Source organism: Bradyrhizobium sp. SZCCHNRI3052, from assembly GCF_032484895.1.
In the GTDB taxonomy this organism is placed as follows: domain Bacteria; phylum Pseudomonadota; class Alphaproteobacteria; order Rhizobiales; family Xanthobacteraceae; genus Bradyrhizobium.
In genome coordinates this window covers 287,427-344,015 of the sequence record NZ_JAUETW010000003.1, presented here as the reverse complement: position 1 = coordinate 344,015, position 56,589 = coordinate 287,427, and the positions used below count along the sequence as shown (strand labels likewise).

General features: G+C 65.8%; 52 protein-coding genes (2 of these 52 running past the window's edge). 21 read left to right on the top strand and 31 right to left on the bottom strand.

Annotated elements, in window-relative coordinates; all coding sequences use genetic code 11:
• The 3 genes in view from hpaE to QW887_RS11990 are tightly spaced (at most 21 nt apart) and all read left to right on the top strand, a layout consistent with a single transcriptional unit that may run on beyond the window.
• Positions 1–1,434: the 3' portion of a 5-carboxymethyl-2-hydroxymuconate semialdehyde dehydrogenase gene (gene hpaE, locus QW887_RS12000; protein ID WP_316164390.1), read on the top strand. Its footprint begins 105 nt before the window's first position; only the last 1,434 of its 1,539 coding nucleotides appear in the window; its start codon lies beyond the left edge, outside the window; it ends in the stop codon at positions 1,432–1,434.
• A gap of 12 nt (positions 1,435–1,446) precedes the next feature.
• The gene (locus QW887_RS11995) at positions 1,447–2,319 is read left to right on the top strand and encodes a fumarylacetoacetate hydrolase family protein (protein ID WP_316174656.1); all 873 of its coding nucleotides are present in this window, start codon (positions 1,447–1,449) and stop codon (positions 2,317–2,319) included.
• A gap of 21 nt (positions 2,320–2,340) precedes the next feature.
• The gene (locus tag QW887_RS11990; protein ID WP_316185192.1) at positions 2,341–3,975 is read left to right on the top strand and encodes a thiamine pyrophosphate-dependent enzyme; all 1,635 of its coding nucleotides are present in this window, start codon (positions 2,341–2,343) and stop codon (positions 3,973–3,975) included.
• Positions 3,976–3,981: 6 nt separating this feature from the next.
• Here QW887_RS11990 and QW887_RS11985 read toward each other — a convergent pair whose 3' ends face one another.
• The 3 genes from QW887_RS11985 to QW887_RS11975 form a co-directional block, all read right to left on the bottom strand.
• On the bottom strand, positions 3,982–5,205 hold the full coding sequence (locus QW887_RS11985; RefSeq protein ID WP_316188172.1) for an MFS transporter: 1,224 nt from the start codon (positions 5,203–5,205) through the stop codon (positions 3,982–3,984).
• A gap of 74 nt (positions 5,206–5,279) precedes the next feature.
• Positions 5,280–5,930, bottom strand: coding sequence for a DNA oxidative demethylase AlkB (gene alkB, locus QW887_RS11980; protein ID WP_315714921.1), 651 nt, complete (start codon positions 5,928–5,930; stop codon positions 5,280–5,282).
• Between the two features lie 3 nt (positions 5,931–5,933).
• Complete coding sequence (locus tag QW887_RS11975) at positions 5,934–6,677, bottom strand: 2OG-Fe(II) oxygenase (protein ID WP_316188171.1); 744 nt, start codon at positions 6,675–6,677, stop codon at positions 5,934–5,936.
• Between the two features lie 126 nt (positions 6,678–6,803).
• Between QW887_RS11975 and QW887_RS11970 the strand changes: the two genes are divergently transcribed.
• Entirely contained in the window at positions 6,804–7,679 is an 876-nt protein-coding gene (locus QW887_RS11970) for a transglycosylase domain-containing protein (RefSeq protein WP_316194558.1), read from the top strand.
• 15 nt (positions 7,680–7,694) lie between these two features.
• Here QW887_RS11970 and QW887_RS11965 read toward each other — a convergent pair whose 3' ends face one another.
• Positions 7,695–9,047: an amidase gene (locus QW887_RS11965; RefSeq protein ID WP_316194557.1), complete on the bottom strand. Its 1,353-nt coding sequence runs from the start codon at positions 9,045–9,047 to the stop codon at positions 7,695–7,697.
• A gap of 6 nt (positions 9,048–9,053) precedes the next feature.
• Positions 9,054–9,377, bottom strand: a complete 324-nt coding sequence (locus QW887_RS11960; protein ID WP_316188168.1) for a hypothetical protein — start codon at positions 9,375–9,377, stop codon at positions 9,054–9,056.
• A gap of 191 nt (positions 9,378–9,568) precedes the next feature.
• On the opposite strand from QW887_RS11960, the gene QW887_RS11955 reads away from it, so the two are divergent.
• The 4 genes from QW887_RS11955 (at position 9,569) to QW887_RS11940 (ending at position 13,574) form a co-directional block, all read left to right on the top strand.
• A complete protein-coding gene (locus QW887_RS11955; RefSeq protein WP_315749201.1) occupies positions 9,569–9,982 on the top strand; it encodes a Zn-ribbon domain-containing OB-fold protein in 414 nt (137 codons plus the stop codon).
• A gap of 4 nt (positions 9,983–9,986) precedes the next feature.
• The gene (locus QW887_RS11950; protein WP_316185188.1) at positions 9,987–11,126 is read left to right on the top strand and encodes a thiolase C-terminal domain-containing protein; all 1,140 of its coding nucleotides are present in this window, start codon (positions 9,987–9,989) and stop codon (positions 11,124–11,126) included.
• A 234-nt stretch (positions 11,127–11,360) separates the two neighbouring features.
• Positions 11,361–12,275 carry an SDR family oxidoreductase gene (locus tag QW887_RS11945; RefSeq protein WP_316194556.1) on the top strand — a complete coding sequence of 305 codons (915 nt, stop codon included), beginning with the start codon at positions 11,361–11,363 and terminating at the stop codon, positions 12,273–12,275.
• A gap of 420 nt (positions 12,276–12,695) precedes the next feature.
• On the top strand, positions 12,696–13,574 hold the full coding sequence (locus QW887_RS11940) for an SMP-30/gluconolactonase/LRE family protein (RefSeq protein WP_315826482.1): 879 nt from the start codon (positions 12,696–12,698) through the stop codon (positions 13,572–13,574).
• A gap of 63 nt (positions 13,575–13,637) precedes the next feature.
• Here the strand turns inward: QW887_RS11940 and ppc are convergent, their stop codons facing one another.
• From ppc to QW887_RS11925, 3 genes are all read right to left on the bottom strand, one after another.
• Positions 13,638–16,421, bottom strand: coding sequence for a phosphoenolpyruvate carboxylase (gene ppc, locus QW887_RS11935; protein WP_315714928.1), 2,784 nt, complete (start codon positions 16,419–16,421; stop codon positions 13,638–13,640).
• A 138-nt stretch (positions 16,422–16,559) separates the two neighbouring features.
• Entirely contained in the window at positions 16,560–18,104 is a 1,545-nt protein-coding gene (locus QW887_RS11930) for an acyl-CoA synthetase (protein ID WP_316194555.1), read from the bottom strand.
• A 176-nt stretch (positions 18,105–18,280) separates the two neighbouring features.
• The gene (locus QW887_RS11925) at positions 18,281–19,090 is read right to left on the bottom strand and encodes a crotonase/enoyl-CoA hydratase family protein (protein ID WP_315826366.1); all 810 of its coding nucleotides are present in this window, start codon (positions 19,088–19,090) and stop codon (positions 18,281–18,283) included.
• Between the two features lie 102 nt (positions 19,091–19,192).
• Between QW887_RS11925 and QW887_RS11920 the strand changes: the two genes are divergently transcribed.
• Positions 19,193–20,068 (top strand): SDR family oxidoreductase, encoded by an 876-nt coding sequence (locus QW887_RS11920; RefSeq protein WP_315749193.1) that lies wholly within the window; start codon positions 19,193–19,195, stop codon positions 20,066–20,068.
• A 132-nt stretch (positions 20,069–20,200) separates the two neighbouring features.
• Positions 20,201–21,781, top strand: coding sequence for a fatty acid--CoA ligase (locus QW887_RS11915; RefSeq protein WP_316164379.1), 1,581 nt, complete (start codon positions 20,201–20,203; stop codon positions 21,779–21,781).
• Positions 21,782–21,970: 189 nt separating this feature from the next.
• Here QW887_RS11915 and QW887_RS11910 read toward each other — a convergent pair whose 3' ends face one another.
• Positions 21,971–23,245 carry an acyl-CoA dehydrogenase family protein gene (locus QW887_RS11910; RefSeq protein WP_316194554.1) on the bottom strand — a complete coding sequence of 425 codons (1,275 nt, stop codon included), beginning with the start codon at positions 23,243–23,245 and terminating at the stop codon, positions 21,971–21,973.
• Positions 23,246–23,411: 166 nt separating this feature from the next.
• Between QW887_RS11910 and QW887_RS11905 the strand changes: the two genes are divergently transcribed.
• On the top strand, positions 23,412–24,191 hold the full coding sequence (locus QW887_RS11905) for an enoyl-CoA hydratase-related protein (protein WP_315714934.1): 780 nt from the start codon (positions 23,412–23,414) through the stop codon (positions 24,189–24,191).
• A 247-nt stretch (positions 24,192–24,438) separates the two neighbouring features.
• On the opposite strand, the gene QW887_RS11900 is transcribed toward QW887_RS11905, so the two are convergent.
• The 3 genes from QW887_RS11900 to QW887_RS11890 are packed head-to-tail and all read right to left on the bottom strand — an operon-like array spanning position 24,439 to position 26,605.
• Positions 24,439–24,825, bottom strand: a complete 387-nt coding sequence (locus tag QW887_RS11900; protein WP_315714935.1) for a DUF6285 domain-containing protein — start codon at positions 24,823–24,825, stop codon at positions 24,439–24,441.
• Positions 24,825–25,814 (bottom strand): phosphotransferase family protein, encoded by a 990-nt coding sequence (locus QW887_RS11895; protein ID WP_315714936.1) that lies wholly within the window; start codon positions 25,812–25,814, stop codon positions 24,825–24,827. Before QW887_RS11895 ends, QW887_RS11900 begins: the two co-directional genes overlap by 1 nt.
• Positions 25,811–26,605 carry an enoyl-CoA hydratase/isomerase gene (locus QW887_RS11890; RefSeq protein WP_315714937.1) on the bottom strand — a complete coding sequence of 265 codons (795 nt, stop codon included), beginning with the start codon at positions 26,603–26,605 and terminating at the stop codon, positions 25,811–25,813. Before QW887_RS11890 ends, QW887_RS11895 begins: the two co-directional genes overlap by 4 nt.
• Before the next feature lie 178 nt (positions 26,606–26,783).
• Between QW887_RS11890 and QW887_RS11885 the strand changes: the two genes are divergently transcribed.
• Positions 26,784–27,563 (top strand): SDR family oxidoreductase, encoded by a 780-nt coding sequence (locus QW887_RS11885; protein ID WP_315714938.1) that lies wholly within the window; start codon positions 26,784–26,786, stop codon positions 27,561–27,563.
• Positions 27,564–27,728: 165 nt separating this feature from the next.
• On the top strand, positions 27,729–28,562 hold the full coding sequence (locus QW887_RS11880; protein WP_315714939.1) for an alpha/beta hydrolase: 834 nt from the start codon (positions 27,729–27,731) through the stop codon (positions 28,560–28,562).
• A 66-nt stretch (positions 28,563–28,628) separates the two neighbouring features.
• Here QW887_RS11880 and QW887_RS11875 read toward each other — a convergent pair whose 3' ends face one another.
• Positions 28,629–28,919: a hypothetical protein gene (locus QW887_RS11875; RefSeq protein WP_315714940.1), complete on the bottom strand. Its 291-nt coding sequence runs from the start codon at positions 28,917–28,919 to the stop codon at positions 28,629–28,631.
• A 179-nt stretch (positions 28,920–29,098) separates the two neighbouring features.
• Between QW887_RS11875 and QW887_RS11870 the strand changes: the two genes are divergently transcribed.
• Positions 29,099–29,710 carry a flavin reductase family protein gene (locus QW887_RS11870; RefSeq protein ID WP_315714941.1) on the top strand — a complete coding sequence of 204 codons (612 nt, stop codon included), beginning with the start codon at positions 29,099–29,101 and terminating at the stop codon, positions 29,708–29,710.
• A gap of 30 nt (positions 29,711–29,740) precedes the next feature.
• On the opposite strand, the gene QW887_RS11865 is transcribed toward QW887_RS11870, so the two are convergent.
• The 3 genes from QW887_RS11865 to yghU form a co-directional block, all read right to left on the bottom strand.
• Entirely contained in the window at positions 29,741–30,070 is a 330-nt protein-coding gene (locus tag QW887_RS11865; protein ID WP_315714942.1) for a cytochrome c, read from the bottom strand.
• 5 nt (positions 30,071–30,075) lie between these two features.
• A complete protein-coding gene (locus QW887_RS11860) occupies positions 30,076–31,275 on the bottom strand; it encodes a molybdopterin-dependent oxidoreductase (RefSeq protein WP_315714943.1) in 1,200 nt (399 codons plus the stop codon).
• A 588-nt stretch (positions 31,276–31,863) separates the two neighbouring features.
• Complete coding sequence (gene yghU / locus QW887_RS11855) at positions 31,864–32,784, bottom strand: glutathione-dependent disulfide-bond oxidoreductase (protein ID WP_409977899.1); 921 nt, start codon at positions 32,782–32,784, stop codon at positions 31,864–31,866.
• A gap of 134 nt (positions 32,785–32,918) precedes the next feature.
• On the opposite strand from yghU, the gene QW887_RS11850 reads away from it, so the two are divergent.
• Positions 32,919–34,430: an acetyl-CoA acetyltransferase gene (locus tag QW887_RS11850; protein WP_315714945.1), complete on the top strand. Its 1,512-nt coding sequence runs from the start codon at positions 32,919–32,921 to the stop codon at positions 34,428–34,430.
• A gap of 15 nt (positions 34,431–34,445) precedes the next feature.
• On the opposite strand, the gene QW887_RS11845 is transcribed toward QW887_RS11850, so the two are convergent.
• The 12 genes from QW887_RS11845 to ltnD all read right to left on the bottom strand — a co-directional run bounded on the left by QW887_RS11845 (position 34,446) and on the right by ltnD (position 48,850).
• Entirely contained in the window at positions 34,446–34,784 is a 339-nt protein-coding gene (locus QW887_RS11845) for an antibiotic biosynthesis monooxygenase (protein WP_315714946.1), read from the bottom strand.
• Positions 34,785–34,896: 112 nt separating this feature from the next.
• Positions 34,897–36,003 carry a tetratricopeptide repeat protein gene (locus QW887_RS11840; protein ID WP_315714947.1) on the bottom strand — a complete coding sequence of 369 codons (1,107 nt, stop codon included), beginning with the start codon at positions 36,001–36,003 and terminating at the stop codon, positions 34,897–34,899.
• Positions 36,004–36,042: 39 nt separating this feature from the next.
• A complete protein-coding gene (locus tag QW887_RS11835) occupies positions 36,043–37,008 on the bottom strand; it encodes an MBL fold metallo-hydrolase (protein ID WP_315714948.1) in 966 nt (321 codons plus the stop codon).
• 344 nt (positions 37,009–37,352) lie between these two features.
• Positions 37,353–39,044: a methyl-accepting chemotaxis protein gene (locus QW887_RS11830; protein WP_316174667.1), complete on the bottom strand. Its 1,692-nt coding sequence runs from the start codon at positions 39,042–39,044 to the stop codon at positions 37,353–37,355.
• 256 nt (positions 39,045–39,300) lie between these two features.
• A complete protein-coding gene (locus QW887_RS11825; RefSeq protein ID WP_410052211.1) occupies positions 39,301–39,513 on the bottom strand; it encodes a hypothetical protein in 213 nt (70 codons plus the stop codon).
• A gap of 32 nt (positions 39,514–39,545) precedes the next feature.
• A complete protein-coding gene (locus QW887_RS11820; RefSeq protein WP_409999235.1) occupies positions 39,546–39,677 on the bottom strand; it encodes a hypothetical protein in 132 nt (43 codons plus the stop codon).
• Positions 39,678–39,693: 16 nt separating this feature from the next.
• Positions 39,694–41,250 (bottom strand): ABC transporter substrate-binding protein, encoded by a 1,557-nt coding sequence (locus QW887_RS11815; protein WP_316194553.1) that lies wholly within the window; start codon positions 41,248–41,250, stop codon positions 39,694–39,696.
• A gap of 118 nt (positions 41,251–41,368) precedes the next feature.
• Entirely contained in the window at positions 41,369–43,072 is a 1,704-nt protein-coding gene (locus QW887_RS11810; protein WP_315714951.1) for a methyl-accepting chemotaxis protein, read from the bottom strand.
• 478 nt (positions 43,073–43,550) lie between these two features.
• Positions 43,551–45,578, bottom strand: coding sequence for a methyl-accepting chemotaxis protein (locus tag QW887_RS11805; protein ID WP_315749165.1), 2,028 nt, complete (start codon positions 45,576–45,578; stop codon positions 43,551–43,553).
• Positions 45,579–45,856: 278 nt separating this feature from the next.
• Positions 45,857–47,134 carry a 3-oxo-tetronate kinase gene (gene otnK / locus QW887_RS11800; RefSeq protein WP_315749163.1) on the bottom strand — a complete coding sequence of 426 codons (1,278 nt, stop codon included), beginning with the start codon at positions 47,132–47,134 and terminating at the stop codon, positions 45,857–45,859.
• Positions 47,131–47,913: a 2-oxo-tetronate isomerase gene (otnI, locus tag QW887_RS11795; protein ID WP_316194552.1), complete on the bottom strand. Its 783-nt coding sequence runs from the start codon at positions 47,911–47,913 to the stop codon at positions 47,131–47,133. Before otnI ends, otnK begins: the two co-directional genes overlap by 4 nt.
• A gap of 22 nt (positions 47,914–47,935) precedes the next feature.
• Complete coding sequence (gene ltnD / locus QW887_RS11790) at positions 47,936–48,850, bottom strand: L-threonate dehydrogenase (RefSeq protein ID WP_316164364.1); 915 nt, start codon at positions 48,848–48,850, stop codon at positions 47,936–47,938.
• Between the two features lie 129 nt (positions 48,851–48,979).
• Between ltnD and QW887_RS11785 the strand changes: the two genes are divergently transcribed.
• The 6 genes from QW887_RS11785 to QW887_RS11760 all read left to right on the top strand — a co-directional run bounded on the left by QW887_RS11785 (position 48,980) and on the right by QW887_RS11760 (position 54,673).
• Positions 48,980–49,642 carry an aldolase gene (locus QW887_RS11785; RefSeq protein ID WP_316164363.1) on the top strand — a complete coding sequence of 221 codons (663 nt, stop codon included), beginning with the start codon at positions 48,980–48,982 and terminating at the stop codon, positions 49,640–49,642.
• A 21-nt stretch (positions 49,643–49,663) separates the two neighbouring features.
• Entirely contained in the window at positions 49,664–49,876 is a 213-nt protein-coding gene (locus QW887_RS11780) for a hypothetical protein (RefSeq protein WP_316164362.1), read from the top strand.
• A 508-nt stretch (positions 49,877–50,384) separates the two neighbouring features.
• Entirely contained in the window at positions 50,385–51,419 is a 1,035-nt protein-coding gene (locus tag QW887_RS11775; RefSeq protein WP_315826484.1) for an ABC transporter ATP-binding protein, read from the top strand.
• Positions 51,420–51,454: 35 nt separating this feature from the next.
• Complete coding sequence (locus QW887_RS11770) at positions 51,455–52,744, top strand: PotD/PotF family extracellular solute-binding protein (RefSeq protein WP_315714958.1); 1,290 nt, start codon at positions 51,455–51,457, stop codon at positions 52,742–52,744.
• Between the two features lie 89 nt (positions 52,745–52,833).
• The gene (locus tag QW887_RS11765; RefSeq protein ID WP_315714959.1) at positions 52,834–53,769 is read left to right on the top strand and encodes an ABC transporter permease; all 936 of its coding nucleotides are present in this window, start codon (positions 52,834–52,836) and stop codon (positions 53,767–53,769) included.
• Between the two features lies 1 nt (position 53,770).
• Positions 53,771–54,673, top strand: a complete 903-nt coding sequence (locus tag QW887_RS11760) for an ABC transporter permease (protein ID WP_315749155.1) — start codon at positions 53,771–53,773, stop codon at positions 54,671–54,673.
• A 242-nt stretch (positions 54,674–54,915) separates the two neighbouring features.
• On the opposite strand, the gene QW887_RS11755 is transcribed toward QW887_RS11760, so the two are convergent.
• The 3 genes in view from QW887_RS11755 to QW887_RS11745 are tightly spaced (each overlapping or abutting the next) and all read right to left on the bottom strand, a layout consistent with a single transcriptional unit that may run on beyond the window.
• Positions 54,916–55,620 (bottom strand): ABC transporter ATP-binding protein, encoded by a 705-nt coding sequence (locus QW887_RS11755; protein ID WP_316164359.1) that lies wholly within the window; start codon positions 55,618–55,620, stop codon positions 54,916–54,918.
• On the bottom strand, positions 55,604–56,335 hold the full coding sequence (locus QW887_RS11750; protein ID WP_316164358.1) for an ABC transporter ATP-binding protein: 732 nt from the start codon (positions 56,333–56,335) through the stop codon (positions 55,604–55,606). The genes QW887_RS11755 and QW887_RS11750 overlap by 17 nt, the downstream gene beginning before the upstream one ends.
• Positions 56,332–56,589: the 3' portion of a branched-chain amino acid ABC transporter permease gene (locus QW887_RS11745; protein ID WP_315715790.1), read on the bottom strand. The gene runs 747 nt beyond the window's last position; 258 of the gene's 1,005 nt are visible here — the last part of the coding sequence; its start codon lies beyond the right edge, outside the window — the gene reads right to left on this strand; it ends in the stop codon at positions 56,332–56,334. Before QW887_RS11745 ends, QW887_RS11750 begins: the two co-directional genes overlap by 4 nt.

Here is a 56,589-nt window from a genome sequence, read left to right as displayed (position 1 = left end):
GGCAAGGTGGTGCCGGCGATCTCGGGCACGACGTTCGAGACGAAGTCCCCGATCGACGGCACTGTTCTGGCCAAGGTCGCTCGCGGCAATGCAGAGGACATCGACCGCGCGGCGACATCGGCCGCACTCGCCTTCAGATCCTGGCGCGACATGGCGCCGGCGATGCGGCGCAAGCTACTGCATCGCGTGGCCGACGCGATCGAGGATCATGCCGACGACATCGCCGTGCTCGAATGCATCGACACCGGGCAGGCCTATCGCTTCATGGCCAAGGCCGCGGTCCGCGCGGCGGAAAACTTCCGCTTCTTCGCCGACAAATGCACCGAGGCGCGTGACGGCCTGAGTACGCCGAGCGACGAGCATTGGAACATCTCGACGCGGGTGCCGATCGGCCCGGTCGGCGTGATCACGCCATGGAACACGCCGTTCATGCTGTCGACCTGGAAAATCGCCCCGGCGCTCGCGGCCGGCTGCACGGTCGTACACAAGCCGGCGGAATGGTCGCCGATCACGGCGCAGTGGCTGGCCAAGCTCGCCAAGGACGCCGGCATTCCCGACGGCGTCCTCAACACCGTTCATGGCTTCGGGGAGGAGGCCGGCAAGGCGCTGACCGAGCATCCCGCGATCAAGGCAATCGGCTTCGTCGGCGAGAGCTCGACGGGATCTGCGATCATGGCGCAGGGCGCACCGACCCTGAAGCGGGTGCATTTCGAACTCGGCGGCAAGAACCCGGTGATCGTGTTCGACGATGCCGATCTCGACCGCGCGCTCGATGCCGTCGTGTTCATGATCTACTCGCTCAACGGTGAGCGCTGCACCTCATCCAGCCGCCTGCTGGTGCAGCAGAGTATCGCCGAGACCTTTACGGCCAAGCTTGCGGCGCGCGTGCGTGCGCTGAAAGTGGGTCATCCGCTCGATCCCGCCACCGAGATCGGGCCGCTGATCCACGAACGGCATCTCGCCAAGGTCTGCTCCTATGTCGACGTTGCACGCGAGGACGGTGCGATCATCGCCGTCGGCGGCAAGCGGTTCGACGGCCCGGGCGGCGGGCATTACGTCGAGCCGACACTGGTGACCGGCGCGCGCCAGACCATGCGCGTGGCGCAAGAAGAGGTGTTCGGGCCGTTCCTCACCGTGATCCCGTTCCGCGACGAGGCTGACGCGATCGCGGTCGCCAATGACGTGCAATACGGCCTCACCGGCTATGTCTGGACCGGCGACATGGGCCGCGCGCTGCGCGTCGCCGACGCGCTGGAAGCCGGCATGATCTGGCTGAACTCGGAGAATGTCCGCCACCTGCCAACCCCGTTCGGCGGCATGAAGGCATCGGGCATCGGCCGCGACGGCGGCGACTATTCGTTCGACTTCTACATGGAGACCAAGCACGTTTCGCTCGCGCGCGGCACCCACAAGATCCAGCGGCTCGGCGTCTAAGGAGAACTGCCCATGACCTCCGCTCGCCTCGCCACCTATGCCGTCGATGGTTCGGTCCGCTACGGGCTCGTGACCGACACCGGCCTCGTCGATCTCTCCGCGCGGTTCGCCAGGGATTATCCGACCTTGCGTGAGGTGATCGCCGCGGGCGCCCTGCCCCGGTTGATCGATGCCGCAGCCGGGCTGTCGCCCGATCACGGCCTCGATGCCATCACCTGGCTGCCGCCGATCGCTTCGCCCGAGAAGATCATCTGCATCGGCGTCAATTATCCTGACCGCAATGCCGAATACAAGGATGGCCAGGACGCGCCGAAATATCCGTCGATGTTCATGCGGACGCCGCGCTCCTTCGTCGGTCATGAAACGCCCCTGGTGCGTCCCCGCGCCTCGCCGCAGCTCGACTATGAAGGCGAGCTCGTGCTGATCATCGGCAAGGCCGGCCGTCACATCCCGGAGGCCCAGGCGCTGGATCACATCGCCGCACTCACGCTTTGCAACGAGGGCACCATCCGCGACTGGGTGCGGCATGCCAAGTTCAACGTCACCCAAGGCAAGAACTTCGATTCGACCGGCAGCCTCGGGCCTTGGATCGTGCCCTACACGAATGAGAGCCAGATTGCCGATATCCGGCTGACGACGCGCGTCAATGGCGAATTGCGCCAGGACGACCGCACGTCACGGCTGATCTTCGGCTTCCGCTACCTCATCAACTACATCTCGACCTTCACCACGCTCGTCCCCGGTGACGTGATCGTGACGGGCACGCCCACCGGCGCCGGTGCACGGTTCGATCCGCCGCGTTATCTGAAGCCCGGCGACGTCATCGAGATCGAAGCCGACGGCGTCGGCACCTTGCGCAATGGCGTCGTCGACGAAGCTCTGTAAAGTCAGCAACGGAATGTCAGCATGACCACCATGACCGGCGGCGAAGCCATCGTCAGCGGGCTCGTCGCCCACGGCGTCGACACCGTGTTCGGCCTGCCTGGAGCGCAGGTCTATGGCCTGTTCGATGCCTTCCACCAGGCGCAGCTCAAGGTCGTCGGCGCCCGCCACGAACAGGCCTGCGGCTACATGGCGTTCGGCTATGCCCGCGCCAGCGGCAGGCCCGGCGTGTTCAGCGTCGTGCCGGGTCCCGGCGTGCTCAACGCCGGCGCGGCACTGCTCACCGCCTTCGGCTGCAACGAGCCGGTGCTGTGCCTCACGGGCCAGGTGCCGACCGACTATCTCGGCCGCGGCCGCGGCCATCTGCACGAGATGCCGGACCAGCTCGCGACCCTGCGCACCTTCGTCAAATGGGCCGAGCGCATCGAATATCCCGACTGCGCGCCGACGCAGGTCGCGCGCGCGTTCCAGGAGATGATGTCGGGGCGGCGCGGCCCCGCTGCGCTCGAGATGCCGTGGGACGTGTTCACGCAGAAGGCGGCCACCGCCGCGGCGATGCCGCTGGCACAGTTCGCGCCGCCGCAGCCCGATCCCGACCGCATCGCCAAGGCGGCCGGGCTGATCACGTCCGCGAAGGCGCCGATGATCTTCGTCGGCTCAGGCGCAATCGAGGCGCGCGAGGACATCCTCGAGCTCGCCGAGATGATCGACGCGCCGGTCGTCGCCTTCCGGTCAGGACGCGGCATCGTCTCCAATGCACACGAGCTCGGGCTTACCATGGCCTCAGCCTACAAGCTGTGGCCGACCACCGATCTGATGATCGGCATCGGCACCCGCATGGAGCTGCCGACCACGTTCCGCTGGCCGTTCAAGCCGGATGGATTGAAGTCGATCCGCATCGACATCGACCCGGTGGAGATGCGGCGCCTGATCGTCGACGCCGGCATCGTCGCCGATGCCAAGGCGGGCACGGCCGCGCTCATCGCTGCTGTGAGCAAGGCGGGGTACCGCAAGAGCTCGGGACGCCGCGCCGCGATCCGGGAGGTCACCGCAGCGACCTTGCAGGAGATCCAGAAGGTCCAGCCGCAGATGGCCTATCTGAACGTGCTCCGCGAGGTGCTGCCGCGCGACGCCATCGTCACCGACGAACTGTCGCAGGTCGGCTTCGCCTCCTGGTACGGCTTTCCCGTCTACGAGCCGCGCACCTTCATCACCTCGGGCTATCAGGGCACGCTCGGCGCGGGTTTTCCCACCGCGCTCGGTGCCAAGGTGGCGCATCCCGACAGACCTGTGGTCGCGATCACCGGCGATGGCGGTTTCATGTTCGCCGTGCAGGAGCTGGCGACTGCCGTGCAATACAACATCGGCGTCGTCACCCTGGTGTTCAACAACAATTCCTATGGCAATGTCCGGCGCGACCAGCGTGAGCGCTTCGACGGCCGCGTCGTCGCCTCCGATCTCGTCAATCCGGATTTCGTCACGCTCGCCGAATCCTTCGGCGTCGCCGCCAGCAAGGTCACGTCACCCGATCAGTTCAAATCCGCGCTCGAGACGGCGCTGGCGCATGGCGGGCCATATCTGATCGACATCGAGGTGCCGCGCGACTCCGAGGTCTCGCCCTGGGCCTTCATCCATCCGTCGAAGCCTCCAGGGATCTGATCGACCTCACGGCGGGGACGCGCGGCGTCCCTGCAATCCGGCGGCGGCCATCGCCAGCAGGCCCGCGCCGGCCACGAGCCAGCACGCGACCGGCGCCCACTGCACCAGCGGCGCATAGTCTGGCAACTTCTGCAGACCGCCGGCGACGGCAGCGATCCGCGCGAAGGTTGCCAGCGCCAGCGCCGAGAACACGAGCCCGGTCACCTTGCCCTCGGCGCCGGTCGTCCCGATCGCGAGCGCCGCGGAAATGGCGCTCATCATCATGCAGCCCCAGGCCGCCCCGGCGATGAACTGCGCCACGATCAGCACGGTCAATGCGCCCGCGAGCTCGGCGATCACGATCGCGAGCGCACCGAGCAGACCGGCGAATCCCATCACGATGAGCCCGCCGCTATGCTTGACGACCACGCTGGCCGGGAACAGCACGAGGTTGAAGCCGATCCAGAACACCGGCATCAGCCAGGAAAGGTCCTCCGGCCTGGCGAAGCGGAGATAGAACGCCGAGCTGTTGATGCTGAAATGCAGCTGGTAGCCGAGCGCGAGGATCACCATGGCGCCGATGAACAGCAGCGGGAGTCCCCGCAGCGGCCTGGGCTCGGGCTTGGCAGCTGCTTGCGCTGCCCGACCGCTATCCTGCGGAATGCGCGAGAGACCGAGCGCCGTCAGCAGCAGCACGGCCGATGAGATGACGAACGGCAGGCGCGGATCGTAGTCGCGCAGGATCACGCCGAGGTAGGGCGACACGGCGCCGGCCACGCCATAGCCGAGCATGACCAGCGCTGCCAGGAACGGAATGGCCGGCCGGGCCGCATGGCGCCCGAGCAGCGTCAAGGGCGGCGCGCGCAAGACCGACGAGGTCAGCGCCCAGATCGCGATCAGTCCGATGAAGACCGCTGGACCTGCGGACGCCGCCACGAAAGGCAGCGCGACAAAGGCGGCGCAGGATACCGCAGTCAGCAGGCCGATGAAGAGACCGAACCGCGCGGCGGCGCGCCCGATGCGATCGGCCGCAAGTCCCATCGCGGTATCGGACAATGTGAAGATCGCCTGGTCCAGCATCAGGATCAGAACGACGGCGGAGGGCGCGATGCCGGCCTGGGCGGCGAGCTTCGGCAGATAGATCACGTAGGTCGTCCACAGCAGCGTGAACACCAGCTGCAGCAGCGCAAGGTGAAGTCCCATTCGCGCCGCCGCAGGCGCCCGCTCGTCCGCAAGTTCGACAGTGCTCATGGCCCCTCTCCCGGGCGCAGCATAGAGCCAGGGATGCCCGCTGCAAAATGAGGAACGTCACAGAGCGGCCAGGACTATCGGGCGCGGCGGAACGTCAGGTTGATGCGCCGGCGGCCGAGCCGAGCATGCTCGCCATCGGCGAGCGGCGCGACGCCGTGAAAGGCGAGCCGCGCCGGGCCGCCCCAGACGACGACGTCGCCATGGGCCAGCCGATAGCGTTGCGTCTTGTCGGAGCGCTTGAGGCCGCCGAACAGGAACGTCGCGGGAAGGCCCAATGACACCGAGACGATCGGCGCGCCGACGTCGCGCTCGTCGCGATCCTGATGCAGCGACATCTTGGCGCCGGGCTCGTAGCAATTGATCAGGCAGGCATCGGGCGCGAAGGCGGCAAAGCCTGCCTCGCTCGCCGCCTGCTCGGCGAGCTGTCGCAACAGCGGCGGCATCGCCGGCCACCTCTGTCCGCTGTCTGGATCAACGGGATCGTAGCGATAGCCGCTGCGGTCCGTCACCCAGCCGACCGAGCCGCAATTCGTCATGGCCACCGACATCTGGTGCCCGCCGGGCGTGATCATCCGGCGGAACGGCGCCTGCGCGGTGATCGCCTCGATCGCGGCCAGAAGCTCCGTCGCATGTGGCTGCGCAAAACCACGCAGCAGCACCGCGCCGGGCGCGAGCGGCTCGCGCGCCGGTCCGGCGATCTCAAATCCATCGAACAGATCCGTCATATGCTACTTCGCATCGTGAAAGATCACGCCGAGCGTATGCCGCCGGCCGGAACGCAGCCGGCTCACGCCATGACGCATGTTGACACGGTAGCTGCCGCGCGTGCCCTGGACCGGGCGATTGTGGACCGCGAACACCACCGCATCGCCCTGCCGGAGCGGCACCACCTCGGCGCGCGACTGCATGCGCGGCCGCTGCTCGGTCAGCACGAACTCGCCTCCCTCGAAATCGCGCCCCGGCTCCGACAGCAGGATCGCGACCTGCAGCGGAAACACGTGCTCGCCATAGAGATCCTGGTGCAGGCAGTTGTAGTCGCCCTCGACATATTGCAGCAAAAGCGGCGTTGGCCGCGTCTGGCCGGCCTCATGACAGCGCGCCAGGAAGTCGTCGTGCTCGGCGGGAAATTGGATGTCGATCCCCATCGTCGCATTCCAGCGGTTGGCGATCGCCACCAGATGCGAATAGAGCCGCGGCCGCAACTGCGCGATCGGATCGGGCAGCGGATAACTGAAATATTTGTACTCGCCGCGGCCGAAACCATGCCGCGCCATGACGACGCGGCTGCGGAAGTGCCGGTCGTCCGGATAGAGCGCCGCCAGGGCGCGGCAATCGTCGGGCGACAGCAGCTGCGTCAACACGGCGCAGCCGCCGGCATCGAGGTCGCGTTCGACCATCGCCCAGTCGATTGCATCGATCCCGGTGGCGGCGGAAAAGTCGACTTCGGGCACTGCGTGCTTGAGTCTGGCCATGCGATTCATCCCAGATGTCATTCCGGGGCGGCGCGAAGCGACGAGCCCGGAATCCATACGCACGATCGTGGTTATGGATTCCGGGCCTGCGCGCAAGGGCGCGCATCCCGGAATGACGAGCGTGTCATGAAACGCACGCTAGTGGCCACCCGTTTTCCGGACAATTCTTCGCATCACGGTTTCCTGAAACCATCCAGTGAACCGGAACGCTCATGCAGGAACCAACTTCTGACGATGCGATCTCCGCGCACCAAACGGCTCTTCATCCTGTTCGGCAAGTCGATCCTGGCTATGCTCTCGATCGCTGTCGTGCTGCTGCTCTACGCCGAAGGCTATGTGATCTGGTACTTCGAATACGGCCTCGGACTCCCTACGGAGAGCCAGCTTGCGGCTCTCCCGACGACAGGTCCACTCTGTTCGGCGAACCCGAGAAGCTCCTTTGTGCCGCTCTCGGAGATTCCGCCTCTGGTCCGGAACGCCGTCGTGGCGTCTGAAGACCGTGACTTCTACGCGCGACCCTATGTCGGCCCGCTGGCCCGGCTCGCATCCGACATGGCGGCGGGTCGCCGGCCGGGCCGGTCGAACATCATCCACTCGGTTAGCCGAGATTGTCTCTGTACCCTCGTTCCGGACTGTTACAAAGGGCCGAACCTCGAATGGCAGATTGGCACAAAGGTGTTCATGGGCCGCATCGAGCGCACGTTCACGCGCGATCGCATCCTGGAGGCCTATCTGAACAATGCCTATCTTGGCCGCCGGACCTATGGTGCTGCAGACGCAGCCACAACCTATTTCGGCAAAGCCCTCGCAAGCCTCGACATCGGCGAGCTTGCCTTTCTCCTCGCGCGTTTCCGAAGGCCGTGGACCTCTGAGCACGACAGCGAGTGGCGCGATCGCATGCTCGACAGGATGCTGGCCGCCGGTCTCATCGACCAGGCCCAGGCGATCGCCGCCAAGGCCGCGCCTCTGCCCCCGATCGATGGCCCGTCACACAAACCCTGATCGCGTTCGGCCAGCTCAGCCCCGCACCACGCCCTCGACCCCAGCCGCGATCTCCAGCAGTTTGCGGTCCTGGCCGCCGGACTGCGCCAGCATCAGGCCGACCGGGACCTCGCCGTGGCGGTGCGCCGGCAGCGAGATGGCGCAGCCGTCGATCATGTTGATGAAGGTGCAATTGCGCAAAGCGCGGATGTTCTCGCGGGCGAAGGCCTGGTCGTCGGCGAGATCGGCGATGACAGGCGGCGCGTTGGCCGTGGTCGGCATCGCCAGCGCATCGTAGGGCGCGATGCGTGCAGCGGCGCGCGTCACCAGCGAGCGGCGCGCGTTGAGCATCTCGATGTAATCCGGCACGGTGATCGCCTCGCCGCGCATGATGCGGACGGACACGCGCGGATCGTAGACGTCGCCCTTGGCTGTCAGCAGGAAGCGGTGCCAGGCGTAGCTCTCGGCGGCGGCGAAGCCGCCCTTCATGCCGATCAGGCCGACGTCGAGGAACTCGGGGAATTCGATACGCTCGATGAGCGCCCCCTGCTTCGCCAGCGTCTGCAGCGCCCGCTCAAAGGTCTCGGCGACCTCGACATCGAGCTCGTCGAGCACGACCGTGGTGGGCACCGCAAGCCGCAAACCCTTCACCGGGCGCGACGCGAGCGGGCGGACCGGCTCGTCGGCCAGCACGGAATCGAGGACGGCACAGCAGGCGACCGTGTTGGCGAGCGGCCCAAAGCTGTCGAGCGTGGTCGACAGCGGCACGCCGCCGTCGAGCGGCACGCGGGCCTGCGTCGGCTTGTAGCCCGTGATGCCGTTGAAGGCCGCGGGAATGCGGCAGGAGCCGCCGGTGTCGGTGCCGAGCGCGCCATAGGCCATGCGATCGACGATCGAGACCGCGGCGCCCGACGACGAGCCGCCGGGCACATGGCCGACGTCGCGCTTCCAGGCGCTCTTCGGCGTGCCGTAATGCGGGTTGATGCCGATGCCGGAATAAGCGAACTCGGTCATGTTGGTGCGGCCGATCACGACGAAGCCGGCCCGGCGCAGCCGCGCCACCGCCGGCGCATCGGCCTCGGCCGGCGCGGAATCCTCCAGCGCCCGCGAGCCGGCGCGGGTGACCTGGCCCTTGATGTCGAACAGGTCCTTGATCGAGACCGGAATGCCGGCGTAGGGCGACGGCGCCGCATTGGCCTTGCGCAGCGCATCCATGCCGTCGGCCGCCGCCAGCGCGGCCTCCTTGTCGACATGGATGAAGGCGCGCTGGCCCTCGCCGGCGGGATCGGCGATCCGGGCGAGACACTCCTCCACCAACTTGCGGGACGTGGTGCGACCGGCGGCGAGATCGTCGGCCAGCGCGGCCAGGGTCGGATTCGAAACGGTCATGGCATCCTATAGCGTGTCTGCGGCATCGGCCGCGATGTCCAGATCGAGCAGCGCGGAACTCAGCGACTTGCCGTGCGCATCCAGCGCGAGCGACCGGGTGACCCCGCCGCCGAGCGCCCGGCTCATCACGAAATTCAGCGCCGCAATGTTGGGCAGCTCATAGCGGACCACCTCGCCCTGGACAATGCCGGCGAAGTGCGCCTTCACCCGCTCGGCCGTGACTTGTGCGAGCAACAGCGGGTAATCCTTGGGGTCGTAGGCGATGACCGAGATGTTCGAGGTGTCACCCTTGTCGCCGGTTCTGGAATGGGCGATGTCACGCAGCTTCATCTCGGCTCCGATCATACTCCCAGCATCAAAGACCAATTTTCATCAGGCGGCAATTGCCGTCCAAACACCTCTGCGCCTCCCGGAGGGCCGCATGCGTGGCGTGATGGACCGTTGACGCGTCTGCGTCAAATGGCGCATCACGGATGCAAAGGAGCGGGCGACGGAGCCCGCCGCAGGGAGGATCAACCGGGATGGCCGAGCCTATGCGTGCACGCCCCAAACCGACACCCGAGACGCAGCATTTCTGGGACGGTACCCGCGCCGGCGAATTGCGGCTGCAGCGCTGCGACGCCTGTGCCCACGTCTACTTCCCGCCGCGCCCATTCTGTCCGGCCTGCGCCAGCCGCAAGGTCAGCGTCTTCAAGGCCACGGGCAAAGGCACGCTCTACAGCTACGTCATCAACCATCGTCCCCCTGCGCCCGGCTTCACGCCGCCCTACGCCATTGCCGTCGTGGCGCTCGAAGAGGGCCCGCGCATGATGAGCAACATCACGGGCTGCCCGCAGACACCGGAGGCATTGGAGCTCGACATGGCCCTCGAAGTCACATTCGAGAAAATGGACGAGCAGATCACCCTGCCCCTGTTCCGGCCGGCGAAAGGATAGCGCCATGCGTCGAAACCAGGTGGCCGTGGTCGGCGCGGCCGAGACCACCGAGCTCGGAATCATCCCGACGATGTCGCAGATCCAGCTGCATGCGGACGCGGCGCTGAATGCCATCGCCGATGCCGGGCTCAAGCTGTCGGACATCGACGGCTTCGCCACCGCGGTCGAGACGCCGCAGCAGATCTGTCATTATCTCGGCATCACGCCGACCTGGGTCGATGGCACCTCGGTCGGCGGCTGCTCCTTCATGCTGCATGTCCGCCACGCCGCGGCTGCGATCGAGGCCGGCCTATGCAAGACCGTGCTGATCACCCACGCCGAGAGCGGCAAATCGATGATCGGCAAGCTGCCGCGCTCGATCCCGCCGGACAGCCTGCAGGGCCAGTTCGAGGCGCCGTTCGGCATCTCAGGGCCGCCCAGCATGTTCCCGATCCCCGTGCTGCGCTACATGAAGACGTACGGCATCACCCATGAGCAGTTGGCGATGGTTGCCGTCGTACAGCGCGAATGGGCGGCAAAGAACCCGCGCGCGATGATGAAGGACCCGATCACCGTCGAGGACGTGCTGAACTCGCGCATGATCGCCTACCCGTTCCGGCTGCTGCAATGCTGCCTCGTCACCGATGGCGGCGGCGCGCTGATCCTGACCTCGGCCGATCGCGCCAAGGATTTTCCGCAGAGGCCAGTCTATGTTCTCGGCACCGGCGAAAGCGTGGAGACGCCGATGGTCAGCCAGATGGAGACGTTCAATTCATCGCGCGCCTTCAAGGTCGCGGGCCCCCTCGCCTTCAAGGAGGCCGGCATCGGCCATGCCGACGTCGACCATCTCATGATCTACGACGCGTTCGCGCATCTGCCGCTGTTCGGTCTCGGTGATCTCGGCTTCATGCCGCATGAGGAGACCGGGCCGTTCATCGCAGCCGGTCACACACGGCCAGGCGGCAAGCTGCCGCTCAACACCAACGGCGGCGGCCTATCCTACATGCATTCGGGCATGTACGGCATGTATGCGTTGCAGGAGAGCGTGCGCCAGATGCGTGGCATCGCCCCGGCGCAGGTACCAGGAGCCAAGATCTCGGTGTGCCACGGCGTCGGCGGCATGTTCGCCGCATCGGGGACGATCATCTTCACCAACGAGAGGTAACGACGCTCGCCGTTCCGGTCGCTCTCTTTCGTTTTGTCGTCATGGCCGGGCTTGTCCCGGCCATCCACGTCGTCCGGTGCCCTCGGAACGACGTGGATGCCCGGGACAAGCCCGGGCATGACGGAGCAACATATTGGCAGGCAGCCCGGCTGATCTGAGCCGTCTCGTCAAATGCAATAGCCCTGACGCAAACGGGGCAGGATGAACAGCACATCACGCTAAGGAGAACCTCTCATGACCAAATCGCTGCAGGACAAAGTCGTCATCGTCACCGGCGCCGGCCGCGGCATCGGGCGCGAGATCGCGCTGCTGTGCGCCGCCGAAGGCGCCAAGATCGTGGTCAACGATCCCGGCGTCGCCTCCGACGGCTCGGGCACCAGCGCAGCGCCGGCGGAGGAAGTGGTCGAGGAAATCAAGAAGCGCGGCGGCACGGCGGTGGCGAATTTCGAGAGCGTGTCCGAAGCGATCCCGGCCAGCAAGATCGTGAAGGCCGCGACCGACCACTTCGGCAAGCTCGACGGCGTGGTCAACAATGCCGGCATCCTGCGCGACATGATCTTCCACAAGATGAGCATCGAGGCGTTCGAAGCCGTCATCAAGGTGCACCTGATGGGGTCGTTCTATGTCGCTCACTCCGCCGCGCGGCTGTTCCGCGAGCAGGAGAGCGGCTCCTTCGTCCATTTCACCTCGACTTCGGGCCTGATCGGCAATTATGGCCAGGCCAATTACGCCGCGGCGAAGCTCGGCATCGTCGGCCTGTCGAAGTCGATCGCGCTCGACATGGGCCGCTTCAACGTGCGTTCCAATTGCGTCTCGCCGTTTGCCTGGAGCCGAATGATCGGCACCATCCCGGCGGAGACCGAGGCCGAGAAGGAACGCGTCGAACGCATGAAGCGGATGGGGCCCGAGAAGATCGCGCCCGTCGTCGCCTATCTGCTCGGCGATGCCTCGAAAGACGTCACCGGCCAGATCTTCGCCGTTCGCATGAACGAGATCTTCCTGATGAGCCAGTCGCGCCCATTGCGCTCGGTGCACCGCGGCGAAGGCTGGACGCCGCAGACCATTGCGGAGCATGGCATGCCGGCACTGAAGCCGTCGTTCTACAAGCTCGATCGTTCCGCCGACGTGTTCGGCTGGGACCCGATCTGAGATTTGCAGCGCGCAAAGTCCATTCGCAGCGCACACACTCTCAAGTTGTTTTTTATCGAGACGACCCGTACGTCGCCACGATTCTGTCGTATGGTCGCCTCCCAACAAAAAAATGGGAGGACACATATGACGACTCCACGACACGACGTCGCGCAGAACTCGCTGGTCGGAGCAGATGGCTTCGACAGGCGCAGATTGCTGAAAGGAGCCGCGGCATTCGCCGCTGCCGCGGCAACCGTGACGTCAGCATCGGCTGCAACCGTCACGCCCTTCGGCCAGACCGGGGCACCGACAATCTCGACAGATCCGCTGCCTCTCGGTCCCTTGCCGGGCAGCCGCTATCCGGACTCTCACCTGGAGTCGTCGAAAAAGCCCAAGCTGTCATTCGGGCCGGCGGAGTTTCCGGCCTTCGCGGGCACGATGGCCGTAGAACGCGTCGCGACCGGAATGCGCTGGGCCGAAGGCCCGGTCTATTTTGCCGCCGGTCGCTATCTGCTGTTCAGCGACATCCCGAACAATCGCATCATGCGGTTCTCCGAGGACGATGGTCACCTCAGCGTCTATCGGCAGCCGTCGATGAATTCCAACGGCAACACCATCGATCGAGAAGGACGGCTGATCACGTGTGAACATAGCGGTCGGCGGGTCACTCGCACCGAGCTCGATGGCTCGATCACGATCATCGCCGACAGCTATAATGGAAAGCGATTGAATTCGCCGAACGATGCAGTGGTCGCGGCCGACGGCGCAATATGGTTCACCGATCCGGTCTACGGCATCGGTGGCTTCTATGAGGGCCTCAAGGCGGCGCCCGAGCAGGACAAGCACAATGTCTATCGGGTCGATCCGAAATCGGGAGAGGTCAAGGTCGTTGCCGACGACTTCGTCGAGCCCAATGGGCTCGCCTTCTCACCCGACGAAACGAAGCTTTACGTCATCGACACTGGCTTCACCGACGGGCCCGACAATCCCGCGCATATCCGCGTGTTCGACGTCGATCACGCCGCCGGCAAGCTGGCGAACAGCAAGGTCTTCGCCGAAATGCCTAAGCCCAGCATCTCCGACGGCGTCCGATGTGATCGCGACGGGCGGGTCTGGTGCTCGGTCGGCTGGGGCGATCCGAACGAGGACGGCGTACGTTGCTATGCCCCGGACGGAACGTTGCTGGGCAAGATTCACATTCCGGAAACCGTCGCCAATCTGTGCTTCGGCGGCCAGCAGCGTAATCGGCTCTACATCTGCGGCTCGACGTCGCTCTATGCGGTCTATACGAGTGCGCAGGGTGCGCTGAAGCCCTGAAGATAGCGAATGGCGAATAGGGAGTAGCGAATAGACCCTCTATTCGCTACTCGCCACTCGCCCTCATCCCGTATTTCTCAACCCCGCCGAGATGCCGTTGATCGTTAGTTGAATCCCGCGCAGCACCTGCTCGTCCGGGTTCTGCGCGCGATGCTCCTTGAGCAGCTCGACCTGCACGTGGTTGAGCGGATCGAGATAGGGAAAGCGGTTGCGCACCGAGCGCTCCAGCAGCGGGTTGCCCTGCAGCAGCCGCTCCTGCCCCGTGATGTCGAGCAAAGTCTCGATCACCAGATTCCATTCGCGCCGGATGCGGCCGAAGATCTTTTCGCGCAGGGCCTCGTCCGGGACCAGCTCGGCATAGCGCGAGGCTATGGCGATCGAGCTCTTGGCGAGCACCATGTCCATGTTCGACAGCAGCATGCGGAAGAACGGCCATTCCTGATAAAGTTCGCGCAGGAACGGCATGCCCTGCTCCGGATTTTCCGCGATCCAGGTCTCGACCGCGCTGCCGAAGCCGTACCAGCCCGGCAGCATCAGCCGGCACTGCGCCCAGGAGAACACCCAGGGGATCGCACGCAGGTCCTCGATCGCGCGGGTTTTCTTGCGCGAGGCCGGGCGGCTGCCGATGTTCAAGGTCGCGATCTCGTTGATGACGGTCGAGGCCCAGAAATAGTCGACGAAGCCGTCGGTCTCGTAGACCAGGCCGCGATAGGCCTTGAACGCGAGCTCCGAGAGCCGGTCCATCGCGGTGAGATATTCGCGCTTCGGCGCCGGCTGCCGCGGATGCAGCAGGCTGGCCTCGAGCGTCGCGGCGGCGAGAATTTCCAGATTGTTACGTCCGACCTCGGCGTTGGAATATTTGCTGGAGATGATCTCGCCCTGCTCGGTGATGCGGATCTGGCCGTTCACCGCGCCGCCCGGCTGGGCGATGATGGCGTCGTAGCTCGGTCCGCCGCCGCGGCCGACCGATCCACCGCGGCCGTGGAACAGCCTGAGCCGGATGCCGTGGCGCTCGAAGATGTCGACGAGGCCGATCTCCGCCTTGTAGAGCTCCCAGCCCGAGGTGACGAAACCGCCGTCCTTGTTGCTGTCGGAATAGCCGAGCATGACCTCCTGCACGGCGCCGCGGCTGTCGACCAGGCGGCGGTAATCGTGCAGCGCCAGCATGCGGTCCATGATGCCGCTGGAGGCCTGCAGGTCCTCGATCGTCTCGAACAGCGGCACGATGTTGACGGCGCAGCGGCCCGATGGATCGATCAGGCCGACCTCCTTGAGCAGCAGCGCCACCTCGAGCATGTCCGACATGCCCTTGCACATCGAGATGATGCACTGGGGAATCACGTCGGCGCCGAAGGTCGCGTGCGCCTCGGCAGCGGCGCGGAACAGCGCGAGTTCGCCGACGGTCTCGTCGCTGTACTTGACGAATTGCGACACAAGCGGCCGCGCATTGCGCAGCTCGCTGACAAGCAGGCCGACCCTGGCATCCTCGCTCAGCGCCATATAGGACATGCCGGGCATCGCGGTGTCGATCAGCTCGGCGACGGTGCGCTCGTGCACCGCCGAATTCTGGCGGATGTCGAGCCGGGCCAGATGGAAGCCGAAGCAATCCACGGCACGCCGCAGCAGCCGCAGCCGCCCGCGGGCGATCACCTCGGCATTGTTGGCGATCAGCGAGTGATGCAGCACGTCGAGATCATCCTGCATCTGCTTGACGCTGTCGTAAGGCGCCACCGCCGCCACGGGAAGGCGGCTGATCTGGATACCGAGCTTCTTCGCCGTCGCCGCCAAGCGCGCATAGATGCCGGACACCGCCAGACGATATGGCTCGCCGCGACGATGCGGCGACGTGTCCGGCGAGCGCTCGGCCAGCGCACGCAGCTCCTCGGAGACATCGGCGAGATGCGCGGCGATGGACAGCTCGCTGCCGAGCAGATGCAGTTCCTCGAGATAGTAGTGCAGCGCCAGGCTGGATTGCAGCTTGAGCGTCCCGCGCATCACCTCGGCGGTGACGAACGGATTGCCGTCCCGGTCGCCGCCGATCCAGCTCCCCATTCGCAGGAACGAGGCGAGATCGCCTGCCACCTCCGCTCCGTCATTGAGCCGATCCTCGAGCGAGCACAGCAGACGCGGCACCTCACGCAGAAACGTGTAGTCGTAGAACGACAGGCCGTTGGTGACCTCGTCGAGCACCGTCAGCTTGGTCCGGCGCAGCAGGTTGGTCTGCCACAAGGTCAGCACGGCGCGGCGCAGCGCCTCGTCATTGGCCTCGCGCTCGTCCGGCGTCAACTGCATCCGCTCGCGGCGGTCGAGCAGCATCGCGATCTCCATCTCGCGATCCATCGTGCTCTTGCGCCGCACCTCGGTCGGGTGCGCGGTCAGGACCGGACTGACCAGCGCCGTCGAGAAGAACTTGCGCAGATCGGAAGCCTCGAACCCGGCGGATTTGGCGTGAGCGAGCGTCGCCGCCAGCATGCCGGACCCGCCATTGGAGTCGCTCCTGGCACGCATGCGTCGGATGTTGTTCTGGTCCTCGGCAATGTTGGCGAGGTGCGAGAAATAGCTGAAGGCGCGGACGATGCGGACCGTCTCAGCCGTCGTCATGCCGTCGAGGATCTGCTCCAGCTCGCGCCGCGCCTGGCGGTCCTCGTCGCGGTGGAAGCGCACCGAGGTCTGGCGGATGCGCTCGACGAGGTCGAACAATTCGGCGCCTTCCTGGTCGCGGACGGTATCGCCGAGGATGCGGCCGAGCAGCCGGATATCGTCCCGGAGCCGCGCGTCCTCCTCCATGGCCTGCGCCTCGGCGGCGCGGTTGGGACGGATTTCCTCTGTCATGGCTTGCGGCGACATGGATGCGCTCTCCAGCAGCTGCCCATTTACGGGTCAGTCTGCCGTATCTATACCGCAGCGCAAGATCAAGAAAGAGGCGTCGCCTGCCCTATTCAATGTCGGTCTCGCCTCCTTTCGCCGCCAAGTGCGGGCCCATCATCATATTTTCCGCCCCGCCTGCTCCCAATGGGGATCGCGCAGCCGCCGCTTGAAGATCTTGCCGGAGTCCTCGCGCGGCAGCTTCTCGTGGATCTCGATGTGCTTGGGCACCTTGTAATCGGCCAGCGACGCTCTCAGCCGGGCCCTCATCTCCCCAATGTCAAGCGTCACGCCCGGCTGCGGCTCGACCACGGCCATCAGGGCTTCTCCGAACTCGGCATCTGGGATGCCGAACACGGCGCAATCATGCACGCCGGGCACGGCATGCAGCACGGCTTCGATCTCGGCGGGATAGATGTTTACGCCGCCAGAGATCACCATGTCGCGCTTGCGGTCGCACAGGAAGACGTAGCCCTCGGCATCGATGTAGCCGACATCGCCCGAGGTGATGAAGCCGTCGCGGTCGATCTCGGCACGCTTCTCCGGCTTGTTGTGATAGGTGAAATCCGGATTGCCCGCGATGCGCGAATAGATCTCGCCGATCTCGCCCTGCGGCAGGATGCGACCGTCCTCGCCGAGAAAGCGCAGCTCCGCGCCCGGCGAGACCTTGCCGACGGTGCCGGGCTTGCGCAGCGCGTCCTCGGAGGTCGCGAAGGTCACGGCACCGGATTCGGTCGAGCCGTAGAACTCGTAGATGACCGGCCCCCACCAGTCGATCATCGCGCGCTTGACGTCGGCCGGGCACGGCGCGGCAGCGTGAATGACATGGCGCAACGACGAGACGTCGTAGCGGCGGCGAACCTCCTCCGGCAGCTTCATCAGCCGGATGAACATGGTCGGCACCATGAAGATGGTATCGATCCGCTCTGTCTGGATGACGTCGAGAAACGCCTCCGGCTCGAAGCGCGGCATCAGCACCAGCGCGCCGCCGAGCCGGCCCGCCCGCAGGCCGAAGGCGTTCGGCGCCGAATGATACAGCGGCCCCGGCAGCAGCGCGCGCGCGTTCGGCTTCAGCCCGTAGATCAACGCGCGCATGCGCTCGGCCGAGGCGGCCTGCTCCACCGTCGGCGCACTGCGGCGGACGCCCTTGGGATGACCGGTCGTGCCGGAGGTGTAGATCATGTTCTGCGGCTGCGGCACCTGCGGCCCTTCGTAAGGGCTCTGCTGTGTCAGCCAGCTTTCCAGGTCGGTCGCGAACTCCGGTGTTGCGAGCAGATCCGCACCGATCTTGTAGTTGGACAGGATCTCCGGCGGCGTGGGCACGCTGAGCGCCGTGACATCGGCCGGTATCGCACCGGCGAGCTGATGCAGCAGATCGGCGTGACCGATCAGCACGCGCGTCGCGGAGTCCTTGAGGATGTAGTCGATCTCCTCCGGCTTGAAGTGCCAGTTCACCGGCACGCCATAGGCGCCCAGCCGCATCGCGCCATAGGCCGCCTCGATGAAGGCGATGTCGTTGCGCATCAGCATGCAGACGCAATCGCCCTGGCGTACGCCGAGCTGCGCGAGGCCGCTGGCGATCCGCGCGGTGCGGTCGGCGATTTCGGCGTGGCTGCGCCGGCGCTCGCCGGAGATGATGCCGCAGAACAGGGAGGACGTTTCCATTTTCTTTGTTATCCGATCTGGCGTCGGTTTGAGTTTCCGCCATCAATCCGGGGCGATGCGCCGCGACAAACGGCGGTGCCGTTTTGCGCGGAGCATCGAACTCAGGTGCGCAGTTGCGCACCGGAGAATCTCGAGATTCCGGGCCTACTCCTTCGGAGCATCCCGGAATGACGGACTCAATCCGCAAACTTCGGCGCGCGCTTCTCGATGTTGGCGCGCACCGATTCGAGCTGGTTCGGGCTGCCGATCAGCTTCTGCTGCTCGACCGATTCGGCGAGCAGCGCCGGCCCCGGATCGACCGAGAGATTGTTCAGCATCCGCTTGGCGGCGCGGATCGCATCCGGATTCTTGCCGGCGATCTCACGCGCGGTCTCCAGCGCAGCCGCGCGCGGATCGGCGCAGATGCGGGTGACGAGGCCGTAGGACTGGCCTTCCTCCGGCGAGAACACCCGGCCGGTGTAGGTCAGCTCGCGCAGGATGTCGTCGCGCATCAGGGTGGCCAGGATCGGCGTGCCCGCCATGTCGGGCACCAGACCCCACTTGATCTCCATGATCGACATCTTGGTGTCCGGCGCGACGTAGCGCATGTCGGCGCCGAGTGCGAGCTGGAAGCCGCCGCCATAGGCGACGCCATGCACTGCAGCAATCACCGGCACCGGCAACTGCCGCCAGCCCCATACCGCCTGCTGCGCGAAGTTGGCCTTGCCGTGGGTGCGAACGGTGAGGTCGCGCTTCTCGCCGCCGGGTATGCCGTTGCCGCCGGAATCTTTCATCGCCGCGAAGCGGCCCATGTCGAGACCAGCGCAGAACGCGCGGCCCTCGCCGGACAGCACCACCGCCCGCAGGCCCTTCTCCTTCGACAGCCGGTCGGTCGCCGCGACCAGCGCCTCGAACATCTCCATGTCCAACGCATTCATCTTGTCGGCGCGAACCAGGCGAACATCGGCGACGCCGTCCTTGATCTCGATCGCGAGGCGGTTGTCCATCGAACGGTCTCCCTACGGATGTCTTTGTGACTTTACAGAAGGCTGTCGGAGCGATTTAGTCAATCGACCAATTAACTCACAACATGTCAGGCGGAAACTCCCATGTTCAAGGACAATCTCCTCGAAGGTCGACGCATTCTGGTGACCGGCGGCGGCACGGGCCTTGGCAAAGCGATGGCTGCACGCTTCCTGCAACTCGGCGCCGAAGTGCATATTTGCGGCCGGCGGAAAATCGTCTGCGACGAGACCGCGACCGAACTGATGGACCTCTACGGCGGCCGAGTGACCAGCCATGGCGTCGACATCCGCAATGCCATGGCGGTGGAGGACATGATCGAGGCCATCTTCCAGGAAGGCGGTCTCACCGACCTCATCAACAACGCGGCCGGCAACTTCATTTCCCGCACCGAGGAATTGAGCCCGCGCGGCTTCGATGCCGTCGCCAACATCGTGATGCACGGCACGTTCTACGTGACGCACGCCGTCGGCAAGCGCTGGATCGCCGCGAAGCAGCCGGGCAACGTCGTGTCGATCACGGTAACCTGGGTGCGCAACGGCTCGCCTTACGTGGTGCCGTCGGCGATGAGCAAGTCGGCGATCCACGCCATGACGATGTCGCTCGCGACTGAATGGGGCCGCTACGGCATCCGCCTCAACACCATCGCGCCCGGCGAAATCCCGACCGAAGGCATGAGCAAGCGCATCAAGCCCGGTGACGAGGCCGGCGCGCGGACCAAGGCGATGAACCCGATGGGTCGCGTCGGCACCATGGAGGAGCTGCAGAACCTCGCGGTGTTCCTGATCTCCGGCGGCTGCAACTGGATCAACGGCGAGACAATCGCGATGGACGGTGCCCAGGCGCTGGCGATGGGCGGCAACTTCTATCAGCTGCGCGACTGGAGCGACGACGACTGGACCAAGGCCAAGGAGTCGATCAAGGCGCAGAACGAAAAGGATCGCGCGACGCGCACGAGCTGATGGCTCAATCACCCTGTTGATCGGCGACCTGCTCCCTGTAGACTGATCGAGAGATGCTTGCTCCGGCGCAATCCGGGGCGAGGACCACGACAAGACATCGAACAAAGAACAAGACGCAATCGGAGGGGAAACATGTCCGTCACGACGGCAGCGTCGACGCTCGTCGACGTCGTGCGCAGGCAGGCGGAAGCGCTTGGCTCCGCCACTGCCTATGAGTTCGAAGGCCGCCTCACCAGCTTCGCCGCATTCGACCGCAAGACCAACCAGGTTGCCAACGCGCTGAAGGCGATCGGCATCAAGCCGCATGAGCGGATCGCCTATTTCGGCAAGAACAGCGACATCTATTTCGAGCTGCTGGTCGGCGCCATGAAGGCCAACGTCGTCATGGCGCCGGTAAACTGGCGCCTCGCCGGTCCCGAGGTCGCCTTCATCGTCGAGGACTGCAAGGCGCCTGCCCTGTTCGTCGGTCCCGAGTTCGTCACGATGATCCGCAACATCCGCGACCAGATTCCGAGCGTGCGGCACATCATCACCACCGAAGGCGGCGCGCCGGAATGGCAGGACTACACGGCTTGGCGCGACGCGCAAAGCGCCGACGCTCCCGGCGAGGCGATCACGCCGAAGGACATCGCGCTGCAGCTCTACACCTCCGGTACCACCGGCAAGCCGAAAGGCGCGATGCTGTCGCACGCCAACTTCCTCAACCTCGTCAACACCGGCAATCCCGAGGAGAAGCCGGACTGGAATAAATGGACGACCGACGACGTCTCGCTGATCGCGATGCCGATCTTCCACATCGGCGGCTCCGGCTGGGGCCTGATGAGCCTCTACCACGGCGCCCGCGGCGTGATCGCGCGCGAGTTCGATCCCACGAAGATCCTCGACTTCTTCGAACAGTCCGGCATCACCAAGCTGTTCATGGTGCCCGCCGCGATGCAGTTCGTGGTCCGGCAGCCGCGAGCGCGGCAGGTCGACTTCTCGCGGCTCAAATACATGCTCTACGGCGCCTCGCCGATCCCGGCGGCGCTGCTGAAGGAATGCATCGAGGTGTTCAAATGCGGCTTCGTGCAGATGTACGGCATGACCGAGACCACGGGCACCATCATCGCGCTGCCGCCCGAGGATCACGTCGAAGGGCTGGAGCGGATGCGCTCGGCCGGCAAGCCGCTGCCGGGCGTCGAAGTCGCGATCATCGATCCCTCGGGCAACCCGCTGCCGCCGCGGCAGGTCGGCGAGATCGCCACCCGCTCCGGCTCCAACATGACCGGCTACTGGAACCTGCCGGAGGCGACCGCACGCACGCTCGGCAAGGACGGCTGGCTGCGCACGGGTGATGCCGGCTACATGGATGAGGACGGCTACGTCTACATCCACGACCGCATCAAGGACATGATCATCTCCGGCGGCGAGAACATCTATCCGGCCGAGGTCGAGAGCGCGATCTGCGACCACCCCGATGTCGCCGAGGCCGCCGTGATCGGCATTCCCGACGACAAATGGGGCGAGGCCGTCAAGGCGATCGTCGTGATGAAGCCCGGCAAGCGCGCCACCGAGACCGACATCATCAATTTCACCCGCACCCGCATCGCCGGCTTCAAGACGCCGAAGAGCGTCGACTTCCTCGACGCCCTGCCGCGCAACCCGTCCGGCAAGATCCTGCGGCGGAATCTGCGCGACCCGTACTGGGCGGGCAAGGATCGGCAGGTGAATTGATCAAGAACGAGGTGCTCGCTGAGACATTCTGGATCGCTTCGCCACGCTCGCGATGGCGTGGAGAGAGGGTACGCTCCTTCCACGCCGTCATTGCGAGGCGCCCTTGCGCCGAAGCAATCCAGGGGCCAAACAACAAGGTCTGGATTGCTGGCTGACGCTCACGATGGCCGCCTTCCAACTACAACCGCCTCACCTCTTGTTCACCCCCATATACCCGAACAGGAAGCCCGCCACCTTGCGCATCTGGATCTCCTCGCTGCCTTCGGTGATGCGGTAGCGGCGGTGGTGGCGGTAGATGTGCTCAAACGGCTTGTGGCGCGAATAGCCCATGCCGCCATGAACCTGGATGGCGCGATCGGCCGCCTCGCAGCACAGACGGTTAGCCCAGTAGTTGCACATCGAGACCTTGTCGGAGAGTGTGTGCTCGACCTGCGCCTGGGTGAGCTGGTCCATCTCCCAGGCGGTCTTGCGGATCAGCAGCCGCAGCATCTCGGCCTGCGTCGCCAGCTCGACCAGCGGCCACTGGATCGCCTGGTTCTCGGCCAGCGCCTTCCCGAACGGTTTGCGCTCACGCGCATAGTTCACGCTCTCATTGATGCAGAATACGGCCGCACCGAGCGAGCTCGCCGCCTGCCGGATGCGGTTCTCGTGCACGAAGCACTGCGCCAGCGACAGGCCGCGCCCGACTTCGCCGAACTGCGCATCCTCCGGCACGAACACGTCGGTGAAGCTGACCCGCGGATGGTCGGTCGGCATGTTGAAGGTCCAGAGATACTCCTCGACCTTGACGCCCTCGCTCTTGGCCGGCACCAGGAAGCAGGTGATGCCGCGGGCATCGCCGTCCTTGCCCGAGGTGCGCGCAAACAATGCGCAATGCGTGGCGACGTGCATGCCGGTCGTCCACATCTTCTCGCCGTTGATCAGCCAGCCCTTGACGTTGTCGCGAGTGGCCGGCTCCGCCTTGGTTTCCATGTGGGTTGCGTCCGAGCCGTGATGCGGCTCGGTGAGACCGAACGTGATGCGGTACTTGCCGGTGATCGAGCCGTCGATCATCGCCTTCTGGTCGTCGCGGCCATAGCGGTCGAGCATGGTGACGATCGGCAGATTGCCGACGATCGAATGCTCGTTCTGCAGATCGTTGTGCAGGCCGAGGCCCTTCGAGGCGAAATGCTCGCGGATCACCGCCATCCAGAGGTTCGAGCCGTCCTTGCCGCCGTAGCGCTTCGGGATCGCAAAGCGCAGATGGCCGGCCGCGTCGGCACGGTCCTTGGCCTTGCGCAGCAGCTGCTCCCACTCATGCCGCGGCAGGCCGCCATTCTCGAAATCGGTGCGCGCCCATTCGCGACGATGATCGAAGAAGCGGATGTTGTCGTCGGCCTGCTCCAGCGGCTTGATCTCGGCGGCGATGAAGCGATCGAGCTCGTCGAGGTAGGCGACCAATTCCTTCGGCAAGGAAAAATCCATGGCGTGTCTCCCTGTGCGTTTCGTTGTTGTTCTTGGTCCTGATGGGCGCGACCTCCCGTTGCGCGCTTGTGGCGCGCAGCGCCGTTGCGTATTTGGATGACTGCGACACCTGCGCAGGCGCTAAGCTGATGCGCGACAACCAATCAGAAAACAGGAGGAACGGCCGATGGAGCTGAAGTTTTCGAGAGTGACGCGCAAGGGGCCGATCACGATCGTTACCCTGGCGCGCCCCGAGGTCTACAACGCCCTGCACATCGAGGCGCATTACGAGCTCGAGCGCGTGTTCGACGGCTTCGCCGCCGATCCCGAGCAATGGGTGGCGATCGTCACCGGCGAGGGCGACAAGGCATTCTGCGCCGGCAACGATCTGAAATGGCAGGCGGCCGGCGGCGCGCGCGGCTGGGGCAAAAGCGGCTTCGGCGGACTGACCTCGCGCTTCGATTGCGACAAGCCGCTGATCGCGGCCGTCAACGGCGTTGCGATGGGCGGCGGCTTCGAGATCGCGCTGGCCTGCGACCTGATCATCGCCTCGGAGAATGCGACCTTCGCGTTGCCCGAGCCGCGCGTCGGCCTCGCCGCGCTCGCCGGCGGGCTGCAGCGGCTGCCGCGCCAGATCGGCATGAAGCGCGCGATGGGCATGATCCTGACCGGCCGCCACGTCGGCGCCCGCGAGGGCAACGAGCTCGGCTTCGTCAACGAGGTCGTACCGCAGGGCGAGGCGCTGGCGGCCGCGGAGCGTTGGGCCGACACCATCGCCAAGAACTCGCCGATGTCGATCCGCGCCTCCAAACAGGCGATCGAGAAGGGCCTCGCGGTGTCGCTGGAGCAGGCCATCACCGAGCAGCGCGACTACGCGGCGGTGCAGGCGATGATCCACTCGCAGGACTACGTTGAGGGACCGAAGGCGTTCTCGGAGAAGCGGCCGCCGAAATGGCTGGGTCGATAGAGCCTCACCGAGCTCGTTATGCCGGGGCGCGACGCAGTCGTGAGGGCGGGATCGATAACCACGATCGGGAGTATGGATTCCGGGCCTGCGCCTTGCGGCGCATCCCGGAATGACAGCTGAGGTGGTGGACGGACCTGCTCCGCTCTCACCACCGTCATTGCGAGCGAAGCGAAGCAATCCAGACTGCCTTTGCAGAAAGAATCTGGATTGCTTCGTCGCTGACGCTCCTCGCAATGACGGCGGAGAATTAGGCGCCATCTTGGCCTCTCCCCGCTTCGCGCTTGTAGGAGGCGTAGTTCGGCTGGTCGACGGCGAGCTTGTCGAGTGTGGTCTGCCAGAGGTGTTCCTTCAGCCCCGGCGTCGCGAGATCGACGGCGCCACTTGCAATCTGCTCCGCCAGCATGCGGTTGAGATCAAGCAAGGCAACGTCCTGTCCCAGCAACTCCCTCAACCGCGCATGCTCCGCAGCCTCCGCCGGTGCGGCCTGCGTCAGCTGCCGCACCACAAGATCGAGCGCGTTGATGCCGACCCTGAGCTTGAACGCCTGGTGTCCCGAAATCTGCGGCGCGATGTCGGTGCGCAGGAAATCCGCGACCGCCTTCACCAGCTCCGTCGGCGTCGGTTCGTCCTGCATCAGCCCTCTCCTCGCGGCGCCAAGAGCCGCAGCAGATCGATCTCTGTCTCCGACGCGCGGCGGCCGATCATGGCGCGCTCCATCGAGTGGTCGGGACCCAAGCGAAACCGCTGCATCATGCCGCAACACATCACGCCCCAGCGCAACGTGCCCATGACCTCCCAGAACTTCACCCTGCCGGCATCGACCGTGCGGCCAGCGGCCTCGTAGCCCGCGTACAGCTCCTCGCGCGAGCCAAAGCCGCCGACGGGCTTGTCGATCTCGCCGAAGCGCCAGGAGTTGACGCAGATCCAGCCGAGATCCTCCATGGGATCGCCGAGATGGGCGAGCTCCCAGTCGAGCACAGCGCGCACCCCGTCGGGGCCGATGATGAGATTGCCGTTGCGGAAATCGCCATGCACCAGCGTCACCTCCGCCGAGGGGCCGGGATCGTTGTGCGACAGCCAGCGCAGCGCGAGATCGAACACCGGGCGCGGCCAGTCGAAGCTTTGATATTCGCGCGCGAGCTCCGCGATCTCCCTGGTCGCGTTCATCTCGCGCAACGCGGGCAGCGTCTCGCGTCGAATCCCGTGGATGCCGGCAGCGATGCCGCCGAGCTGGCGCGCGAGGCGCGGCCGCGCCTCGGCGAATTCGGCATCGCGCAGGATCTTGCGCGCGATGGTCTCGCCCTCGACGCGGCGCATGATGAAACCGGCGCCGAGATCGTCCTCCGGCCGTAGCACGTGCAGTACCTCGGGCGACGGCACGCCGGCCGCACAAGCGAGCCGCATCAGCGCCGCCTCGTTGTCGAGCCCGGCGGCACGCCCGGGCGCGGCGCCGTAGCCCTTCGGCGAGCGGCGCAGGATGGCGCCGACATCACCACCGGGATGGACGATGTCGAAGCGCCACGTCTCCTGGCTGGCGCCGCCGGAGAGTTTCGCGGCGCCGCGCACGCCGGTCGCCCCCGGCATGAACGAGGCGACGCAGCGCGACAGCTCGGCCTCGATCATTGGCCCTTGAACTTGGCCGGGCGCTTTTCGAGGAACGCGGTGACGCCCTCCTTGAAATCCGACGTGCTGCCCGCGATGCGCTGCGACTGGAATTCGGCGTTGAGCTGCTCCTCGAACGAGTTCTCCGGGCTGTCCCAGTAAAGCTTGCGGATCTGCGCCAGCGCCACCGTCGGCCCGCTGGCGAGCTCGTGCGCGAGCTTCATCGTTTCCTCCTTGAGGGCCGCATCGTCATAGACGCGGTTGACGAGGCCCCATTGCAGCGCCGTCTCGGCCGGCAGCTTCTCGCCGAGCAGCGACAGCTCGATCGCGCGCGCCTTGCCGACGAGGCGCGGCAACAGCCAGGTCGAGCCGCAGTCGGGAACGAGACCGATGCGGCGGAAGGCTTGCAGGAAATACGCGGACTTCGCGCACAGGATCATGTCGCCCATCAGCGCGAAGCTCATGCCAGCACCGGCGGCCGGGCCGTTGACCGACGTCACGATCGGGCAATGCAGATTGCGCAAGCGGCGCAGGAACGGATGAAAGGCGGTCTCGAGCGCGGCGCCGGCATTGCTGCGGCCGGGCTTGGCCTGCGCATTGCGGCCCTGCAGATTGGCACCGGTGCAGAACGCTCGCCCCGCGCCGGTTACGACCAGGCAGCGCACCTCGGCCTTCTTCTCCTCGATCTCGTCGAGCGCCTCGGCGAGCCCGCCAAGCATGTCGATCGAGACCGCGTTCATGACCTCCTGATGATCGAGCGTGAGGACGGCGACGGGCCCGTCGAAATCGAGCGTGACGTGCTTGAACTGCATGTTTTCCTCTCAAGAGCTTTTCGGTCAGTGCATTCTTCGCCGCGGAAATTTGAAGCGCGGCATGGTTCTGTCAGCATATTTGATTTTTGCGCTTCGCTTGTCCATGGTTGGATCATCCCAATAACCGAAGCGGCGCGCAGCGCGCTCACATCATCACGGAAACGCCCAAGAGAACCCCATGAGCATGTTCGACCTCACCGGCCGTGTGGCCGTCGTCACCGGCGGCAATGGAGGCATAGGCCTCGGAATCGCCCAGGCACTTGCGTCCAGTGGCTGCAACGTCTCGATCTGGGGCCGCAACGCCGAGAAGAACAAGGCGGCTGCGGCGTCGATGGCCGCGGGGCCCGGCAGGGTCGATACCCATGTCTGCGACGTGACGAGCCCTGCTTCCGTCAACGCGGCGATGAAGGCGACACTGGACACCTTCGGTCGCGTCGACGGCTGCTTTGCCAACGCCGGCATCGGCGGCGGCGGCCGCAAGCCCTTCATCGAGCGCAGCGAGGAGGAATGGCGCACAATGTTCGCGACCAATCTCGACGGCGTCTTCCATGCCTTCCAGGCCGCCGCCAAGCACATGACCGCGCGCGCCGAAGCCGGCGATCCGTTCGGCCGCCTGGTCGCGACCTCCAGCCTCGCCTCGCTGTTCGGCACCGCGCGGAACGAGCACTATGCGGCAACCAAGGCGGCAATCAATGCGCTGTGCCGCGCGCTCGCCGTCGAACTCGCACGCCACGGCGTCACCGCGAATGCGATCCTGCCTGGCTGGATCAAGAGCGACATGACCGCAGGCATCATGGGAAACGAGAAGTTCGTTGCCAATGTCATGCCGCGTATCCCGGTGCGCCGCTTCGGCGAGCCGTCGGATTTCGGCGGCATCGCCGTCTACCTCATGAGCAAGGCGTCGTCCTATCACACCGCAGACTGCCTCGTGATCGACGGCGGCTATACCGCTTTCTGACTCCTCGGAGTGGAGGTGAGCCGGTGCGCCGGTTCACCAAACGCGGGTTGTTCCCGTGCTGCACTGCAAGATTTCGGAAATTTAATCCGCCCCTGGCTGCCACACCCCCGTGACCAGGGCGTTGTCGTCCATCACATAACGGAGAGACGTCCAAGGAAGGATACCATGAAGCGCGGTGTGACGGTTTTGGCCTGTGTGTCTGCCCTGGCTGTGGCCGGTTACTTTGCAATGGCCAAGTGGGGCATTCAGCACGAAAGCCGCGAGTTCTTCGATGCCGCGCGGCAGCGGTCGATCAATGTCGATGTCGCCGTGCGCAAGGACTACGAGATGAAGGCCAATGCCGGGCTGTGGCGGCTGCCGGTCGCCATCATCAGCAACGGCAACACAGTCAAGAACACCGAGTACTCCTTCCTCGCGAACGTGTTCGCCGCGCGCGGCTACCTTGTCGCCAGCGTCCAGCAGGACCTTCCCACTGATCCGCCGCTCGTCACCAAGGTCGGGATGCCTTATGTCGGCCGGCTCGACGTCTACCGGAAAGGCGAGGCCAACATCCTCTGCGTGCTGAACGAGATGAAGAAGCGTCATCCGAATGCCGACTACGATCACCTGACCCTGGTCGGCCACTCCAATGGCGGCGACACCGCGATGTATTTCGCCAAGGAGCATCCGAACATCGTCTCGCAGGTGGTGACGCTCGACAATCTGCGCGTTCCTTTCGTTATCAGGGACAAGCTCAAGATCCTGTCGTTCCGCTCGGATGATCCGCAGTTCAAGACCGACCCCGGCGTTCTGCCAACGCATGTCGACAAGAAGAGCGGCATCGACATCATCAAGACCGAGTTCCAGCACACCTGGATGAGCGACCGCGGCCCCTACACGGCGCGGGAACGGATCCAGGCGACGCTCGACAAATATCTCGGCGGCGATGCGACAAGCGAACTGGCCCCGGCAGACACCGACAATCTGATCGTGACCAACGGCGCAGCGGCCCTGCCCTGATCTGACGACACCTCAGCGCTGGCGTGCGATGGCAGCTGCGCGATTGCGCAGCTGCCATCGCAGGCGTCAGTCCTGCGGTTTGTTGGCCGGTGGGCCGTTCTTATTCCCCGGCATGCCCTTGATGTTCGACGGGTCCTGAGCGCTGACGTCCGGATTATGGCGGTTGATCGTGGACGAGCCGACGGTGCCGCCTTTCCTCTCAGTGCCCGGTCCGTTCTTGTTGCCAGGCGCGCCCTGGATGCCTGCTCCGGAATTCTGCGCACTCGGCGGCGGCGTGGTCTGTGGGCTGCCCTGCGCCAGCGCTGACGTGGCCGAGACGACGAATGCGCAAGCAACCAGACTGATCATTTGTTTCATGGGCGACCTCCATTTGTAGTTGCCGTGCTGTCCGAACGTGGCGCTGGCGGAGCCGTTCCCGGAAACATGGGAATTTCCCGCGACGACGCCGAGGGGCGCACTCCTTGCCCGCTTTATTGGCTTCCGGATCGCGTCACGGCCCACTACGGTCGGGGAACCGACGCATCAGAGGCCTCTACATGGAATACCTCGCCACCGATCTCAGCCCGCGCGAGCGCTACAAGATCCTGACCTCCTTCGTGCTGCCACGGCCGATCGCCTGGGTTACGACGAGAGGCGAGACCGGGGTGGTCAACGCCGCACCGTTCTCTTTCTTCAACGTGCTCGGCGAGGACCCGCCGCTGTGCGTGTTCGCGATCAACCTGCGGCCGGACGGCCGGATCAAGGACACGCTGGTCAACATCCGCCGCTCAGGCGAGTTCGTGGTCCACATCACCGACGAGCCCCTGGCGCAGGCGATGCACGAGACCGGCGGCGACTTTCCGCCCGAGATCGGCGAGCCGGATCACCTTGGGCTCAAGCTCAAACCGTCCCGGATGATCGGCGTTCCGCGGTTGGCGGAGGCACCGTTCGCGATGGAGTGCAAGACCTGGCAGCTCATCGACGTCAATGGCGATCGCGTGCTGGTGCTCGGCGAAGGCCTCGCCTTCCACATCCGTGACGAATTGTGGGACACCGAGAAGATGCGGGTTGAGATGGAGTTGTTCCATCCTGTCGGGCGCATGTTCGCCGACCGCTATTGCCGCACCGACGACCGGATGGATTTCCCGCCGGCCAAGGGCGCCAGCTGAGCGTTCGATGGCTTCCGCCGGCGCGAAACGTCAGTAGGTCGCGGCGAGATAGTCGACGATCTTGCCGACATCGGATTCATCGATCGGAGCACCATAGACCTTGATCATCTTGGTGACTTCGGCCTGCCAGAACTCCTTCTTGTTCTTCATCGGCGGCTGCGTCTTGATGTAGTCGGCGGAATGGCAGGCCGCGCAATTGCCCTGCACGACGGCGAGATCGGGCCCCGGCTTGAAGGCCGCCGTCTCCTGCGGAACCTTGTAGTTGACCGGTGCTGCGGTGAGGGAGACGGATGTGCCGGTAAGGCAGCCAAGTCCGACAGCCAGCATGGCGAGGAGGAAGGACGTCCGTTGCATGGTCATTCTCCTCAGGCGGCCGTGACGCGGACGGTTTCGACGACATTGCGCAGATAGCCGGCCGGGTTCCAGCGTGGCGTCTCTGGCTGAGTCTCGCCCGAATTGCTGGTGGCCCGCACCTTCAGATCGTGGGACCCCGGGGCAAGCTTCACCGCCAGCTTCCACTCCCGGAAGGAATACTTCCCGAGGTCCTTGCCGAGCTTGGCATCGGTCCAGGTCTGGCCGCCATCGGTCGAGACCGCGATCTGCTTGATCCCGCTTCCGCCGTCGAACGCGATGCCGCGCAGCGTCGCCGTGCCCGCCTTCAGCTTCGCGCCATCGCTCACGCTGGTGATGAAGGAACGGACCGTAAAGCGATTGATCGGAATCGTCGCCTTCGGCGCGGTCCCGGGCTCGATCGCATTGTTCGGCGTGTCCGGAATCCGATAGGCCGATTTCATCCAGAAGCCGTCGAACACGCTGTCGATGACGGTGATCTCGTTGAGGTGCTTGACCCAGTAGGTGCCGTAGTAGCCCGGCACGATCAGGCGCAGCGGAAAGCCGTTGAGGAACGGCAGGTCCTCGCCGTTCATGCCATAGGCGAGCATCACCTCGCCGTTCATGGCGTGATCGAGGTCGAGCGCCTTGACGAAGTCCGGCGTCTTGTCGATCACCGGGCCGTCCATACCGTTGAAGGTGACCTGCTTCGCGCCCGTCTGGACGCCCGCCATCTCGAGCACGGCCTTGAGCGGCACGCCCCGCCAGCGCGCATTGCCCATGGCGCCGTTGCCAAGCTGGCCACCTGCGACGCGCGGCTCGAAGAAGCCGCGGCTGTTGCCGGAGCATTGGTTGACGGCGACGATCTCGGTCGCCTTCATCTTGCGGATGTCCTTGAGCGACAGCTTGAGCGGCTTGTCGACCTTCCCCTTGACCGCGAGCGTGAACTTGTCCGGATCGAGATCGTAAGGCAGGCCCGCCAGATGATAGCGGACGAAGAAGGCATTGTTCGGTGTGATCACGCCGTCATTGAACACCCCGAATGGCGTTTCGAGTTGCGGCGGCCGGCTGGTCAGGCCGATCATCGGCCGCTTCTGCGGATACTTCACCAGCGGGCGCTCGCCGTTGGCGAAGGGCAACGTCACGGTGTCCTCGGCCAGCGCGCGAGTCGCGCCAAACCCGCCCAGCAGCGCCGCCAGCCCTGCTCCCTTGAGCAGATCACGTCTGTCGATCATGGCTCTCCCTCCGGAGTGGTCGTTCTCGCCCGGGGTCATCACCTCAAGACGATGTGGTCGGCTCGCGGCCTGCATTGCAGCGAGAGATGATTGTTGCACGATTCTCTTGTGACAAGAAAAGACATGAGCGTCAGAGATCAAACCATCGCGACTCATCGCACTGCGGCAAAACTGAAGACCGTGCGCGGGCCACGGAGTGCGCGCGAGTCGTGCCGGCGAAGGGGCCGGTTGGCGGGTCTCGTCGTCATGCGCGCGAAGCGAAGCAATCCAGAGCCCCACGTCGACTCTGGATGGCTTCGTCGCTGCGCTTCTCGCACTGACCGTTGTTAGGCCGTGCGCCTCGATCGCGCCACGGACTTATAGCCCGGATGAGCGCAGCGACATCCGGGGTCCCACGCGCCGTGTCGGTGAATCCGGATGTCGCTGCGCTCATACGGGCCATGGAGCCGCAGGCGAATTCCCTGCGGTACAGCGATAACCTCGGCGCGCCTTTGCCAAGGACAGTCGTGATGGACGGAGAGGCTACGGTGTGCTGGATGGCCCCACCTGCGCGGGGCATGACAGCAAGTCTTAGGCCCGATCGCGGCTCTAGCTCGCCTGCCCGATCTTGTCCTGCGTCTTGGTGTCGAAATCGCTGGCGTCGTGGCGCTCGTGGAGCTGGCTCTTGGGATCGCCGGAGACGCGGTTGACCATGCGGCCGCGCTTCACAGCGGTGCGCTGCGCGATCTGGTCGGTCCAGCGCTGGACATTCCTGTAGTCCTGCACCGAGAGGAACTCGCCGCCTTCGTAGAGCAGGCCCTTGGCGAGCGCGCCGTACCACGGCCACACCGCGATGTCGGCGATGGTGTAGTCGGGGCCGGCGAGATACTCGCTTTCGGCCAGGCGGCGGTCGAGCACGTCGAGCTGGCGCTTCACCTCCATCGCGAAGCGGTCGATGGCATACTCGATCTTGGTCGGCGCATAGGCATAGAAATGGCCGAAGCCGCCGCCGAGATAGGGCGCAGCCCCCATCTGCCAGAACAGCCAGGACAGGCATTCGGCGCGCTTGGCCGGCTCGGTCGGCAGGAAGGCGCCGAACTTCTCGGCCAGATGAACCAGGATCGCGCCGGACTCGAACACGCGGATCGGCTCCGGCCCGCTGCGATCCAGCAGCGCCGGGATCTTGGAATTGGGATTGATGGCGACGAAGCCCGAACCGAACTGATCGCCCTCGCCGATCCGGATCAGCCAGGCGTCATATTCGGCGCCGCTGTGGCCGAGCGCCAGCAGCTCCTCGAGCATCACTGTGACCTTTACGCCGTTCGGCGTTCCCAGAGAATAAAGCTGCAAGGGATGACGACCGACAGGCAATTCCTTCTCGTGCGTCGGACCTGCGATCGGCCGGTTGATGTTGGCGAAGCGGCCGCCGCTGGCCTTGTTCCAGGTCCAGACCTTGGGCGGCACATAGCTGTTCTGTTCAGACACGGCAGACTCCGGCGTGAGCGTCAGGAGCGAGCGTTTTAGGCGCATATGCCGTCGAGCGGAAGCCACGCTGCGCGCGGGCGCCATCAGCATTTTCTGCATTGCGCGGTCGAACCTGCGATGACAGAACGGAGACAAGACAACAATGACGGTCCGTCGCGGGCCGGCTCCTGGAAACGCCGATGACTGCAAGTCCCCTGCCCCCCGACCGCATTCCCGTGATCGTCGGCGTGGGCGAGATCGTCGATCGCCCCAAGGACATCGGCGACGGTCTCGAGCCGCTGGCGCTGCTCGAACAGGCGATCCGCCGCGCGGAAAATGACGCGGGCGCCAAGCTCATCCAGGACACCGGCTCGCTCGACGTCGTCAACTTCCTGAGCTGGCGCTACCGCGATCCCGAGCAGCTTCTCGCGCAGCGGCTCGGCGTGACGCCGGCGCACTGCCACTACGGTCCCGTCGGCGGCGAGAGCCCGATCAGCTTTCTGCACGAGGCCGCCTTGCGCATCGCGCGCGGCGAATGCGAGGTCGCGGTGGTCTGCGGCGCCGAGGCGCAATCGACGGCGACCAAGGCCGAACGCGCCGGCGTGCCCCTGCCGTGGACGCCGTTCGCGCATGACGTCGAGGAGCCGAAGCGCGGCGCTGCATTCCAGAAGCCGCTGGCGGTGAAGCTCGGCGTGTTCCGTCCGGTCACGGTCTATCCGTTCTACGAAGTCGCGAGCGCAGCCAAATGGGGCCAGACGACGCGGCAGGCGCTCGCCGAATCCTGCGAGCTGTGGTCGCGCTTTTCCGCGGTTGCCGCCTACAATCCCAACGCCTGGCTGAAGCGGCACTTCGCGCCCGAGGAGATCACGACGCCGTCGGCCGACAACCGCCCGATCGCCTGGCCCTACACCAAGCTGATGGTCGCCAATCCCATGGTCAACATGGGCGCGGCGCTGATCCTGACCAGCCTGGCCAAGGCGCGTGCGGCGGGCATTGCCGACAGCCGCATGATCTATCCGCTCGGCGGCGCATCGGCGGAGGATCCGCGCGACTACCTCACGCGCGATCAGTTCGCCGAAAGTCATCCGCAGAACGCCGTGCTGCGGGCCGCGATGAACATCGTCGGCGGCAACGGCGCGGCGTTCGACGTCATTGAGCTCTACAGCTGCTTTCCCTGCGTGCCGAAGATGGCGCGGCGGATCCTCGGCCTCGGCGCTGACGTGGAGCCGACCGTCACCGGCGGGCTGACCTTCTTCGGCGCGCCGCTCAACACCTACATGACGCATGCCGCCTGCGCGATGGTGCGGCGGCTGCGCGGCGGCGCCAGGCGCGGCCTGCTGTACGGCCAGGGCGGCTTCGTCACCAAGCATCATGCGCTGGTGATCTCGCGCGAGCCGCCGTCATCGCTGTCGCAGGAGGTGAGCGTGCAGGCCGAGGCCGATCGGCATCGCGCCGCAACGCCGGAGTTCGTCAGCGAGGCCGGCGGCGGCGGCAGGGTCGAGAGCTTCACCGCGCTGTTCGATCGCAACGGCGAGGTCGAGCATGGCGTGGTGATGCTGCGCACCGAGCAGGACACGCGCACGCTGGCGCGCGTGCCGGCGCAGGACGCAGCCACGCTGGCGCGGCTGATGGATCAGGACCGGTCGCCGGTCGGCGCGCTCGGCACGATCACGATGGCCGCCGATGGTGTGCCGGAGTGGCGGACGAATTAGTTCGCTTCCGTCGCCTCACACCTCCCGCGCCTCGTGCTGCCAGCGCGCATAGGCCGTCTCCCAATCGGGATCGCGCTCCGCCGCGAAGCCGAGCGTCCTGCCGCCACCGAGGTCGCGGAAGCCGATCATGGCGCGGCGGTGCGCGCCGCTTCTGACATAGGCGCGCATGCTGGCTTCGTCGGTCCAGACCGTCAGCGTGTGATAGATGCCATTCACCGGACGAAGCTCGACGCGCAGATTCCCGGGAGCCGCACGCGCCTGGCGGACGGCGCGCAGCGTGTGCCACCAGAATCGCGCCAGCCGCGTGAGGCCGCGATGCGGGCGGAAGCCGGTGACGGACACGTAGACGCTCATGGCGCGCTCCTGGATCGCAAACCGCCGCGCGATGGAACGGTCGCGCCGACAGGTGTGAGCACAACGCTGCCCACCGCGTCCTGGATGTCGAGTGCGGATCACGGGCCGGCGCTCAGCGCCCACTTCGCCTGGGCTTCACGTTGGCAGGCACCGTGCCCGTGGTCTCCGCAGCCGCCGGAGGCGCGCTGTCGTCGCCCGCCAATTGCTGGTCGCGCTTGCGCGCGAGCGCCTCGTCACGCCGGGCGGCCGCGACCGCCAATTCCGGATCCAGCTTGAGCGCCTGGTTGAAGTCGGCGAGCGCGCGGTCGTAGTGCCCCTTTGCCAGCCACACCGTGCCCCGGTCGCTGTACGTTGCGGCATCGCTGAAGCCCATGCGCACGGCGTGGTCGAGATCGACAAGGGCTTCGTCGAGATCTCCCTTGCGCTGGAACGCAAGTCCACGATCGTGGAACAGCATCGGGTTGTGCGGATCCAGCCGGATCGCCCGCTCATAATCGCCAAGCGCCCGGTCGAAGCGACCCATGCGGACCAGATCCTTGGCGCGGTAGTGATAGAGATCGGCATTGCGGGGCGCGAGCCGGATTGCTTCGTCGAAATCGGCGACGGCGCCCTCAAGATCGCCCTGTCGGCTGCGGTCCATCGCGCGCTTCACCAAGGATGCGGCGGTCATCGGCGCAGGCGGCACGACCGGCTCTGCCGCTTTCGGCTCTGCCGGCGGAGGCGGCGCGGGGGCCTCCGCCGCCGGAGGCGGCACCGGGAGCACGGCTCCGGTCGCGTCCTGGACGGCAGGCGCCGGGACGGTCTCACCTGCGACCTTGCGCTGCGGCCCCGATCGGGCCTGCGGCGACGGTGTCACGATCGAGCGCGTCGCCTGCCTGCTCATCCAGTCACCGGCGGAGGGCAACAGCAGAATCTCGAGGCCGATCAGGACCGCGCTGAGCACGGCGGTCGCCGCGGTAAACTGCAGGATGGCGTCCCAGCGTTCGCGGCGGACGCGGTCGCGCTCGGAGGCGAGATGGGCGTCGTATTCGGCACGCAGGCCCGCGTCGCGCAGCACGTTGTAGGCGACGATGATCAGCTTGAGCTGATGCTCCGACGCCGCATCGGCGCTGCCCCGGAGGTCGGGATGGTGCGCCTTGGCGGCCTGGCGGAACGCCCGCTTGATCGTGTCGAGATCGGCCCGCGGCGATACGCCGAGCACCTCATAATGCGTCGTCATGGCGCGATCCCGAACCTCTCTTCCGAGGCCGGTCCGGGATCACGCGGGGAGCAGGTCGAGCGCATAATGGGCGCCATCGCGGGTGAGCCGACCGAACGCGGCCCACGGAAAATGAGATCCACAAACCAACATCTTTTCTGCAACGATACGATCGAGCAATCTGCGCCGGCTGACCTCGGCAGCCGCGCCGTCCTGGTCATAGGCGCCGTGCCATTCCGGATGGCGCAGGCACAACGCCGGCACATAGGCGGTGTCGCCGGAGATCATCAGTTGCTCCGCTCCGGAGCCGAGATGAAACGCGGTGTGCCCCGGGGTATGACCGGGGACGCTGACGAAGCGGATGCCGGGCACCACCTCGTCCTCGCCCTCGACCGGCAGCACGTTCTTCCAGCCCGGGATCACGCTCTGGATGCGGCGCGCCAGCGCCTGCCGCCACGGCGGCAGCCGGCTGGTCAGAGATGCATCGGTCCAGAATTTGTACTCGGCCGCAGCCACGATGATCTCGGCGGTGGGAAACACCGGCGCGTCGGTGTTCTCGCCGAGCAGGCCGAAGATATGATCGGGATGGAAGTGCGAGATCAGGATGGTGTCGATGTCTTCCGGGCGAATGCCGGCTGCTTTCAGATTGTCCAGCATGCGACCCGAAACGAAGATCGAGTCGGAATTGTAGCCCTGCACCTGACCACCGCCGCCGGCATCGCAGAGCACGGTCTTGCCCTTCAGCCGCACCACGAAGGTGGAGATCGGGACCGGGACGAAGGCTGGGCTCAGACCAGCGGCGCGCAGTGCGTCCTTCACGTCGCTGATGCTGGCATTGCTGATGAAGCCGGCCTCGTGCGGCTTTTCCCACACGCCGTCGTAGAGGGCGATCACCTCCGCCTCGCCGATCGTGATCCGGCGATAGCCGCGTGCGGGATCCTCAGTGCGGCGGTGCGGCTTGGCGGCAACGACGGCTAGTCCCGCATCGAGACCCAAAGCAGCCGCGGCCGTCGCGGCCGATAGCACCAGGGTCCTTCGCGAAAAACCACCCGCAATCACATTGCCTGCCACTCAAATATACCGTCGGTTGAATAAATGCCTAACACAAGTTAATCTCCGCACCTTAGCGGGATTATGGCGCGACAACGGCCTTTCTGGCCGGGGCGTCAGGTGTGGGGAGTCTGCAACGGTGGGGGATGATCCGGTCGAGCGGGGCGCCGCCTGACGAACGGCGCACGCATGAGCGTCGACGTGGTTCGCGGGGGCGTCGTCGGCTCTGTCCGCGGCTATCGGTAGGGCTGTGTCGTTCGACTATCGGATGCGACAGCGGCCAATCTCGGCCGCTGTCCTCCGCTTCGTCATGTCTTGGGTCAGGCGGCGCGAACCGATTGCAGGAAGCGGCTGACTTCCTGCTTGAGACGCTGGCTATCACCGGAGAGCTGGCGCGCGGCGCTGAGCACTTGCCCCGAGGTGTCGCCGGTCTCGCTGGCGCCGCGCTGGACATTGGAAATGTTGGCGGACACCTGCTGTGTACCCGCGGCGGCGTGCTGGATGTTGCGCGAGATCTCGGCGGTTGCTGCGCCCTGCTCCTCGACCGCGGCCGCCACCGTCGCGGCGATCTCCGACAGCCGCTCGATCGTCGTCGAGATCTCCCTGATGGCGCCGACCGACTCCTGCGTGGCCCCCTGGATGCCGGAAATCTGTTGGCCGATCTCGCCGGTCGCCTTGGCGGTCTGTTCGGCCAGCGCCTTGACCTCGGAGGCGACGACGGCAAAGCCGCGGCCGGCTTCGCCCGCCCGCGCGGCCTCGATCGTGGCATTGAGCGCCAGCAGATTGGTCTGCCCGGCGATCGTGTTGATCAGTTCGACGACGTCGCCAATGCGGGTCGCCGCCTTCGACAGCTCGCCGACACGATCATTGGTGCGGCGTGCCTGCTCGACCGCATCGGAGGCGATGCGCGCGGACTCCTGCACCTGGCGGCTGATCTCACGGACCGACGAAGTGAGCTCCTCGGTCGCCGAGGCGACGGCCTGAACATTGGCCGACGCCTCTTCGGAGGCCGCAGCGACGGTGGTGGAAAGCTCCTGCCCTCGCACGGCGGTGCTCGACAGCGAGTTGGCCGAGCTCTCGAGCTCGCTGGAGGCCGAGGACACCGTATTGACGATGTTGCCGATGGCGCCTTCGAAACTGTTGGCGAGCTCCGACATCTCCCGCTTGCGCGAGGCGGCTGCTCGCCGCTCCTGCTCACCGAGCTCCCTGGCGTTGAACCGCACCATCGTCTGGACGGTCTGCAGGTTACGCAAGGCGCGGCCGATCTCGTCGTCGCGCTCGATGTGCATGCGGGTGTCGAGCTTGCCCTGGGTGATGCTTTCCATCGTCTCGTTCACATGATCGAGCGGCGCCACGATCACGTTCATTGTGCGCAGCCCGACCAGGCCACACAGCACGACACCGGTGGCAGCAATCGCCACGGCGGTCATTCCGGCGAGCCCGCCCTCCCCGAACGAGATGACACCAAGCACGAGCAGGAACAGCGTCTGCAATCCGACCAGCGTTCGCAGCCGTGCCGCGATCGTGCCGGTGAACATCGAGAGATGGTCGAACACCGAGCGGCGGCGGACGATGCCGTCGTCGATCTTGTAACCATGTGGCCGCTTTTCGCGGATCGCCGCATAGACCTGCTCGGCCTCTGCGCGCTGGTCGGCGGGCAGCTTGGTGCGCACCGAGGTGTAGCCGACGACCTGGCCGTCTTTGCAGATCGGCGACGCCGTCGCCAGCACCCAGTAATAGTCGCCGTTCTTGCGGCGGTTCTTGACCGCGCCGACCCAGGGACGGCCGGCCTTGAGCGTGGTCCAGAGATTGTCGAAGGCTTCAGGCGGCATGTCCGGATGACGCACGATGTTGTGCGGCTGCCCCATCAGCTCGGCTTCGGTGAAGCCGGCCGCATCGACAAAATCCTGGTTGAAGAAGGTCAACTTGCCCTTCGTGTCGGTCTTGGACACGATCAGCGTGTCATCCGTGATCGGATACTCGACGTTGGTGACGGGCAAATTCTTACGCATGGCGAGTCTTTCAATCGACGATGATGGCCGCGAGTCATGCCGGCATCGGCATGACTAATTTTGCTGCAAACGATGCATCGATTGTCGCAGTCGCCGATTAACCTAAGATAAAATGCCGCAACCGTTGAAATACGGGTCGCTGGACCCCGTTCACGGACGGCCGCAATCTCACAAGACCTGTCGCCGGCGTGTCTCCTCGATACGAGCCAGACAGAACGGCCCAACCATGTTGCCGCCGTTGATGCAGGAAACTGGATCAATCGGTGCGAACCGTTTGCAGGAAGCGCAAGAGCGCCAGCAGGTTGGTTCGGCCGGCGGTGATGTTGATCGGCTCGACGATTTTGCCGATGCGGGTCGCGGCCTTCGACAGCCCGCCGAGGCGATCGGTGGTCGCGCGCGCCTGGCCGGCTGCCTCGCCCGCCATCCGCGCCGACCGGCCCACGAAAAAAGGGCGCGGCCTCGCGGCCACGCCCTGGTCTGGTCGGGATCTGCGCGCCGGGATCAGGCTGCGCGCACGGTGTCCAGGAAACGTCCAACCTCGAGCTTCAGTCGGTTGCTGTCGCCGGACAGCATTTGCGCCGCCGAGAGCACCTGGGACGACGCCGAGCCGGTCTCGCCGGAGCCGCGCTGCACCCCGGCGATAGCCGCGTCATTCCAGCTCGATCGGCTGATAGGCGCCGGTCTCGTCGAGCGCCGTGCCCCAGATCTTGTGCGAGGCCTGATGTTCGGCGGGGCCGAAGTTGAGCGAGGCGCCAAGACCGAGATCGATGTTGCGCATCGACTCCAGCGTATCGATCAGCCGCTCGGTATCGAGCTGCGGACCGGCCTGCTTCAGGGCCTGAACCAGGATACTCGCCTCGATGTAGCCCTCGAGCGAGGTGTAGTCCGGCGGTTCGCCGGGGAAGTGTCGAGCCAGCGCGGCCTTGTAGTCGAGCACCACGCTCGAATAGCCGGAGACGGCGGGAACGGTCTGGGTCACGACGACCCCGGCCGCGTAGCGCGAACCGAGCAGCATGAGCTCATTGGCAAGCGCCGATGCGCCGACCGCCGACACATTGACGAATAGGACGCCGGGAAGCGCATCGCGCGCCTTTTCGATGAACTTCGCCGCCGCGCGCGAGGTCGCGACCATGATGACCGCGCGGACGGGCACCTTCTGGGCCTTGAGCTGGTTGATCGCCGGCTCCACATCCACGGTGTTGCGGGTGTAGTTGACGCGCAGGATCGCGGCGTCGCTGAGGCCGAGGACGCGAAACGCCTTTGCCACGCCGGCAAAGCCTGCATCGCCGAACGAATCGTCCTGCGCGAACAGCGCAATCTGGCGTGGCGGCACGCGGCGCAGCTTCACCAGGTAACGGACCAGCGCATCGGCTTCTTCCGAATAGCTCGGACGATAGTTGAAGACGTAGCGGTCCGGCGGATCGTGGCGCGAGACGTTCGCACCGGTATAGGGGCTGAAGAACAGCATCCGGCGCTCGAGCGAATATGGGATCGCGACGGCCGCCGTCGCGGTCCCGAAACTGCCGACGAAGCCGAACACGCGCTCCTTTTCGTAGAGCTGCTTCATGGCGTCGAGCGTGCGGTTCGGATCATAGCCGTCATCGGCGACGACGAGCTTGAGCATCCGGCCATTGACCCCGCCGGCGTCGTTGGCGCGGTTGAAGGCGGCTTCGATGCCGACCTTGAGCAGCCGACCCGATTCCTTGTTCGCGCCCGACAGTGGCAAGACGCTGCCGAACGTGATGTCGCGCTCCGTGACGCCGCGAACCGATGGAGCAGGCACGGCGCTCGTCGCACCAGCCGCAGCGATGGAGGGCGCAGAGTCCGGCAGCGCGCCGGCCGCCGTTGCGGGCGCGCCGATCGATCGCTCGATGTCTGCGAGCTGAAGCTCGGCCCGCCGGCAGTCCTGACGGCCACTCGCCACGGCCGCGCGACCGTCGGCGATGGAGCGGTCGAACTCGCGCGTCAGCTCGTTGCGATCGCCGTCGTCGCTCGACGCCTCCCGGATGACGGCCTGGAACTTGCCGATGATGGCCTGGATCCGCGGCCGAGGGATCTCGCTGCAGGCAAGGGCCGCTCCGATGGCGGGACCGATCCTGCCGCCGAGGTCGCGCACGACGGCGAGGTTGTCGCCGGGCGCGGCACCGACCGAGGTCGTGAGCATGAGGGTGAGGATGATCACCGAGGAAGTCGCGAGCGATCGCATCCGGTTCACCACCTCGTGGCGGGGCCGGAGGTCAAGGAAGGCCATCATGACGGGATTTGAACTCGTTGAGACACGCTGGTCGGATCGTTAATTGAGCTAGTGAGATTGCCCCGGCCTGTCAGGCCGCGCGGACCGTCTGCAGGAAGCGGCTGACCTCGCGCTTGAGGCGGTTGCTGTCTGTCGACAGCCCCTGGGCCGCCTCCAGCACCTGGGTCGAGGCCGAGCCGGTCTCGGTGGCGCCGCGCTGCACGTCGGTGATGTTGACGGAGACCTGCTGCGTGCCGTGCGCCGCCTGCTGCACGTTGCGCGAGATCTCCTTGGTCGCGGCGTTCTGCTCTTCGACAGCGGCTGCAATCGTCGAGGAAACCTCCGACAGCCGCTCGATGCTGCCGGAGATCAGCCTGATCGCCGCAACCGATTCCTGTGTCGCCGCCTGGATGCCGGCCACCTGCTGGCCGATCTCATCGGTCGCCTTGGCGGTCTGCTCCGCCAGCGCCTTGACCTCGGCGGCGACCACGGCGAAGCCCCGCCCCGCCTCGCCGGCACGCGCCGCCTCGATCGTGGCGTTCAGCGCCAGCAGATTGGTCTGCCCGGCAATGCTGTTGATCAGCTCGACCACGTCGCCGATGCGGCTCGCCGCGCGCGACAGCTCGCTCACCCGCTCGTTGGTCTTCTTCGCCTGCTCGACCGCTTCGTTGGCCATGCGCGCCGATTCATGCACCTGGCGGCCGATCTCGGTGACCGAGGACGTCATCTCCTCGGTGGCCGAGGCGACGGATTGCACGTTGGTCGACGCTTCCTCCGACGCAGCCGCCACCGTGGTTGCGAGCTCGCCGGCGCGGACCGCCGTCTTGCTCAAGGTATCCGCCGAGACTTCCAGTCTGGACGAAGCCGACGAGACCGTCTCGACGATCTCGCCAACGGCGCTTTCGAAGTCGTCGGCCATCTTGTGCATGTCGGCCTTGCGGCGGGCCAGCGCCCGCTGCTCGGCTTCCTTCTGCTCCGCTTCCAGCGCGTGACGTGCGACCGCATTGCTCTTGAACACCTCGACGGCGCCGGCCATCTCGCCGATCTCGTCGCCGCGTCCTACGCCGGGGACCTCGACGTCGAGACGGCCGCCGGCGAGGCTCTTCATCGCGCTGGTCATGCGATGCAGAGGGCTGGTGATGCCGCGCCCGACGAGCGTCGACACGACGAGCAGGATCAGCAGCACGATCCCGGCCGCCATCAACGACTGCCGCGTCGAGGCCCAGGCCTGAGCCGAGAGGTCATCGATATAGACGCCGGTCCCGACCAGCCAATTCCAGGGTGCGAAGCCTGCGACATGGGTGAGCTTGGGCTGCGGCGTCTCGGAGCCGGGCTTCGGCCAATCGTAGTCGACGAAGCCGCGGCCATGCTGGCGAACCACGTCGATCATCTCTTGGAACAGCTTCTTGCCGTTCGGATCCTTCATGTCCGCGACGTCCTGCCCGATCAGCTTGGTCGAGATCGGATGCATCAGCATCTTCGCGGTCATGTCCGTGACGAAGAAATACTCGTTGCCGCCATAGCGGAGCTGGGAGGCGCGCTCCAGAGCGCGCTTCTGCGCGTCGGCGACCGAGATCGTCCCCTTCTGCGCGGCAGCATGCTCCTCGGCGAAGATGGCGAGCGCGAGCTCGGTCAGATGCCGCAGCTCGAGCTGCTTCTGCTGCTTGAGGCCGGCAGCGAGCTCACGGGAATTGAAGGCAGTCAGGCCGATCAGACCGAGGAAGCTCAGACCGATCAGGGCGTAGATCTTGATCCCGATGGTGAGCTTGAGGCGATGAGGCATTGCAAACGACATGTCAGTCTCCACGGGCGCGACTCATGCTTGGGGCGCTCGGGGACAGATCACGTCGACGGTCGGGGGGCTCGCCCTCGTCGTCACGCAAACGGGCCCGCAGCCCACGCGTGGAAGCTACGGAACCCAATATTAAGTCTGGTTAAGACGATGTCCGTGCAAATACGGAGCAACGATCGAAAACTGATCGTTGCCCGTCCAGATCGGTAACGCGCTCCGGCTTGCCGTGCGACGCGTCGTCTCGTGCCATGCGACCGAACGAGAGAAGCGCCGTCTGCCCGTGGGACTCGACTGCGCGTTGGCCGCGAACGTCCGGACCCTACGCGCCGATTCTTAACACAAGTTAAAAACGTAGATTGACTACGCAGGTTAGTTTGCCGGCGTCGATGCAACGCGAGACAACGCAAAAGGCCGGAGCGTTCGATGCTCCGGCCTTTTAATCCCCTGCGCAATCCGAGTTGGCCGCTTCCGCGTCTCGGCGTTACGCCGCCCGCACCGAACCGAGGAAGCTCGCGACCTCCTGCTTGAGACGGTTGCTGTCGCCGGACAGCGCCTGTGCCGCTGAGAGCACCTGGGCCGAGGCCGACCCGGTCTCGGCCGCACCGCGCTCGACGTCGGCGATGTTGGACGAGACCTGCTGCGTGCCATGCGCCGCCTGCTGGACGTTGCGCGAGATCTCCTGCGTCGCCGCGCCCTGCTCTTCGACGGCGGCTGCGATGGTCGAGGAGATTTCCGACAGCTTCTCGATCGTGGAGGAGATCTCCTTGATCGCGCTGACCGACTCCTGCGTTGCGACCTGGATGCTCGAGATCTGCTGGCCGATCTCGCCAGTCGCCCTCGCGGTCTGCTCCGCCAGCGCCTTGACCTCCGAGGCGACGACCGCGAAGCCGCGGCCGGCGTCGCCGGCGCGTGCGGCCTCGATGGTGGCGTTGAGCGCCAGCAGGTTGGTCTGGCCGGCAATCGTGTTGATCAGTTCGACGACGTCGCCGATGCGGGTGGCAGCCTTGGACAGCTCGCTGACGCGCCCGGTCGTGGTGCGGGCCTGGCCGACGGCGTCGTTGGCGATGCGCGCCGATTCCTGCACCTGACGGCTGATCTCGGTGACCGACGAGGCCATCTGCTCGGTCGCAGACGCCACCGACTGGACGTTGGTCGTGGCTTCCTCCGAGGCGGACGCAACCGCCGTCGTCAAGCCTTGCGAGCGCGTCGCGGCCTGGGTCAGCGTGGTGGCGGACTGCTCGAGCTGGCTCGAGGCCGACGAGACGGTGTTCACGATCTCGCCGACCGCGGCTTCGAACTGCTCGGCCAGCCGCTGCATGTCGGCCTTGCGCTGGCGCGCCGTGATCGCGTCCTGCGCGCTCTTTTCCTCGGCCTCGGCGCGCGCCTTCTCCTCCGCATTGCCACGAATCACCGTTACGGTCTTGGCGAGATCGCCGATTTCGTCACCCCGCGATGCGCCGGGAATGGCGATGTCGAGCCGGCCGCGCGCCATCTCGCCGAGCGCCGCGTTCAGCCGCGTCAACGGCCGCGCGATCCCGAGGAACGAGAACACGACCGAACCGATCACCGACAACAGAACCGCCAATCCGACAAACAGCGTGATATAGCTCGCCTGCGCGGCGACCTGGTCTGCCTCGAACCGCGCGCTCGCGTTGCGCGCGCGCGCGTCCTGGATCGCAGAGGACATCAGCTCGCCGGCCTCGCCGAGATAGATGAGCGTGCGGTCGCGCAGCACGGCCTCCTTGATCCCCTCGGTCTTCACCACCTCGTCGTTCGCGGCGACGAAGTCCGAGGCGAGGCCATTGAGCTTGGTGATCGTGGCCTGGATCTCGCGGTCGTCGGCCAGCATGCGGGCGTCGGTCAGCGAGCTCTTCAGCCCCGGCACCGTCTGCTTCACCGTCAGGATCGTCGCGGCATCGCCAGTCATACCGAACCGCCAGGCCTGCGACCGCATGTAGTTCAACTTGGCATCGGCAGCGTGAAGCTGGCGCTCGACCCGCTCGCGGAAGGCGAGCTTCGGCAGCGACGGCGAGGCGAGCAGAGCCTTCAGGCTGGTGTTCCAGTCGTTGGAGACAGCACTGCGCTTTTCGATCTGCGTCAGCAACTTCTTCTGCGCCTCGGCGAGATCGACCGCTCCCGCGGCATAGCTCGTCATCAGCTCCTTGATCCGGGTCAGCCGGGCGCGATTGTCGGCGGTCGACACGTTGGCGAGTGCGGCGTCGATGTCCGTCACCATCCCGGTCGAGAACTGCTGAATGTCGGCGGCTGCCTTCTCTGCCTCGGCCGGCGCACGCGCCAGCCGCGCCGAACGGCCACCGAGCTGGGTCTGCTGCATGTTGATGCTGGCCGACAGCACGCTCTCGACGACGCGCCGCGCGCGCTCGGCCTGCTGATTGGCGTGGTTGACCGCTCTTTCCGCCATCAACTGGTTAGCGATCATGCCGACGGCGAGAGATGCGCCGATGGCGCCAGCGAGCCCGAGTTTGTAGCCGATCCGATTCAGTTTCATTGCCCTACCCACAGATGGACGCGTCACGCGACGGTCCGTACCGGAGGTATAGCGGTGAGGTCCCTAGAGACCGTTAATTTACGGGAGTTATCGGGCATTACACGCAAAAAACTTCTGCTTTTTCAGTGTGCGTCCCGATGCTTATGGCGGCACGGCGGCGCTGCCGCGCCGAGCGACGGCTCACAAACTAAGCAGATGATGAGATCGGGACCGAGGCTCAGCACGTCGTTCCAAAATCCGGCACAGGCCGACGCAGCCGGCAGTCGGCCGACGCGCAGTTAGCGCATCAGCCCGAGCGCGTCGGCGAAAAACTGCGGCCCACCGAAATTGCCGGACTTCAGCGCCAGCAGCATGTCGCCTGCGTCGGCGCCGATCGTGCGAAGCACGGGCACGCCGGCCGCGATCTCCGGACCGACGAGGAAGCCCGGAATCCCCAGCCGATCAACGACAGCGCCCGAGGTCTCGCCGCCGGCGACGATCAACCGCCGCACGCCGGCCTGGATCAGCCCCTCGGCGAGATCGGCCATCGCCTGCTCGATGGCGTGCCCCGCCGCCTCGCGGCCGTGCCTGGATTGCAGCGCGCTGACCTGATCCGGCGTCGCGCTGGAGGCAATCAGCACAGGCCCCTTGGCGATGCGCTCACGCGCCCAGGCGAGCGCGCGCTGCGTCTCGTCCGGACCGGCGACCAGACCCGCCGCATCGAGATGCAGCACCGGCATGATGGTCTCGGCCTGCGCGATCTGCTGCAACGTCGCCTGCGAGCAGCTGCCGGCGAGGCAGGCGGCCAGGCCGCCGACGGGGGCATCGGCGTGATGCGCCAAGCCGTGGGAATGCACGCGCCCGGCCTCGACCAAAGCGCGCGCCAGACCGAGCCCGATGCCGGACGCGCCGACAGAGACCCGGCTCTTCAAGGCGGCCGCACCGATCGCGGTCAGGTCCGCATCGAACACGGCGTCGACGATCGCGGCACCCATGCCCTGCCCGGCCAGTTCCTGCAGCCGGTGGCTGATCGCCTCCGGCCCATGCACCACGGTGGCGAGATCGACCAGACCGATCTTCCGTCGGCTCTGCCGGCCGAGCACGCGCACCAGATTGGCGTCATGCATCGGGTTGAGCGGATGATCCTTGAGCGGGCTCTCATTGAGCGGCACGCCGCCGACGAACAGGTTGCCCTGGTAGACGGTCCGCCTGGTTTCCGGGAACGCCGGCGTCACCAGCACGATCGTGTCACCGGCATCGCCCGCCAGCGCGTCCATGACAGGACCGATATTGCCGGCGTCGGTGGAATCGAACGTCGAGCAGATCTTGAACAGCACGTGGTCGGCGCCTCGTGCGCGCAGCCATGTGTCGGCCTCGCGTGAGCGGGCCACGGCAAGCGACGCCTCGATCGAGCGGCTCTTCAGCGACACCACGACGGCATCGACCTCGGGCAGCGTGAGGTCATCAGCCGGTACGCCGATGGTCTGCACCGTGCGCAGGCCGGCGCGGGTCAGGGTGTTGGCGAGATCGGAGGCGCCGGTGTAGTCGTCGGCGATGCAGCCGAGCTTCAGGCTCACGGCTTCACTCCCTTGTAGGGCGCGAACCAGCCGAGCCCGTCCTCGGTGCGGCCGCGCGGATTGTACTCGCAGCCGACGAAGCCGGCATAGCCGAGCCGGTCGAGCTCCCCGAACAGGAACGGATAGTTGAGCTCCTCGCCGTCGGGCTCGTTGCGCGAGGGAATGCTGGCGATCTGGATGTGGCCGATGATGTCCATCATCTCGCGCAGCCGCATCGTGACGTCGCCATGGATGATCTGGCAATGATAGATGTCGAACTGCAGCTTCAGGTTCGGAATCTTCAGCTCGCGGATCAGATCGCGGGCGAAGCCGAAATCGTTGAGGAAGTAGCCGGGCACGTTGCGCGGATTGATCGGCTCGATCACGACGTCGAGGCCGTGGGGCGCGAAGAACTCGGCCGCCCATGCGACCGATTTGTAGTACGCCTCCACCGCCTTCGGATCGCTGCGCTCGGCGATCCCCGCCATCATGTGCAGCCGCTTCACGCCGGTCGCCATGGCATAGGGCAGCGCGGTCTCGAGGCTCGCCTTCAGATCGTCGAAGCGCTCCGGCAGCGCCGCAAAGCCCTTCTCGCCGGCATCCCAATTGCCGGGCGGCAGGTTGAACAGCGCCTGGGTCAAGCCGTTGCCATGCAGCCGTTGGCCGACCTCCTCGGCCGGATGGTCATACGGAAACAGGAATTCGACCGCAGTGAAGCCGGCCTTGGCGGCGGCCGTGAAGCGGTCGAGGAACGGATGCTCGGTGAACATCATCGAGAGATTGGCGGCGAAGCGGGGCATGGCGTGAATACTCGTCGTGCTGCTACTTGGAGGGGCCCGGCAGCGTCGTGCCGGTGACCTGCGCATACATCCGCGCCACAGAGGCGTCGTCGTCGCGGCCCATGCCGGCGGCCGACGTCATCAGGAACATCTGCAGCGCGGCGGCCGAGACCGGCACCGGAAAACGATGGCTGCGTGCCATGTCCTGGATGATGCCGAGGTCCTTGACGAAGATCTCGACCGCGCTGCGCGGCGTGTAGTCGCCGTCGAGCACGTGCGGCATGCGGTTCTCGAACATCCAGGAATTGCCGGCCGAGGCGGTGATGACCTCATAGACCTTGCGGATGTCGAGGCCCTGCTTGGCGGCGAAGGCGATGGCCTCGCTGGCGGCAGCGATGTGAACGCCGGCGAGAAGCTGGTTGATCATCTTGAACGCAGCGCCCTGCCCGGCGGCATCGCCGAGCTCATAGAGCTTGGCCGCCATCGCATCGAGCGCCGGCCGCGCCTTGGCAAACGCCGCCGCGCTGCCCGAGGCCAGGATCGTCAGCTCGCCTTGCGCGGCGCGCTGCGCGCCGCCGGAGATCGGCGCGTCGAGGTAGTGCCGGCCGGTGGCTTCGAGCTGCTTCGCCAGCCGCCGCGCAACGTCAGGATCCATGGTCGCGGAGGAGACGAACACGGCGTCCTTCGGCATGGTTTCGGCAGCACCGCCCGGGCCGAACAGGATGGCTTCCGTCTGCGCCGCATTGACCACGACGCTGACCACGATGTCGGCGCCATCAGCCGCCTCGGCGGGAGTCGTCGCGCCCTTGCCGCCGTCGGCCACGAAACGCGCCACCGCGTCCGCCGAGACGTCGCATCCGGTCACCTCGAAGCCTGCGCGCTTCAGCGAGGTCGCCATGCCGAATCCCATCGAGCCAAGCCCGATCACGGCGACTTTCAATTGCAATGGCGACGGCATACGGCAGATCCCTGAAGCGTTTCCCGGAGACGTCCGGTTGCCCCGGACTGCACTCTGGGTATCACGGCTTGGCCGCGTTGCCAAAGCGTGAGACAAAGCGGCAAAACAGCGACATGCGAGGAAAGACCCGTGGCGGAAACTGCGATTCGCGAGGCCATCTGCCGGTTCGGCCGCTCGCTGTTCGAGCGCGGACTGACGCCGGGGTCGTCCGGCAACATCAGCGTGCGGCTCGATGATGGCGGCTGGCTGGTGACGCCGACCAATGCCTCGCTCGGGTTCCTCGATCCGGCCCGTTTGTCGCGGCTCGATGCCGAGGGGCGACTGGTCTCGGGCGATGCGCCGACCAAGGAGGTGCCGCTGCACACGGCGCTGTACCAGACGCGCGACGCCGCGCGCGCCGTCGTGCATCTGCACTCGACCCATTCGGTCGCGATCTCGATGCTGCCGGAGATCGATCCGCGCGCCGCGCTGCCGCCGCTGACACCTTATTACTTGATGCGCTGCGGCCAGACCGCGCTGGTGCCCTATCATCGTCCGGGCGATCCCGCGGTAGCCGATGCCATCAAGGGTCTCGCCGGCAAATACGCCTCGGTGCTGCTCGCAAATCACGGGCCCGTCGTGTCCGGTGACACGCTGGAAGCCGCCGTGTTCGCGATGGAGGAGCTCGAGGAGACCGCAAAGCTCTATCTGCTGCTGCGCGGGCTCAACCCGCGTCATCTGTCGCCGCAGCAGGTCGACGATCTGGTCAAAGTCTTCGGCCTCACCCTGCCCGATCACAACGATCATCACTGATCCGCCGGCGGATGGATGGGCATGCAATATTTCGCAACAACGCCGGCCGAGATCGATGCCGCTGCCCGGGTGCTCTACGAGGAGGCCCGCTTCTATCGCTGGTTTCCGATCGCAGCCGACTCCTATGACGCGTTCGCCGCCTCTGATCCGATCGCGGTCAGCGAGCTGCGCGGCATTGCCGAGCGCATGCTGGTGGCCGCCGCGCAGGCGAGATCGCGGGCACGGCGGATCTAGCGTCCCGCCAGCCTGGCCTGCATGCGAGGTAGCCTGCGCCGCCTTGTCGCTCATCAAGCTGCCTTGCCTCGGGAGGACAACGATGCCTAATATTCAGGCAAAGTGCGACTTCGGTAGCAATCAGGGACGGATCGGTCGAGCAAGGACAACACCGGCAGCTCATCGCTGCCGCGGCGCGAGGATGCGCCCCGCTCTTCCACCATCGATTGCAGCCTATCGCTGAGCACGCCCGGAGCACGAAAGGACAGGGCAAAATGCCTCCACATCGGCGTGGGCGCGGCTGTTTGGCCGGATCGGCGGCCCATCTGAGCGGACTGACGCCGGGACCGGGGAATGCCCTTTCGAGCGTTGCATACGCATCTCATCCAGCGCGCAATCTTCACGCGCTGCTCCGCGCCCACGGCGACCCTTGGCATATCCGTTGCAGACATCAGACGGGCCGGATCGCGGGCGCCCGACGGAGCGAGCTGCGATCATGACCGACACGGGACAGGACGACGGAGGGCGGATGGCGGCGGGCGCGAGCTTGGAACTGGTGAAGGTGACGAAGATGTACGGTCACGTCACCGCCGTCGACGCAATCGACCTGCGGATTCCCGCCGGCTCCTATTGCTGTCTGCTCGGCCCGTCCGGCTGCGGCAAGACCTCCACCCTGCGCATGATCGCCGGCCACGAATCCGCGACGTCGGGCGACATCATCGTCGGCGCCAGGAACGTGACCGAGCTGCCGCCCGCAGGACGCGGCACCGCGATGATGTTCCAGTCCTATGCGCTATTTCCGCATCTGTCGGTGATCGACAACGTCGCGTTTGCATTGAAGATGAAAGGCGTGTCCAAGCCCGAGCGCCACGCCAAGGCACGCGAGCTGCTCGAGCTGGTGGACATGCAGAGCTATGCTGGCCGCCTGCCGGCGCAGCTTTCCGGCGGCCAGCAGCAGCGCGTGGCGCTGGCCCGTGCGCTGATCACCTCGCCGCAGATCCTGCTGCTCGACGAGCCGCTGTCGGCGCTCGACCCGTTCCTGCGCCTGCGCATGCGCGCCGAGCTGAAGCGACTGCAGCGCGAGCTCGGGCTCACCTTCGTTCACGTCACCCATGGCCAGGACGAGGCCATGGCGCTGTCCGACCTCGTGGTGCTGATGAATGGCGGCCGCATCGAGCAGCAGGGCAGCCCGCGCGACATCTTCAATCATCCGCGCACCGAATTCGCCGCCCGCTTCATCGGCGGCCACAACGTGATCCCGCTGAACGGCGAGACCTTCGCCGTGCGCGTCGACCGCATCCAGCTCAAGGCGCCGAATGCGGCGATCGACGGCCCGGTGGTGCCCGGCACCATCAGCAAGATCGAATATCAGGGCACCTATGTGCTGGTCGCGGTCGCGACCGACGGTGGCCCCGAGATCTCGGCGCAGCTCAGCGACGATCAGTTCGATGCACAGACCCACAGCATCGGCGAGCGCGTCGTCGTCACCTGGAACATGGCCTTCGCTGACGCACTGACGCCCCGCCCTGCCGCAGCCGCTCCGGCTGCGGAGCTGGTCACCTGATTTTCGTTTGCTCGTTCTTTCCCAAGGAGATGATCATGACTGATCGATCGAAGACGACATCCATCAGCCGCCGCTCGCTGCTCAAGGGCGCGGCGGGCGTTGCCGGTCTCGCCGGCTCCGGCACGCTGCTCAGCGCGCCCTACGTCCACGCCGCCGACGCCAAGGTGCTGCGCTATCTCGGCACCGCCGTGAACGAGGGCGACGAGATCTCCAAGAAGTGCCTCGCCGACACCGGCATCAAGATCGAATACATCACGGCGACGACCGACGACGTCACCAAGCGCGTCATCACCCAGCCGAACTCCTTCGACGTGCTCGACACCGAATATTTCTCGCTCAAGAAGCTGGTGCCGTCGGGCAACATCTTCCCGCTCGACGCGCGCAAGATCAAGGAATTCGACAACATCACGCCCGTCTTCACCAAGGGCGAGCTGCCGAACGGCAAGAAGATCGGCGGCCAGGGCACCGCGCCCTGGAAGGTGCTCTATCTCGACGGCGCAAACTCCAAGACCTTCTCGGCAACCCCGACCGAATGGGTCACGCTGATCCCGACCGTCTACAACGCCGACACGCTCGGCATCCGCCCCGACCTGATCAAGCGCCCGATCAACTCCTGGGCCGAGCTGCTCAACCCCGAATTCAAGGGCAAGGCCTCGATCCTCAACATTCCCTCGATTGGCATCATGGATGCCGCCCTCGTCGTCGAGGCGACCGGCCAATACAAATATGCCGACAAGGGCAACATGACCAAGGCCGAGATCGACCTGACGATGAAGGTGCTGACCGAGGCCAAGAAGGCCGGCCAGTTCCGCGCGTTCTGGAAGGACTTCAACGAGTCCGTCAACCTGATGGCCTCGGGTGAGACCGTGATCCAGTCGATGTGGTCGCCGGCCGTCACCAAGGTGCGCTCGATGGGCATCCCCTGCGTGTTCCAGCCGCTCAAGGAAGGCTATCGCTCCTGGGCCTCGGGCTTCTGCGTCTCCAAGGCGGTGGGCGGCAGCCCGAAGCTCGACTGGGCCTATGAGTTCGTCAACTGGTACCTGTCCGGCTGGGCCGGCGCCTATCTCAACCGCCAGGGCTACTACTCGGCCGTGCTCTCCACCGCCAAGGCCAACATGACCGAGGACGAGTGGGGCTACTGGATGGAAGGCAAGCCGGCGAAGAACGACATCAAGGCCCCCGACGGCACCCTGATGGAAAAGGCCGGCGCCGTGCGCGACGGCGGCTCCTACGAGGACCGCATGGGCAACGTCGTCTGCTGGAACGCCGTCATGGACGAGAACGACTACATGGTCCGCAAGTGGAACGAGTTCATCGCCGCCTGATGTGACCGCCATTGCTGCCGCGCCCGCGACGTCGTGGGCGCGGCAGACCCTCTCAGCCGTTCATCCGCGACTTGACGACAGGTATCTCCGTGGCCGTGACGATCGACAGTTCGCCCGACACCGTAGCGCCCGCGGAGAGCACCTTCCGCAAGCTGACCCAGCGCTCGATCGCGTGGCTGCAGGCCGGCCCGATGATGCTGGTATTCGCGCTCTTCTTCCTCCTGCCGCTGGTGCTCGTCGTCGTCGTCAGCGCCTGGGACTACAACGAATATGAGATGATCCCGGCGTTCAGCTTCCGCGGCTATACCGACACCTTCGAAGGCTGCGTCGCGAACCTGCCCGAGCTGTGCACGATCCTGAAGACCTATCTGAAGACGCTGAAGCTGTGCCTGCTGACCTGGGGCCTGACGCTGATGATCGGCTTCTGGGTCGCCTATTTCCTCGCCTTCCACGTTCGCAGCAAGACCTGGCAGATCGTGCTGTCGCTGTTGTGCACGATCCCGTTCTGGACCTCCAACGTGATCCGGATGATCGCCTGGATCCCGCTGCTGGGACGCAACGGCCTCGTCAATCAAGGCCTGCAAGGTGTGGGCATCGTCAACAAACCGATCGAATGGCTGCTGTTCTCCGAATTTTCGGTGGTGCTGGCGCTGGTGCACCTGTTCACGTTCTTCATGGTGGTGCCGATCTTCAATTCGATGATCCGCATCGACAAGCGCCTGATCGAGGCCGCCTATGATGCCGGCGCATCGGGCTGGCAGACACTGGTCAACATCGTCATTCCGCTGTCGAAGCCCGGCATCGTGATCGGCTCGATCTTCGTCATCACCATCGTGATGGGCGACTTCGTCACCGTCGGCGTGATGGGCGGCCAGCAGATCGCCTCCGCCGGCAAGATCATCGAGTCCCGGCTGTCGGCACTGCAATTCCCGGCCGCCGCGGCCAATGCCGTGATCCTGCTCGGCATCACCATCATCATCATCTCCGCGCTGACGCGGATCGTCGACGTGCGCAAGGAGCTCTGAGATGGGAGACAAGCGCCCCCGCTCCTTCTACATCCTTGCGGCCTTCTTCGCAGCCTATGTGCTGTTCCTGTACGGGCCGATGATCGCGATCTACATCTTGTCGTTCCAAGGACCGGATGGCGGCCTGACGTTTCCGATGAACGGCGTGTCGCTGACCTGGTTCGGCAAGGTGTTTTCCGGCGGCGGCATCGTCGACATCGGCGCCGCGTTCAAGCGCTCGCTGGCGCTCGGCCTCGTGGTGATGGTAATCACGGTGGTGCTGTCGGTCGCGGCCGGCATGGCGTTCCGCAAGCCGTTCCGTGGCGCCTCGATCCTGTTCTACACAGCGATCGCCAGCCTGATCATGCCCTCGATCATCACCTCGCTCGGCATCGCGCTGGAGTTCCGGCTGATCGACGACTTCATCAACAAGCACGGCGCCGATGTCGGGCTCGGCTGGCTCGCAGACGGCTACACCACCGCGATGGGCCTGTTCACCTCGGGCCTCGGCGCGCATCTGACCTGGACCTTGCCGTTCGGACTCCTGATCATGTTCGCGATCTTCAACCGCTTCGACGGCCGGCTGGAGGAAGCCGCACGCGACCTCGGCGCCACGCCCTGGCAGACCTTCCGCCACGTCGTGCTGCCGATCATCCTGCCATCCGTGGTCGGCATCGGCCTGTTCGGCTTCACCCTGTCCTGGGACGAACTCGCCCGCTCCAGCCAGGCGATCGGCTCGGTGAATACGCTTCCGCTGGAATTGCAGGGCCTGACGACGACCGTCACCAAGCCCGACATCTACGCGCTGGGCACGCTGACATCGGCGGTGTCCTTCGTCGTGATCTTCGCCGCGCTGTCGGTGATCCTGATGCTGCAGGCGCGGCAGCGCCGCCAGGGGTCCGACGCCGGCAAGGGGATGGTGTAGCCGCGGCGGCTGACCGAACAGTCGCCGCTGTTGCTCGACATCTTAGCCAAAGAGAACTTTGCCTTGGCCCCTGGATTGCTTCGCTGCGCTCGCAATGACGGTTGTGGCGGACACCGCGCCTTCCACGAACGCTGTCATCGCGAGCGCAGCGACGCGATCCAGGGGCCTCGGACGGGACTCTAGATGGCTTCGCTACGCGCCGCGAACACAACGACGCAGAGCAGGCAATTGAACATATCGCCTCACAGCCCCAAATACGCCTTCCGCACATCCTTGTTGCCGCTGATCTCCGCTGCCGTGCCCTGCATCAGCACGCGGCCGGTCTGGAGGATGTAGGCGCGGTCGGCGATCTCCAGGCATTCGGCCATGCGTTGCTCGACGATCAGCACGGTCATGCCGGCGTCGCGGATGCGCTTGACGGCCTGGAAGATCTCGTCGACCAGCTTCGGCATGATGCCCTGCGACGGCTCGTCGAGCATCAGAAGCCGCGGCCGGGTCATCAGAGCGCGGCCGATCGCCAGCATCTGCTGCTCGCCGCCGGACAAGGTCTCGGCGCGCTGCTCGAGCCGCTCGGACAGCCGCGGAAACAGTGTGAATACGAAGTCGAGCGGCTCCTCGCGGTTGGCCTCGCCGCGATAGAGATAGCTGCCGAGCCGCAGATTGTCGCGCACCGAGAGCCGCGGGAACAGCCGGCGGTTCTCCGGCACATAGGCGATGCCCCTGGCCGTGATCAGGTGCTGCGCCATGCCGTCGATGCGGCTGCCGTCGAAGGTGATGCTGCCGGCACGCGGCCGCTCGGCCCCGGCGATCGACTTCAACAAGGTCGACTTGCCCGCGCCATTGGCGCCGGCGACGCAGACGATCTCGCCCTTCTCGACATCGATCGAGATATTCGAGATCGCAACCAGGCCCTGATAGGCGGTGGTGATGTCACGCACCGACAGCATGGCGGTCTCCGAGATAGGCGGAAATGACTTTGGGATCGCGGACGACGTCCGTGGGCTTGCCTTCGATCAGCACCTTGCCGAGATCGAGCACGATGGCGCGATCGACCAGCGGCATCACGATCTCCATGACATGCTCGACCATCAGCACCGTGATGCCGGTGTCGCGCACGCGGCGCACGAGCTCGACGCCCTTCTGTGACTCGACCGGCGTCAGGCCGGTCAGGACCTCGTCGAGCAGCAGCAGCTTCGGCTCAGTGGCGAGCGCACGCGCCACTTCCAGGCGCCGCTTCTCCGAAGGCACGAGATCGCTGGCGAGCACATCGGCGCGGGCGCCGAGGCCACAGAACTCCAAGACCTCATGCGCCTTCCGCCGCGCCTCGCGCATGTTGGTGGTGCGGACGAGCGCGCCGACGATGACGTTCTCGATCACCGTCATGCTTTCGAAGCTTTTCACCACCTGGAAGGTGCGGCCGATGCCGCGCTGGCAGCGTTCGGCGGCCGGCAGCGCGGTGACGTCCTCGCCGTCGAAGATGATGGCGCCTTCGGTCGGCTTGAACGCACCGGCGATCAGGTTGAACAAGGTCGACTTGCCGGCGCCGTTCGGACCGATCAGGCCAACGATCTCGCCATGCCCCACCTTGATGGAGACGTCGGAGTTGGCGGTCAGGCCCGAGAAGCGCTGGGTGATTTTACGGGTTTCCAGCAGCGCGGTCATGACGCCACCGCCTCTCTCGCGGGCTGAACGGCCGGCTTCGGCTTGCGGGAGAACAGGCTGACCAGACCTTGCGGCCGCGCCAGCGAGATCGCAACGATCAGGCCGCCATACACGATCAGGTCGACGCCGCGGCCGGAGCCGCCGATGAAGGAGCGGGTCAACTCGGTCAGCGGGATCAGGATGACCGCGCCCAGCATCGGTCCCCACAGCGTGCCGATGCCGCCGAGCACGGCCGGGAGCGCCATCAAGAGCGA

Bases quoted from the DNA above. Each gene is read 5' to 3' on its own strand.
- QW887_RS11995 (WP_316174656.1), top strand. From the start codon at position 1,447: ATGACCTCCGCTCGCCTCGCCACCTATGCCGTCGATGGTTCGGTCCGC.
- QW887_RS11990 (WP_316185192.1), top strand. From the start codon at position 2,341: ATGACCACCATGACCGGCGGCGAAGCCATCGTCAGCGGGCTCGTCGCC.
- QW887_RS11985 (WP_316188172.1), bottom strand. From the start codon at position 5,205: ATGAGCACTGTCGAACTTGCGGACGAGCGGGCGCCTGCGGCGGCGCGA.
- alkB (WP_315714921.1), bottom strand. From the start codon at position 5,930: ATGACGGATCTGTTCGATGGATTTGAGATCGCCGGACCGGCGCGCGAG.
- QW887_RS11975 (WP_316188171.1), bottom strand. From the start codon at position 6,677: ATGGCCAGACTCAAGCACGCAGTGCCCGAAGTCGACTTTTCCGCCGCC.
- QW887_RS11970 (WP_316194558.1), top strand. From the start codon at position 6,804: ATGAAACGCACGCTAGTGGCCACCCGTTTTCCGGACAATTCTTCGCAT.
- QW887_RS11965 (WP_316194557.1), bottom strand. From the start codon at position 9,047: ATGACCGTTTCGAATCCGACCCTGGCCGCGCTGGCCGACGATCTCGCC.
- QW887_RS11960 (WP_316188168.1), bottom strand. From the start codon at position 9,377: ATGAAGCTGCGTGACATCGCCCATTCCAGAACCGGCGACAAGGGTGAC.
- QW887_RS11955 (WP_315749201.1), top strand. From the start codon at position 9,569: ATGGCCGAGCCTATGCGTGCACGCCCCAAACCGACACCCGAGACGCAG.
- QW887_RS11950 (WP_316185188.1), top strand. From the start codon at position 9,987: ATGCGTCGAAACCAGGTGGCCGTGGTCGGCGCGGCCGAGACCACCGAG.
- QW887_RS11945 (WP_316194556.1), top strand. From the start codon at position 11,361: ATGACCAAATCGCTGCAGGACAAAGTCGTCATCGTCACCGGCGCCGGC.
- QW887_RS11940 (WP_315826482.1), top strand. From the start codon at position 12,696: ATGGCCGTAGAACGCGTCGCGACCGGAATGCGCTGGGCCGAAGGCCCG.
- ppc (WP_315714928.1), bottom strand. From the start codon at position 16,421: ATGTCGCCGCAAGCCATGACAGAGGAAATCCGTCCCAACCGCGCCGCC.
- QW887_RS11930 (WP_316194555.1), bottom strand. From the start codon at position 18,104: ATGGAAACGTCCTCCCTGTTCTGCGGCATCATCTCCGGCGAGCGCCGG.
- QW887_RS11925 (WP_315826366.1), bottom strand. From the start codon at position 19,090: ATGGACAACCGCCTCGCGATCGAGATCAAGGACGGCGTCGCCGATGTT.
- QW887_RS11920 (WP_315749193.1), top strand. From the start codon at position 19,193: ATGTTCAAGGACAATCTCCTCGAAGGTCGACGCATTCTGGTGACCGGC.
- QW887_RS11915 (WP_316164379.1), top strand. From the start codon at position 20,201: ATGTCCGTCACGACGGCAGCGTCGACGCTCGTCGACGTCGTGCGCAGG.
- QW887_RS11910 (WP_316194554.1), bottom strand. From the start codon at position 23,245: ATGGATTTTTCCTTGCCGAAGGAATTGGTCGCCTACCTCGACGAGCTC.
- QW887_RS11905 (WP_315714934.1), top strand. From the start codon at position 23,412: ATGGAGCTGAAGTTTTCGAGAGTGACGCGCAAGGGGCCGATCACGATC.
- QW887_RS11900 (WP_315714935.1), bottom strand. From the start codon at position 24,825: ATGCAGGACGAACCGACGCCGACGGAGCTGGTGAAGGCGGTCGCGGAT.
- QW887_RS11895 (WP_315714936.1), bottom strand. From the start codon at position 25,814: ATGATCGAGGCCGAGCTGTCGCGCTGCGTCGCCTCGTTCATGCCGGGG.
- QW887_RS11890 (WP_315714937.1), bottom strand. From the start codon at position 26,605: ATGCAGTTCAAGCACGTCACGCTCGATTTCGACGGGCCCGTCGCCGTC.
- QW887_RS11885 (WP_315714938.1), top strand. From the start codon at position 26,784: ATGAGCATGTTCGACCTCACCGGCCGTGTGGCCGTCGTCACCGGCGGC.
- QW887_RS11880 (WP_315714939.1), top strand. From the start codon at position 27,729: ATGAAGCGCGGTGTGACGGTTTTGGCCTGTGTGTCTGCCCTGGCTGTG.
- QW887_RS11875 (WP_315714940.1), bottom strand. From the start codon at position 28,919: ATGAAACAAATGATCAGTCTGGTTGCTTGCGCATTCGTCGTCTCGGCC.
- QW887_RS11870 (WP_315714941.1), top strand. From the start codon at position 29,099: ATGGAATACCTCGCCACCGATCTCAGCCCGCGCGAGCGCTACAAGATC.
- QW887_RS11865 (WP_315714942.1), bottom strand. From the start codon at position 30,070: ATGACCATGCAACGGACGTCCTTCCTCCTCGCCATGCTGGCTGTCGGA.
- QW887_RS11860 (WP_315714943.1), bottom strand. From the start codon at position 31,275: ATGATCGACAGACGTGATCTGCTCAAGGGAGCAGGGCTGGCGGCGCTG.
- yghU (WP_409977899.1), bottom strand. From the start codon at position 32,784: ATGCGCCTAAAACGCTCGCTCCTGACGCTCACGCCGGAGTCTGCCGTG.
- QW887_RS11850 (WP_315714945.1), top strand. From the start codon at position 32,919: ATGACTGCAAGTCCCCTGCCCCCCGACCGCATTCCCGTGATCGTCGGC.
- QW887_RS11845 (WP_315714946.1), bottom strand. From the start codon at position 34,784: ATGAGCGTCTACGTGTCCGTCACCGGCTTCCGCCCGCATCGCGGCCTC.
- QW887_RS11840 (WP_315714947.1), bottom strand. From the start codon at position 36,003: ATGACGACGCATTATGAGGTGCTCGGCGTATCGCCGCGGGCCGATCTC.
- QW887_RS11830 (WP_316174667.1), bottom strand. From the start codon at position 39,044: ATGCGTAAGAATTTGCCCGTCACCAACGTCGAGTATCCGATCACGGAT.
- QW887_RS11815 (WP_316194553.1), bottom strand. From the start codon at position 41,250: ATGCGATCGCTCGCGACTTCCTCGGTGATCATCCTCACCCTCATGCTC.
- QW887_RS11810 (WP_315714951.1), bottom strand. From the start codon at position 43,072: ATGTCGTTTGCAATGCCTCATCGCCTCAAGCTCACCATCGGGATCAAG.
- QW887_RS11805 (WP_315749165.1), bottom strand. From the start codon at position 45,578: ATGAAACTGAATCGGATCGGCTACAAACTCGGGCTCGCTGGCGCCATC.
- otnI (WP_316194552.1), bottom strand. From the start codon at position 47,913: ATGCCCCGCTTCGCCGCCAATCTCTCGATGATGTTCACCGAGCATCCG.
- ltnD (WP_316164364.1), bottom strand. From the start codon at position 48,850: ATGCCGTCGCCATTGCAATTGAAAGTCGCCGTGATCGGGCTTGGCTCG.
- QW887_RS11780 (WP_316164362.1), top strand. From the start codon at position 49,664: ATGCAATATTTCGCAACAACGCCGGCCGAGATCGATGCCGCTGCCCGG.
- QW887_RS11775 (WP_315826484.1), top strand. From the start codon at position 50,385: ATGGCGGCGGGCGCGAGCTTGGAACTGGTGAAGGTGACGAAGATGTAC.
- QW887_RS11770 (WP_315714958.1), top strand. From the start codon at position 51,455: ATGACTGATCGATCGAAGACGACATCCATCAGCCGCCGCTCGCTGCTC.
- QW887_RS11760 (WP_315749155.1), top strand. From the start codon at position 53,771: ATGGGAGACAAGCGCCCCCGCTCCTTCTACATCCTTGCGGCCTTCTTC.
- QW887_RS11755 (WP_316164359.1), bottom strand. From the start codon at position 55,620: ATGCTGTCGGTGCGTGACATCACCACCGCCTATCAGGGCCTGGTTGCG.
- QW887_RS11750 (WP_316164358.1), bottom strand. From the start codon at position 56,335: ATGACCGCGCTGCTGGAAACCCGTAAAATCACCCAGCGCTTCTCGGGC.